The sequence below is a fragment of the Cognaticolwellia aestuarii genome, from assembly GCF_002000025.1.
Classification (GTDB): domain Bacteria; phylum Pseudomonadota; class Gammaproteobacteria; order Enterobacterales; family Alteromonadaceae; genus Cognaticolwellia; species Cognaticolwellia aestuarii.
The window spans coordinates 230,686-288,356 of the sequence record NZ_MUZV01000006.1 but is presented as its reverse complement, the minus strand read 5'-3'; the positions used below and the strand labels follow the sequence as shown (position 1 = coordinate 288,356).

Here is a 57,671-nt window from a genome sequence, read left to right as displayed (position 1 = left end):
TAGGGTAAGTGACATGCTGAAAGAAAAAATTGCAGCCGACTTAGAAAGTGCTTTTAGCACACTTGGATTTGCGCAACCCAGCGTCGCACAATTAAAGACTGCCTGTAACGTAAGCTTAAGAACACTTTATAAACATTATCCATCCAAGGAAGCGATGATTGTCGCTGCTTTAGAATATCGCCATAAGCGGTATATGGCATTTCTGCTAAGTGAATCACACTCAACGGGTCTAGAAAGTGTACTGCATATTTTTGATAAGCTGGCACAATGGATGGTTGATTTTGCGCCTAACGGTTGTTTGTCGTTAAATGCTATTGCTGCTTTTCCTCAAGATATGGCAATGAAACAGGCTGTTCAGCGCCACAAAGATGAAGTTCAAGAATTGCTAGTGCAGCTGAGCCAGCGAAGCGAACTGTCGACAGAGCTTTTTTTACTTCATGAAAGCGTATCGAGTGTTTGGCCAACTATGGGCAATACCGCGGTAATATCTGCACAAAAAATTATCAAAAAATTATGGGGTTCACAAAGTCATGTTTAATATTCCAAAAATGATGAAAGGTATTTACCTTACAGGCCATGGCGGCTCTGAGGTACTTCAGTACCGTGATGATATTTCAGTGCCTAAACCAAAAGATAATGAAGTGTTGATACGTGTTGCGGCTGCGGGGGTTAATAATACTGACATCAACACGAGAACAGCATGGTATTCAAAAAATGATAACAATGACAAAGATGCCAGTTGGTCAGGTAATGCCTTGATTTTTCCTCGTATTCAAGGCGCTGATGTTTGCGGTGTTATTGTTGCTGTAGGCAATGGAGTTGACAATAAACGTATCGCAGAGCGGGTTTTGGTTGAGCCCTGTATACGTGAAGCTGATGGCCAGCAACTTGTCACCCCTTGGTATTTCGGCTCTGAATGCGATGGTGGTTTCGCAGAGTTTACCACCGTTTCATCTGATCATGCATATCCTATACAAAGCGAACTGTCTGATATTGAGCTTGCTACTTTTCCGTGCTCTTACTCAACTGCTGAGAATATGTTAACTCGAACAAAAGTGAGCAGTAAAGACACAGTATTAATTACAGGAGCGTCAGGTGGTGTTGGCTCTGCGGCAATTCAACTAGCTAAAGCCAGAGGTGCATATGTTATTGCTGTTACTAGTCCAGCCAAAAAACATCAACTGATGGATTTGGATGTTGATCAAGTTGTTTTTAGGGACGAAAAGTTGCTTGCAGTGCTTGGAGAAAATAGTGTCGACGTAGTGATCGATCTTGTTGCTGGGAAGCAATGGCCTGAATTTTTAGATATATTAAAAACACAAGGTCGCTACGCAGTTTCAGGTGCCATTGGTGGCGCTTTGGTTGCATTAGACATCAGATCGCTCTATTTAAAAGACTTAAGCTTTTATGGCTGTACTGTACTTGAGCCAGGCGTCTTTCAAAATTTGATTAGCTACATTGAACAACAGAAAATAATGCCTATTGTTGCACAAACTTTCCCTTTAAAAGAGATATATACTGCGCAAGAAATTTTCCAGAAAAAACAGCATGTAGGGAAAATAGTGCTGACCGTAGCGCCTTAAGCGTAATAACGTGCCGAAAGTTATTTCAATTAACGCAAATGCTCAACCAAGGCTACTAAGCAATAATTTTCCTGCATAACTAAACGCTTATGCTATGAGCTTTATTGCTTTTGTAAACTTTTGGAGAGTGTTAAAAAGTTGACTATGCAGTATTTTATATCAAACGCACAGTATCTATTTATTGTGGCGATTTTTTGCTGACAAATGACCTTGCACAACGGTTTATTGTAAAACATAAATATGCTATTTCATTTTTATTAATATGAGTTAACTATTCAAATATGCTGGTAAGATTAATTGTTGTGCTGTCTAATGGTTAGATTGTTAAAGTTAAAGCTTTAACATTATCTTCTTGCAACACCTAGTAGCCAAGCATGTTAGCTCATAATATGAAAGAATCCTTAATGTATGTTTTATTCCATATATGTTAGAATTTAAGGATATTATTATTTAAAATTATTAGGCGTATTTCATGTCTGAACATCCAACTTTCGACATTTGTGTTGAACCGATAGAACTTTACAAACTACTTAAAATTGCCAATATGGTTGGTGGCGGCGGTGAAGCTAAAACCATGATCAGTGAAGGCAATGTTTTAGTAAATAATGAAGTTGTTGTGCAAAAGCGTAAAAAAATTCGCCGTGGTGATATTATTGAATTTAACGGTAAAACTATTCAATTGGCTTTTAACCCCAACAAAAAATCTGCAGAGTTTATTAATACTGTAGTGTCAGCGAATAAAAACTCAAAAAAGAAAAAAAGAGCGAAAAGCAAAGCACGGCTTATAGCCTCAGAAGCGGTTACTGAATCCGTCTCTAAAAACTAGCAGCCTAGCTTTATAGGGTGAAAACTCAGGCAAGAGATTGCGTTTTTCACAAACTCAATGTGCATTGGCGTTATGGTGATGGCTATCGTTAGCGTTGACAGTAAAAATCATATTTTACGGATCAGCGCATGGCCTGATTTAGCGTTACCAATCTTGATTGTCTAAAATCACGTGAAAGGGCAAGTTGAGACTTACCTCGAGATCAATGCTTGGAAAAATAAAACATATAAAACGAAAAAAGTGGTGACGATTAAATAAAATCATCACCACTTTTGTTAATACTTATTCTCGTTAAGCTTTAACGTTTTGGTATAGGCTTTTCATAAAATATTTTACCGTCGCTATTAAGCTTATTCTTTTTACTTTGAGCTGAGTGTGCATTGCTTTTATCTACATTTTGACTTTGCTCTACTATCGGACTAATCGCTAAGTTTTCCGCCCACGTTTTTCCAGCTTGCATTGCGATAGGTGCAGTTAAATTATTGATGAAACTACTTGCCTCATTGTACTCTGGCAATATTCGTTGCGTAACATACTCAACCCTAGGCTTAATATTAGCTTCACCAATACGACCACGTTGGCCCCAAGTAACGATATACTCTTCACCAGTACTGTTAGGTTGATTGGTTACGGCAATATCCCTGTCGACATCATAACGTGCTTTCATCATGACCTCATCGAACAGCATCGCATAGTCTTCTCGCTTACTTGAGTAGTTATAGAAGTGCGGAGCATGTTCAGGGCTGAAAAAACCGGAAACATCACTTGGTGTATAATTTTTCTCACGAGTTGTTGCAGTTTCACCTTGATAACGTACTTGCGCTAAACGATACATTTCAGCTCCATTTAATGGCATTGCAACGCTGAGCCTGTCTGACACTATACCTGTGTCTTGTAGTCTATCGTTGACATTGTCTAATATGCGCTGATTAAGGTTAATGCTAGCCCAGTCACTTTGTGGAAAGTAATCATTTGCATGCGCTAATTCATGATACATTAATGCGGCAAGCTCATAGATACCGTCGCTGGTCTCTCGAGTTTCCCGAGACGATATAGGGTACGAAAAATTGGCATAACTATTATTTTTTACGTAACGCCATGGCATAACAAAGTTTAATTCGTCACCAAATGATGCCCGAAAATCAGGAGTTTGATTAATGGTATCTCTTTCATCAGGTGTTAACCATAGATCACTAGGGTCAAGGTGTATGGCACCGGTTACTGCCCAATAATAAGAAGGGCGTACATCGTATGAAATGACAATGGCTGTTGTGGCACGTAATAAGTTTTTAAAATCATTATGCTGATCGCTATTTTGTAAAAACTCTTTAAATCTTTGTCCCATCCATTGATGAGAAACAACGACACGATCCATGATATCTTCAACACTAGGAGTTGTTGTGTCATGTGCTATTAAAGGTAATTCATTAAAACGACAAGTTTCTCTTAAATCAATGGTATTGCTATAAACGCAATTAACGAGTACGTCGGCATAAGGGGAGTTGGCATTGAAAGGAAAAACAGTGGCTAAACGTGTATCGTATGCAATGTTATCATTGCTACTGATATTGGGGGCATCCTCAATGAGTATCGTCACGGTATCTTGATACCGTATTGCACCATCAGAAGCACTGACCGTGAAACTTAATAGACTATCAGCGCTGACATTGGGTGCTTGAAAAAAAACCGCAGTCTGGCCGGTAGTTGGTTCACTAAAAGTAACTGTGGGCCCAGAATCTTGTTGCCACTGGATACTGCTACTTGTTAGGTCACTGGCATTTATATAGGCACTTAAAGAAACATTACTGCCTTCTAGTACAGCATGACCTAGCCTTGCGGAAACCGGGTGTGTATCCTCTGATATAATCACCGTATGGGATAACATTTCATTAGCGCCATTTCGGTTAAAAGTTACTTCGAAGCGATACTCTCCAGCTTCATTAGGCGTAAAAGCTATAGCTTTAGAGTTCTTTGCCAAAAAGGTTACATCGCTGCCAGCGGTTTGCTGCCAATTGATGTTTGTTAAGCTATCGTCAGGGAAATAAATAAACAGTTCAACCGGCTGTGCAACTTTATTCGTTTCATCAAAACTGATGATGCCTGTTTGCGTAACAACAGGTGTAAAATCATCAATATTTTTCTTGCTTGAGTTGTCAGAGCCACCACAACCTTGTATGGCGAGTGCAACCAATAGCATTGTTTTTGAAAGCCATTTTTGCTTAGGTAAAATATCCATCGATGCCTCTATTGATAAAGTTATTAGATTAACAGACCTGATCAAGCCTAATTAAATTCATAAAAATAGCATACAAATTTATGCTTACAATTGGCATAAAAAGTGCCTTTGACTAAATGTAAGCAGGCGGTATTGCTATAAAAATATATGACGGTAGTGCTTAATATTACAAACAAGCAGTTTTAAATCAAGTATATAACCTACACCTATTCTGATCAGTTTTTCCCTGTCAGTGAAAGCTAATAAATATGGTACTTATCTTAACTATCAAGAATTTCAGTGTTGTATTATATGATTGTGGTGGTTGGGAAGATAAATGAGCATTAAGCTAGTGGATAAAACGATACTTAGTGCTCATTAAACATTGGCTATGAAGCTGGTTATTAGGTAGTTTTAGCTATTCATCTTTCTTTTTACGAATACTTAACCCTAATTCTTGTCCACGATATTTTGCGTAGTAACTCCCAGCGATAAACATAATGCTTGCTAAGATAAACTCTCCTAATGCCCATATCTTTTCATCGGCAGAGACCCATAATGTGGTTAAGCTATGCAAAAAATAAATCATCACAATGAAGTTCGACCAAGCATAAGTATAAGGGTTTCCTTGCACCAAGCCTTTTAACGGGAAAAGCAAAGGCAAGACAAACATGACAAGAATTAATGGTATTGATAGCGCGCTATCATCACTGGCAATAATCAGCCAAAATGGCATATAAAAAAGTAACGAAAAATAACCCGATAGGGTGATCTTTTTCAGCGTGTCTGTTGAAAAACGTGGTTTATTGGCCATTTTATTAATCGTTTTTTTGCAAAAGTGAAAGAACATTTTCCGGAGGGCGTCCAATAATAGCACGTGTATTATCGGTTACTATTGGTCTTTCCATTAATTTAGGAGTTGATGCCATAGCTGCGATTAATGTTGCATCATCTGCATTTGCTAAGTTTAGTTCTTTAAACTCTGCTTCTTTGGTTCGCATCATGTCGCGTGGAGAAACGTTAAGTAATGCTAATAGCTGCTCAATCTCATTAATGCTAAGCGGATTTTTTAAATATTCAACAATAGTCACTTCATGGTTTTGTTCTTCAATAAGTGCTAAAGTTTGTCGGCTTTTTGAGCAACGAGGGTTGTGATAAATAGTTAACATGTTTCTCTCTTAAATTATTATAAATGGTTTAGGGGCTGTTGTGCTTTTACTTTAGCTATTCGCTAACTTGTATGATTACAATGCGAAAAGTCTATGGTGTTTTATCCACTTTTACCGTTTTCAACAATGTTAGATTGAAAACTAGCTATAGCCCCTTGGCTTGCCTTGAAAAATCATAAACCTTATCCGCCTATTATGTATTTGGTGCAACCAAACATTCGATAAAGCGCTATGATTGTCAATTATTCAAGTGCAACAGTCACGGGTATTATTTTAACTGATTTTTTAGAGACGCTTAAGTTTTTCTTGCTGTTCTTGCAGCTGTAAAATTCGACCTTTCATTCTTTTCTTCAATAACGGGTTATTTTCAACAAAGTTATAACCTGTTTGTAGTTCATCTACGGCTTTAGGGTAAGCGCCGAGTAATGCATACACTTCAGCTTTAGTGGCATGCATTAATGCCATTTTATCTTGTTTTCTGTAAATTTGGGTAAGTAAGTCATTGGCAATAAAGTTGCTAGGGCTTACGGCCAAAAAGTCCTGAAGTAGCATTTCTGCTTTTTCATACTGCTTCGCTTCCGATAATGCATTCGCTAGGTTTAATGTGACAACTTGATTGTTTGGCATCAACAATTTCAACTCAGTCAGCATTGTTATAGCTTTGTCGTAAGCTTTTACGGCAAGGTAAGCGTCGGTTAATGCATCAACATAAAATAAATTTCTGTTATCGTTAGTTAAAAGTTCCTCAAGTTGGGTGACAGCTATTTGGTAATCTTTATTTTCATAATGTGAGAGGGCAAGACCATATTTTGCTGCTGCTTCAAAGGCATATTGCTTTTTGTCTAAACTTAGTTGAAAGTTAATAATATGGTCTTTAGCATTACCTTCATAGCGTGCAGTGATACGTGCTTTGGCCAATTCAAACTGTAAACTTGGTGGTAAAGGGCGCGGAGAATAACTTTGTGCTCTTATTCTCGCGTCAGAAATTCTTGATTCTGGTAATGGGTGGGTTAATAGCATGGCAGGTGGCTTCGATTTATAACGATACTTTTCTGCCATAGTGGAGAAAAAGTCTGGCGCACCTTGCGGATCAAAGCCACTATTTGCCAGCAGTGCTATGCCAACACGGTCAGCTTCTTTTTCATTACCTCGCGTATAGTTGATACCAGCCTGTTGTGATGCAGCCATAGTGGTACTCAGTGCTGCGATACCCATACTTGGATTAATTAAGGTAAGTAAAATACTTGAAATCATACCTGCCATGGCAAGCGGTTGTGACTTGTCTTGCGACTCTAATCTACGGGCTAAATGTCGTTGGGTGACATGTGAAATTTCGTGAGCAACAACAGCGGCTAATTCACTTTCAGTACTTGCCGTTGTGATCAAACCACTATGAATCGCAATATGACCGCCAAAAAAAGCAAAAGCATTTAACTCTTCATTGCGTATGACAAAAAACTCAAAACTATAATTGACGTCTTTGGCATTTCGCACCATACGATTGCCTAAATCATTAATATATTCGGTTAATACCGGATCATTAAGGATAGGTTGCGTTGCACGAATTTGACGCATCATTTCGCCACCTATCTGGCGTTCTTTTTCGATGGATAAAACACTAAAGCCCGCTGAACCGATTTCTGGGAGCTTATTTTTATTACTGTCTGGATTCGCGGCAAGCACATGACCTGATAAAGATGTCGCTAAGGCAAGTGATATGATGAGCGGCTTTAATTTAAACAATTTTAATTTTCCATGTTATCTGGCTGTTCAAAGCTATCTGTTGATTGAGACCGTGCATGTTTACGATAAATTTCTTTACAAAACTCGGCAATTGAATAACCTTTGATGTCAATAATATCAAATGATTCCCTGAGTAAGTTAATTAACTCTTCAACACGGTGATTAGCATAGCGAAGAAGCGCGTAATCAGCTTCATCACCTTGCTGAAAGGTAAAGGCAATAAAGGGAATTAATGCGTTTAACCTAAACAGCATTTGCATTGTTTCAGGTGTCCATTTTTTAAATGGGCATTTGGGGTTATTCAACTGTGCATGCAGTACACGTTCATTGTCGATAATTGGGTAACAATGTAATTCATAATGCTGTTCGGTCATTACGTGATAAAGCATAACTTTAGCTTTATTAACAACTACTCTATTGCCTGCTTGATCACTTTTCTCGCCTAACAGCTTGAGATTCCAATTATTCTGATCGAGTAATTGTTTGAAGGCGCTATCAAAACCATGGCTTAAAATACCATCAATATCACTCATTGAACTCATCGTTAACTGATAGATAGTAGGAATTTCTCCCCAGTTTATCTTCTTTTTGTAAGCGTTGATTTCTTTAAGGTTTGGGTTTTCAGGAAGCTTGTTCATTTAACCTCTTTTCATTATTTAAGAAATACATCAAAAGAATGCATCAATGTCATTGTAATCAATTGTCGCAAATTAGATAATCAAACTAAAGCACTGTGCATATTTTTATTTATGATATACGAATACGATGCTACACAAGATAAATGTCCGGTACCCCTGGTTAATTTACGCTTGATGCTCAGAAAATTAACCCCTATTGATAGTTGTTTGATACGCATTTGCGATAATGGTTCTAAAAAAGATATTCCTAAATTGTTAATCAAACAAGGGTTTTATTTTGAACAACGTAACGTTGATGAACAAATTGTTGAGTTAACAATAAGAATGGAAAAGTAAATATTATGGTTTCACTGTTTAGCGATTGGTACAAAAGAAATTTCTCAGACCCTAGTGCGGTAACCTTGTTGGTAATTTTAATTTGTACTTTTTTGTTTGTTTATTTTTTTAGTAATTTATTAATGCCGGTATTTGTGGCTGTTGCCATCGCATTCTTATTGGATTTACCCGTTAATAAACTTTCGCAGATAGGCTTGTCTCGAACTTTAGCTGTGATTATAGTCGTGACAGGCTTTGTTGGTTTATCTCTTATCGGTGTTCTAGGGCTAATGCCGGTTATTTGGCAACAAAGCAGTAACCTATTACAAGAAGTACCACAAATGGTCGGGCAAGGACATACTTATTTGCAAGCGCTTCCTGAACAGTACCCCCACTTGGTCAGTGCAGAGCAAATTGGTAATGTGATCACGCTAGTTAATGATAAGTTAATTGAGTGGGGAGAAATTGCGCTAAAAGCATCGCTAAACTCCATTTCTAATGTAGTAGCTTTGCTGATTTATCTAATTTTAGTGCCCTTGATGGTTTTTTTCTTTCTTAAAGATAAAAGTGTTTTATTTAATAGTTTACGTCAGTTCTTACCAAATGATCGCCGTATGGCAAAGCAAGTAGGTAATGAAATGAATCAACAAATTATGAATTATATCCGTGGTAAGTTGATTGAAATTATTATTATTGGTGCGGCGTCAACGGTTTCCTTTATGGCTTTAGGTCTTAACTATCCAGTATTACTTGGTGTGTTAGTCGGCTTATCGGTGCTTGTGCCTTATGTAGGTGCTACCATTGTAACTTTGCCGGTGTTATTGGTGGCTTTATTTCAGTTTGGTACTAGTGCAGAGTTTGGTTATGTCATGCTAGCTTATGGCATCATTCAAGCATTAGACGGTAATTTACTTGTACCTTTACTTTTTTCAGAAGCGGTCAATCTTCATCCGGTTACGATCATTATAGCGGTGATATTATTTGGTGGTTTATGGGGCTTTTGGGGGGTGTTTTTTGCTATCCCGTTAGCAACTCTGGTTAAAGCGGTTCTAAATGCATGGTCTACAACGACACAGCATGAGGTGAAAGCTGCTTAATTTATTAGCAACAGAACAACGTAAATATTGTCATCTGTTGCTAGTTATAATGTTCTGTTTTAATTAATGATTAATAGTTTTTTTATTCATTATTACCCTACTTCTAAACTCCCGGTTATAAATTCCTATAGCGCTGTTAATCCATAGCGCTATATCGTTTGCTTTTCTGCCTTATTACGTCGTATTGCCCATACCTTAGTTTCTTAATACTCGTTTGGGTCTGTTATTTATTGCTTGCTGTTCAATGTTGCGATTGTGTGATTTAAATCAAAGCAAAAAATTATCCCTATGCCACTATTACCTCGAAATTTATGTGTTGATAAGGGCAAAACATGACAGCGTTTATAAGAGGTTTAACAGCATTAATCACTACAGGTACTTTACTCTGTAGTCACTTTAGTGTGATGGCCTCTAACTCTGAACTGACCATAGCAAGGCAGCAACAACTTATTCATATGTTAAAGCAAGATTGTGGATCTTGTCATGGTATGAGTCTAAAGGGAGGGTTAGGTCCAACACTCTTACCCAATACGATGAATAAACTGCCCGTAGCCGTAATACAACATACTATATTGTTTGGTCGACCAGGGACGGCAATGCCGCCATGGAAATCTATTTTGACCGAGCAAGAAGCATTGTGGATCAGCCAACAATTACAACAAGGTGTAGAAAATCATGACTAATATAAACATGGCTAAGATGAATAAGGTGCTAGGGCTAACATTTTTGTTATTACTCGCTAGTGCATGTACGCAATCTGTTTCGCAACAATCTAACGACATTAAGGTCTCTGCCTCGACCCCGTTAAGAGCAACCGGAGATTTAGGGGTTGTCATTGAAAGGGCGACATCGCAAGTGCAAATTGTTAACCACAGTAGCAATACTATGTTAAGTGAAATAGATGGTTTAGGTGACTTATCTCATGCTTCTATTGTTTACTCTCGTGACCAGCGCTTTGCCTATGTTTTTGCCCGTGATGGCGGCTTAACTAAAATTGATATGTTACAAGATAAAATAGCCAAACGTATAATTCAGTCAGGTAATAGCATTGGTGGTGCTATCAGCCAAGACGGTAAGCTTATCGCGGTATCAAATTATACCCCAGGTGGCGTTAAGGTTTTTAATAGTGAAACACTAGAGCTAGTTGCAACAATCGATAGTAGTGCACTTGCAAACAAAGCTAAGAATGATGACGGCAGTCCTGTTCGCTCTAAAGTTGTAGGTTTAGTCGATGCCCCTGGCCAAAAATTTGTTTTTAGTTTGTTTGATAGCCATGAAATTTGGATTGCCGATTTTTCTCAAGATGAAATGAAGTTAACCAAGTTCGAAGATATAGGCTTATATCCTTACGACGCTTTGATCAGCCCAGACGGTCGCTATTACATTGCCGGTTTATTTGGCGAAGATGGTTTAGCATTACTTGACTTGTGGCATACAGAGCAAGGCGTTCGACGGATTTTACCTCATTACGGTAAAGGTGATGAAAAACTGCCAGTGTATAAAATGCCACATCTTGAAGGATGGGCAATGGCTGGGGATTATGCATTTCTTCCTGCAGTAGGTAAGCACAGTGTTTTAGTGGTGGATACTAAAACATGGTTACAAGTTGCTGAAATACCGGCACATAGCCAACCAATTTTTGTAATGTCCCAACCTGATAATCGCCAAATTTGGGTGAATTTTGCCTTCCCGGACAATAACACTATTCAAGTGTTCAATACTGAAACTTTTGAATTAGTCAAAACTTTAACGCCAGGTCCTGCTGTATTGCATATGGAATTTACTCCTCGGGGAGAGAATGTGTGGATTTCAGTGCGAGACAGTAATGAAGTACATGTTTATGACACAGCAACACAGACATTAATAGATAAATTGTCAGTAAAAAGTCCCAGTGGAATTTTCTTTACTAATCGTGCGCATCAAATAGGACTGTAATTATGGCGATGCAACTTAGCCAGTTAGAGCAAAATATTATTAACTTATATCAGAAAGGTTTTCCACTGTGCTCTCATCCTTACAGAGCGATTGCTGATGAGCTGAATAGCTCTGAGGATGATGTTATATCAGCAATACTAACACTTGATAAAGCCGGCATGCTGTCGAGAATTGGTGCGGTATTTAATCACAAAAAAGCGGGTTCAAGCACGCTGGCAGCGTTAGCAGTGCCAGAACATGAATTGGACGACATAGCTGAAATCGTTAATCAATTTGAGCAAGTCAATCATAATTATGGTCGAGAGCATTACTATAATTTATGGTTTGTTGTTACTGCTCACGATGATAAAGCATTAATCGATGTCATAAACAGCATAGAAAGCCTAACGGGTTATCAAGTGTTGGTTTTGCCGATGGAAGCGTCGTACCACATAGATTTAGCATTTAAAATTAACTTTGCTGAGTCAGCAACAGGTAAACACTAATATGAGCCAACTATCGCACAAAAGCCAACTATCGCACAAAATCCAATGCCAAGAAGAGCCTAATTTAATGGCTAAAACCCTACACAAGGTTGCAGATGAAACGTTAGATATTGCACCATTATCTTTAAAACAACAGCAAGTACTTAGGGCCTTGTTGGAGTGTGGCTTACCTCATGTCGCTCAGCCTTATCTTGCTATTGCAAAGCAGATTGCTGCCACGCAAACACAAGTATTAGCACAAATATCTCACTGGCAAGAAGATGGATTAGTTAAACGTTTTGGCCTAGTGGTTAAACACCGCAAACTAGGGTTCAAAGCTAATGCGATGGTGGTGTGGAATATTGCGGATGATAGAGTTTCTGAAGTGGCCGAACAATTATCAAGTTGTGCAGAAGTATCGTTATGTTATCGACGTCCCAGAAGGCTACCCGATTGGCCTTATAACTTATTTTGTATGATCCATGGCACAGACCGAGCGGTTGTTATCGCTCAAATTGCTGCCATGACCAAGAAATTTTCTCTGGAAGACATACAAAAAGATACTTTATTTAGTTTTAAAGCCTACAAACAGCAAGGTGCTCGCTATGGTAAAAAAGGTGATGTTAATGGATAAGTCATCTCGCCATGCACAGACAAAGTTAGCAGAATTGAGCAGCTTAGATAAGCGCCTAATTAATTTATTGCAGCGCGGCTTTCCAATCTCAGAACGACCATTTTTAGATATTGCAGAACAGTTAGGTAGTAATGAAGATATCGTGATTGAGCGCTTAAATCACTTAATGGCCACTAAGGTCTTAACCCGGTTTGGTCCTATGTTCGACGCAGTCTGCTTGGGGGGGGCATTTACATTAGCTGCACTGGCAGTACCAGAAGAAAAATTTGCAGAGGTCACTATGCAAGTAAATAGTTTTGATCAAGTCGCACATAATTATCGCAGAACTCATCACTATAATATGTGGTTTGTTGTTGGCGCAGAATCAGAAGTAGAAGTAAATCAAGTGATCAGTGATATTGAGAAAAAAACTGCATTACCGGTACTTAATACGCCTAAATTAGAAGAATTTTATGTCCAATTATATCTCCCAGCATAATGAACAACTATCAGACTTAGAGCGCCAATTCGTGTTATTGACGCAGTCAGGTCTGCCTATTGTTGCCAAACCATATCAACAGATTGCAGCGCAATTAAGCATAACAGAGACCGAAGTATTAGCGATGGCCGCTGACTTAAAAGAGCGCGGCATTATACGCCGTATTGCGGCAGTGCCAAACCATTACAAATTAGGTTATCGATTCAATGGTATGACAGTTTGGGATGTAAAGGATGAGGATGTTAGTGAATTTGGTCAAGCGGTAGGGCGCTTGCCCTTTGTTAGCCACTGCTACTTACGTCCACGACATCTTCCAAAATGGAATTATAATTTATTTGCCATGGTGCATGGCAAAACCGAAGCAGAAGTCCAACAATATCGAACTCAAATCAAAGATTTATTGATTAATGTTTTACAGGTTAGAAATGATGATTCAGATCATGGGGTAAAGTTCAAAACTAATGATATGTTGACTAGTACAGAGATACTGAAGAAAACGGGCTTGCGTTTAAAGCGCTAGCAACAGTAAAAGTTTAATAATCGCTGAGTTCAATTGCTTTAATTTAGACGATTTAACATTTAGAAGGATCAATGCAGATGTTTAGAATTTCCCAACTACTAAAAACATTTTATGATGATTTACCGGCTAATAAGGCTCACAAAATGCCTGGTCCTGTGGTTATTTGGAACCTAATACGACGTTGTAATTTACGTTGTAAGCATTGTTATTCGACATCACTTGATATGGATTTTAGTGATGAACTGTCGACAGAACAAGTAAAAGCAACGATTGATGATTTAAAAGTAGCGCAGGTACCCGTGTTGATATTTTCTGGCGGTGAACCTTTATTGCGTCCAGATATTTATGAAATAACAGCGTATGCTAAAGCTAAAGGCTTTTATGTTGCCTTATCAACCAATGGTACGTTGATTAATGAAAATAATATTGCGCAAATAAAAGCAGCTGATTATCAATATGTCGGTATAAGTATTGATGGCTTAGAAGATTTTCATGATGAGTTTCGTCGTCAAGAGGGCTGTTTTCAAGAATCAATGAAAGCAATTGATTTATGTAAAGAAGCCGGCATTAAAATTGGTATGCGACTGTGCCTAACACGTGATAATTTTGCCGATTTGCCTAAAGTTCTTGATTTAATGGAAGAGAAAAAAGTCGATAAGTTTTATTTATCACATTTAAATTACTCAGGCCGAGGTAAACGAAGCGCTGAAAATGATGCCATGTTTAAAATGACCAAAGACGCTATGGTTATGTTGTTTGAGCGAGCTTGGTCGCATATAAACCAAGGTATCGATACTGATTTTGTTACCGGCAATAATGATGCCGATGGTGCTTTTTTATTGCAATGGGTTGAAAGCAAGTTTGCTGATAAATACCCTGAAAGAATAGCTAATTTAAAGCAACGTTTAATTAACTGGGGTGGTAATGCTAGTGGTGTAAATGTTGCCAATATTGATAATACAGGCACTATCCATCCCGATACTTATTGGTGGGGACATCCCATTGGCAATGTTAAAACTGAAAAGTTTTCTGATATCTGGAAGAACACTCAAGATCCATTAATGTTAGGTTTTAGACAACATCCGCGCCCAGTAAAAGGGCGTTGTAGTGAATGTCAATATCTTGCTATTTGTGGTGGTAATACTCGTACTCGGGCATTTGCGCAAAGTGGCGATGTATGGGCTGAAGATCCCGGTTGTTATCTAACTGATGCTGAAATAGGTGTGAAAAGCAAGCACCCAGAATGTGACAACATTCCATTTTTAGCGGTTTAAACCCAACAGCAGAACTTAGGTTAATTAACACTAAGATATTAAAATATAATTTTATAAGGTAAGCGATTTTTATTCTATAATCGAATAAAGAACGATAAGGTAATGTATACCATGACACAGTTATCTAAAGAAAACCCATTGAATAAAAATGTTTTGAATAACATTAATAGAAAGTCAGTACTTCAGCCTGGAGAAGTTGCACTTGTTGGCTCAGGCCCTGGAGATGCAGAGTTATTAACTATTCGTGCGCTGCGCTTTATTGAGCAAGCAGATGTTGCTATTTATGACCGATTGGTTAGCGATGAAATAATGGCACTTTTGCCTGAGAGTTGTGAGCGCTTTTATGTTGGTAAAGAGCAAGCCAAGCATTGTGTACCACAAGGCAAGATAAATGAACTACTTGTGCAATATGCACAGCAAGGTCGAAAAGTATTACGCTTGAAAGGCGGCGACCCATTTATATTTGGCCGTGGTGGTGAAGAAGCCGAATTTTTATTAGAGCATGGTATTAGTTGCCATGTTTGTCCGGGTATAACTGCTGCATCAGGTTGTACAACGTACGCAGGTATTCCGTTGACACACCGTGGCGTGGCACAAGGCTGTACGTTTATTACTGGTCATATGCAAAATGATGGTCAGTTAAATTTACCTTGGCAGAGTTTAAGTTGTAGCTCACAAACCGTGGTATTTTATATGGGCATTAATACTTTGCCTAGCATCACTGAGCAGCTAATAAATCATGGCCGTGATGCTAACACACCAGCAGCACTTATTCGTAAAGGCACCCAGCCAGATCAACAAATTTTCCGTGGCAATATATCAACGTTAGCTGATTTAGTTAAACAGCATAATATTACCCCTCCGACCTTAATTGTGATTGGTGATGTCGTTAATCAACTGACAGACACCGCCTTAGCAAAACCAGGGTTTTTGGATGCTAAAGATTATCAGATGAAAATGCCGTTAGCAGTAAAAGCGGGTTAACTTTAAGCTATTTAACGCATTTCCTTATTCATTTATAACGTGTGAAGTCATTATGGAAAATAAAATTAAGCGAATTAAGCAACTTTTGAATCCGACCAAGATTCTACTCTGTGCATCAGCATTAGTTATTTCTTCATCTGGTTATACTCAAGAAACAATCAATCAAGAAAAAGCTGCTCAAGCCCTTTATCAAGAACATTGTCAAAGTTGTCACGGTGTTGACAGGATGGGCAGCATGGGGCCGGCATTATTCCCAGAAAATCTATCAAGATTACGTAAAAATAAAGCGATTAAAGTAATACAACAAGGTCGAGAAGCTACGCAAATGCCGGCGTTTTCTCAACAATTAAACGCCAAGCAAACACAATTATTAGTTGACTATATTTACACTAAGCCGACAACACAACCGCAGTGGACTATGGCGGATATTAAAGCAAGTAATATTCAACATTTTGATCAGTCTAAATTAGGTAATAAGCCGCTCTTTGATGCGGATTTAATGAATTTATTTATTGTTGTTGAACTAGGTGATCATTCAGCAACCCTGTTAAATGGTGATACATTTGAGCCGATAACGCGTTTTAAAACTCGCTTTGCCTTGCACGGCGGTCCAAAATATTCTCCTGATGGTCGCTATGTCTATTTTGCTTCTCGTGATGGTTGGATCAGTAAATACGATATTTATAATATGAAAATAGTGTCAGAAGTGCGCGCAGGTATTAATACCCGAAATTTAGCGATTTCTTCAGATGGAAAATATGCAATAGTCGGTAATTATTTACCGCATAATGTCGTTATCCTTGATACTAAAGATTTATCGCCAATTAAGAATATTGCTGCTGTTGATAGCGAAGGGGTCAGCTCACGAGTAAGTGCAGTATACAATGCACCACCACGCCATAGTTTCATTGTTGCATTAAAAGATGTTAAAGAAGTGTGGGAAATTCCTTATAGTGATAAAGGTGGAGTTGATGTTTATAAAGGCTGGGCCCACGATTATCGTAAAGATGGCGGTGAGGGTAAAGTCGAAAATTGGCAGGTTGCTGACAAATTTCCTGTAAGACGTATCAGAACCGCAGATTATTTAGATGACTTCTTTTTTGATCCGCAATATATTAATTTAATTGGCGCATCACGTGATAGCCATAACGGCCAAGTGATCAATCTTGATGCTAAGAAAAAAGTGGCCACTATTGCTATGGCAGGTATGCCACATCTAGGCTCAGGTATTACTTGGGACTATCAAGGTAAAACCGTATTTGCATCGCCTAACATCAAAGAAGGTCGTGTTTCCGTTATTGATATGGATAACTGGCAAGTGATTAAAGAGATTGAAACACAAGGGCCAGGCTTCTTTATGCGCAGTCACAGTAACTCACCTTATGCTTGGGTTGATGTGTTTTTTGGTCCCAACAAAGATAAAGTGCATGTTATTAATAAAAGCACGTTAGAGGTTGTTAAAACCTTAGCGCCTGTGCCTGGAAAAACAGCTGCTCATGTTGAGTTTACCAAAGATGGTAAATACGTTTTATTAAGTATTTGGGATAATGATGGTGCTTTAATTGTTTATGATGCCAATACACTGGAAGAAATTAAACGTTTACCGATGAAAAAGCCTTCAGGAAAATATAATGTTTTTAACAAAATCAATTATGAAAAGGGCACCAGCCACTAATTTACATTAAATAAGATAGGTTAATGACATTAAAAGCTTAACACTCAGGTGTTAAGCTTTTTTTATCTGTGTTGCTAAGTGTTGTTTTGGTATATCTAAGTTGAGTTAACAAGTTAAAAGTAATGTGAAACGGCTACATCAGAATCTTAATCGACTAATAACTTATGTCTGTCTATGAAGCGTTGCGGTAAATCATATAGACATAGTATATCAATGATTTGCTATTGTTTAGGTGACTCAGCTATCAAATTTTATCATTTTTAGCATTTAACATAGGCAAGGATTCAGATTGCTTTGGTGGCAATGAAGGTGTTTATATTATTAAGTTAACTATCTGAATTAATTTACTAAATAAAGAGCCAGTAGTGAAAGCTACTGGCTCTTTATTTAGTAATATTATCATCACTGATCACGGGAGATGATTTAGGTTAACTCATCGTCGTAATCACTTACCAAGTTTCTAGCAACAGCTTAGCTTGCTCTTTTCCTTCAAATATTTGGCTACTATTAATAGCTTCAATGAGATGACCTTTTGCTTCTGCTGTTCTACCAAGCTTATCTAGCGTGACGGCTAAATGGTATTTTATTTCAGCGTTGTCATAATCTTTGGTCAGTGCATATCTAAATAACGCTAGTGCTTCTAAATGATTTCCTGAACGGCTTTCAATCCAAGCATAGGTATCTATGATAGCAACGTTATCTTTTAAATAAGAATAGGCTTGAGCGGCGTATTCACGAGCCTTTTCTTGCTGGTTAAGTGAAAAATAAACGTTTGCTGCATTATTTAATAATATCGGTAATTGTCCATGCTTGATTAATAGTGCTTCATAGCTATCAGCGGCTTGTTGTAATTGTCCTGAGCCTTTATAACTATCAGCTAACGATATTTCAACAGCAATATCGTCAGGGTATTTCTTAAGCCAATTCGACAGGTAAGGAATAGCATGTTCTACATTTTTAGACCTCTTAAAGCTTCGATAAAGACCTAAAAGAGCTTGCTTTTGATCAGAAAAACCTAGCGCTGATATATAGTGCTTTTTGGCCTTTGTTATATTATCCAAAGCATAATATAAATCGCCTAAAAATACCTGCTCTAAGCTTTTACTCGCTGTTAATTTAGCTATATTTTCAATTAAGCTCAAAGCAAAGGCCTCGTCTTTATTGCTAATAACAAGATTGACCAAACCAATATGGGCAGATATTGAGTTTTGATCTGCAACAATGGCTTTCTTGTAGGATTGCATTGCTCCTACACTATCGCCAGCTTTCAATTGAGCTTGTGCAAGTGTGATATTAGCAGACGATTTATTAGCAGACTTCTTAACGTAATCTCTGAGTGCCATTATGGCTTGTTGATGTTTATTTTGTCGCTGATATAAACTAGCAATCAACTTCAAGCCCTCTAAAGAGCTAGGGTTTTGGCCTATATATAAATCGGCAAACTCGATTGCCTCAGCGAGTTGCTTTTTGGCAACTAAAGTACTAACAAGCTTAGATAGAACATAAAAACTATTAGGGGCTTGTACATGCGCTTTATTGACCCAGAGTAAGGCTTCATCATAGTTGGATTCTAGCGCATACACACTTGATAGCTCTGTCATTATCAGCGCATCTTGTGGAAACGCTATTAGTTTCTCATTTAAAAACGCTTTTGCATTTTCAAGATTATTTTCAATAATATCCATTCTTGCTAAATGTATAATAGCGGCAATATTGGCGCTATCCAAAGCCAATGCTTTAGTAAAAGCAGCTCTCGCAGCCGTTATTTTATTATTCCAACCCAACAAAGAACCCAGTCTTTGCTGAAAGTAGCTGTCGTTCGGGTATTGTTGAACTAACTCTTGTGCAATAGCGATAGCATCATCGTATAGTTTTCCTTTTTCATAGGAGTCGATCAATAAGAGTTTGATTTGAGTGTTATTAACTTTATTATCTTTTATGGTTAGTAAAGCATCTATCGCAAGTTGGTATTGCCCTGATTGCATTTTGCTTCGAGCGAGGTTTGTTATGCCTATTTCAGAGTTGGGGTTTAAGACTAAAACTTGCTTAAAATAATTTTCTGCTTTTGTTATATCCCCCATTTGCAAGTAGGTCATGCCCAGAAGTGTTAATATTTCAGCATCGTCTGGCTGTGATAAGTTAGCTTTTGAAAGCAGGTTTTTGGCTGAAATTGCATTACCTTGCTGCAAATCTATTTGCGCAATCATTTTGACTGACTGTGAATGTAACTCTACGTAACTTAGGTACTTTTCTAGGTACCTTTTGGCATCAACTAGGTTCCCATATTGAAAGTTGGTCAAACCGGCAAGAAAATAATAGTCAGGTGTTGTTTTCATTATTTCATCAGGAACAGCTGCTAAAGTTGCAATAACTTCAGTTAATTTAACATTTCCAGATTTGTCACCTTCTATATCTAAGTTAGCATTAATCAATGCTTTTAAGTATCCAGCTCTTGGCTCATTTGGTATTTCACTGATAATGAAGTCAACATGTGTTTCAGCTAAAGCATATTCCTGTAAGCTGATGTGTAACATAGCTTTTGTTAATCGTGCTGATAAATGTGTACTGTCAATTTCTAATGCTTGATCAATTGCAGCCATTGCCTCTTGTGGTTGGCCTGATTGTGCTAATATATTAGCTTTTAAGATCCAACCATTGATAAAAGGTGTTGGCTCTGCAATTGCTTTGTTAACAAAGCTGAGAGCACGGTCGATTTTTAATGTATTAAGGGCTATTTGCGCTCTTCCCAGCAATGCCATTTGATTGCGAGGAGAATATGACAGTGCTTCTTCAAACGCATTGTCTGCTGAGCGCAATAGTTTTTGACCAATTAATGCTTGACCTTTATACACTAACAACTCTGTTTCAATTTTATTTCCTCGGTTACCGCGCTTAGTTACACGTAATACATCATCGTATTTATGTTGTAATAAATACGCGTGAGCAAAAAGTGTGACTAAGCGGTTTTGATCAGCACTATAAGCTCTGGCTTTATTTAATTCTATTTCTGCTAAAGCACCTTCGCCAGTTGCCAGTAAAGCTTGCGCTAGTAAAATTCTAGATGCTAAATGATCTTCTTGTTTTTGCAGAGCATTTTTTAGATGAATTATCGAGGTGCTGATATCCTTATTTTGATACGAAATTAAGGCACTTTCATAAAGTTTGTCCGCATTTTCATCCGCATATACTTGCCATGAAAATGTACTAGAAATGACTAACAAGGCCGTGATTGTTTTCAATGTTGTCTTACGGTATGAGGAGGTAGTTAACTTTGGGAATCTCATTCTTTTCATTATAGGGCCTGTTGGTAACATTAAATTCTAAAAAATTAGCTAAGTTAATGATGATTAATTTAAATATGGTAAATACTTTTATTGCACTAGGCTAGCAAAATTACGTTATTTACTGTCTTAGTTGATAATCAATTCTTTAATTAATTTTTAATTTCGTATATTATATCTTCATGATTAAGTTGAATTCGTTGTTTTTTACATACTATTTTAAAAATAGTTGTCAATAAACTTTACACTTTGTTTTTTATTTAATAAGTTATGTCTTTGATATGGTTTAAGTTGTTGTTTTTAATTGGGTTGTTCTTTTTGGCTCGATACTTGCTTTTGGGTTTGTTAGGTTTAGTTTAAAAACAATAAGAATCATCAGTTTAAAAAGTTGATGTGAAACTTGTAAATACGTTAATTGGAATATTATGATGTCGATAATTACAAATAGTTTAAAAATATTAGCTTTTGGTGTGTTACTAGTCACAACACATGCACATGCCACAGATATAGCTCTTGATGGAACAACTGTTTCAGTCAATGATCTTGCAGATGATGGCGAAGGTGGTTGGGTTTATGATATCGATCAGATGGATGTATCTTGGGGAGCTGATAATACTATTAACGTCGATGTTTTTACAAACTTTTCAACAATTAAAAGTAACTACAGAAATAGTAATAACACCTATTATTCTGGTAATCCAGCGAAAACAATTATTTACGGCGATTTATTAATAGGCGCTAATAATGGCACTGATTCAGGTTTTAATTATGCTTTTTCATTAGGTGATTTATATAACGGTTGGAATACCCGCTTTAGTAGAATAAACCGTGTTAATCAAAAAAATGGTGGGCTTTACGCGATTGATAGTACTCAATCGGCTGGAAGTTATCACAGTTACTCTAGTGATAGAGGTGCTGTATTTGGTAATACTATTGGTAATGAACTGAATTCCAATGATTCAAGATGGTCAGCAACTAGCGGTAAATTGAGCTTTAGCTTTAATGTCAGTGGGTTAGATGCTTTTATGGATGCAACTTCATTATCACTAAGCTGGGCAATGTCTTGTTATAATGATGCTGTTCATGAAACATTTGCTGTTAATCGTGGAACTAACGAACCTGCAATTGTGCCTGAGCCTACAACTATTGTACTGATGTTACTTGCCCTAGTGGGTATGGTATATCGCCAGAGAATTAAGAGTAACTCATTTTCTGCTTAGTTTTATAAGCTATATATAGCTGAAAGTTAGTTATTTTAAAAAGCCAAATGTTTTGCATTTGGCTTTTTTTGTATTTGCTCTGTAATCGCACCTTTTTGATAACCAAAAGTAGAATAACAGAGCTCTGGTTTAAATGATTATTGAACCTTACAATCAAGTGGTAATTAAGTTTACTATTAAGGCTAATAAGTGGCTATTAACCATATCCTCAGCATAACTACTAAAGTCGTTAATGTTTGCTTTTTGATGACGACTACAGTAATAAAAACAGTAAAATAGCAATCGTTTCTATACCGTTAAGCTTGGCTGCGCAAAGTATTTCGTCACCATGGTTTTTTTGAAAAACAGCGTGAATAGGAATTACCTCATTGCAGACGAAAATTGAAAAAGGGCCAATAGTCATTGTTATTATTACGATTTGTTTATATTTACCATTGATGGAAAGCTAGGGGAGCCGAACTCTCTGGGGGAAAACTGGCAGTCGCCAGCATTTATGGCTCAATTGGGTGATAAATTAAGGGTACTTAAGCTTGTGCTAATTATTTTAGCTTTTTTGCTACTTATCATTAGATATCATTATATTAGTGACACAATCAACAATAAGCTTTTTAAAATATTTTTATAGTTTCAGGCTTTATAGTTGCCATAGTGCAAATTCCTTTACTCTGTTTAGGCATTTTATTAGCAGGCTCCTTATCAGTTAATCTTGATTATTCACCTAAAGAGCTAAAGTTTAGCGATCGTACAATCTATGCCGACACTGCGGAACCAGGAGCCATGGGAAAGGCTTATCATTATTTCTATTTAAAGTGTAAATTACCGTTAAATCGCTATGAGCTCAAGTTGCTTAAAAAGTTAGATTGGATGCCCGAATATAGTATTGAAGTGCACGGTAATAAATTAATCATTACAAATAAAAGTGGAAAGGGGAAGCTCATTTATCTGATATAACTAATTTCAATTGCAAGCTTCAACCTTAGAGGTTTATTGATATTGATGAAGCACTTATAATAAATATACTACTGTTAAATAGTTTATATTGCAGTGATTTTTTATAGATTCACTTAATGGGAGTAGCCTGGTTTTTATGATGTTTAGGGGGGGAAGTGATAAATTAGCTAGCTTTAAATTTTTGTCCGCGGTAATAATTAATCTAGTGAAATTGCTTTCATCAGATGTGTTTATTTACCTGAAAAAATTATAAACTTAATGACTTGAGACAATAAAATATATTTTTACAAATTTCAGTTACCTAAAATGAATAACAGCAGTTTACAAATCAAGGTAATGCTATACTTTTGATAAGAAAATATATTATTAATAAATAGTTAACACTTTGGAGGTTTAGTATGGCAGAGCAAGGTTCTGGTGGTAATGTTTTAGCGGCGATTTGTAGTGTGTTTATTCCTGGATTAGGACAACTAGTGCAAGGGCGCGTTATTCCTGCAATTTTATTTTTTATTTTTTGGACCGTAGCAGGCGCATTAATGTGGGTTGGTATTGGTTGGATATTACTGCCAATTGTTTATATTTGGTGCATTATTGATGCTGCTCGATACACAAATAGAGGCGCCTCATGATAATTAGCAACCACTTAATACAATTTAAAAAATACAGTATTTTTGTATGTTCTTTAGTTTTCATGTTGGGCTGTCAATCAGCTTATTACTCTGCAATGGAAAAAGTTGGTGTCCATAAACGTGACATTATGTTGGACAGGGTTGAAAGTGCCCAAACCGCACAGCAAGATGCCCAGCAGCAGTTTACATCAGCATTAGCACAGTTATCGCAATTAATAAATTATGATGGTGGTGATTTAGCCGCTCAATATGAATTAATAAATGATCAATACGAAGCCAGTGAGTCGTCTGCAAAAGAAGTTGCTTCTCGCATTGCTGCAATTGAGAGTGTAGCAGATGCTTTATTTGATGAATGGAATGATGAAATTCAGCAATACTCTAGCACTAGTTTAAAGCAACAAAGTCAGCAAAAATTAAAAAAAACGCAGCGTAATTATGAAAATTTAATTAAGTCTATGCACCGAGCGAAAGATAGAATGGCGCCGGTATTATCAGCCTTAAAAGATAACAGTTTGTACCTTAAACATAATTTAAATGCTCAAGCTATTGGTGCGTTGCAAGGTGAATACAAAGCCATTAAACGTGATGTTGAGTCGTTAGTGGCAGAAATGAATAAAGCGATAGCGCAGTCACAACAGTTTATTGATTTATTACAGCCAGAATAGTTTTTTATTCTTCGCTTTAGGTCGGGCTACTGTAAGTTCAGTTATGGTCGCCCGTTTTTATTTTAAATCAGGTGAAATACGTAATTATTTCACCGTCGAATTATCTACCTTTGATACTTCTATAGGCTGAGTTTTGGCTTGAATTATAAGTGCTCTGGTATTGTTCAGTCTTGAATATATAGGAATGTAGAATGGGTCGTTATGTTAAACGCCTTGGTCAAGTATTAGTTATTGGTTTTATTGCGCTTTATTGTCTTATTTGGTTATTGTCGCCACTCGTTATTCGCTCTGTAGTTAATCATTATGGTTTACCAAAACCTTTATCTCTCACGTCAACTTCAAGTATTCGTTATAATCCATTTACTGCTCACTTAACTATTAACAATTTAGAAATTAAAGTTAATGAGCAAAATAGTGCCCTTAAATTACAAAGTCTTGAGGCCGAACTGCATTTACATCAATTGTTGTTAGATAAAATTTACATAGCTGAATTTAATCTCAATGGTATTTATATTCCTGTAACCGTAAATGCATCATCACTTAATGTGGCTGGCATTGAATTGATAGCGGAAAAGCCAACGTCTACAACAACTGAACATGAAGCCGTTACAGAGCAAACGGAGGCAGATTTTCCTTATCAAGTTATTTTACCTAGTTTAAGCTTAACCGATGCCCATATCGCTTTATCATATTTTTCAGAAAAGCATGATATTCGGTTAGATTCACTTATTTTGGACAATATTTTACTTTCCCAAAATGAGCAAGATCTTAAACTGAATTTACGCAGCCAATTCAATGATGCCCCGATAGAAGTAGGGCTTGATGGACGTTTGTTTAGGCAAAGAGGTAAGATAGATTTAAAAATAAAAGCTCAGAATGTTGCTTTAAAATCAGCACAAGCTTTTTTACCTAGCTCAATATCTTCGCTTGATGGACACATCAGTTATTCTAGCAAAATTGCCATTGAGCTTACTCAAGAGCAGACTACTGCACAAGTGAGTGACTTTCTACTGTCTGTTGAAGACTTAAATATTACACAAGATAATTTTAATATTGCTGTAGAACAACAAAAAATTGAAACAGATTTAGTTAATGTTTTACTACAGCCAAATAACCGCATTACGTTTAATTCTAGCCTAGATTATATTGCCAAAGGTATTCTTACGAAAAATACAATAAATGAGGCGGTTTTCGCTGATATTTCAAGTATTAATGCGGATAACATTGTAGTAGGGGTGGAGAATAATATTGCAAAAATTAACATTAAACGTACCGAGTTTGGTGCTAGTCAATTCTCAAATAATCAACAACAGGCTATGCCGTCATTAGCCAGTTTTAATCAACTTGTCATTAATGCGCTTGCCTATGAACCTGAGCTTATTTCTATTGATACTATTACGTTATCTGGGCTTGTTAGCAACCTTTTATTAGATGAAAATAAGGTTTTAGCAACATTAGTTGGCTTGCCGAATCGTGCTGAAAAACCTAATGATGCTGAGTATCAGAATGATTCCAAGCCTGATAGTGGGCTAGAGCAAAATAGTTCAGCGCTTGATGGAGAAAAACAAGCGCAGGAATTTGCATTTAAACTTGGACAATTTAGCGTTGTTGACCCCGCCGTCATCAACTTTAAAGATGCTAGCGTAACACCACACTATGAACGTGATCTTGTTATTAGCCACCTGTCGTTATCAGATGTTGATAGCAAAAAGCCAGAGCAAGCAGTGCTGTTCAGTATGAAGGGCAAAAGCGATAAATATGCTTATTTAGATATAAATGCCCGTGGTTTTCCTTTTGCATTGGAGCAAAAATTCACTTTAGATGCCACGGCTAAAGAAGTCAGTTTACCAGGTGTCTCGAGTTATATTAAAGATGCGTTAAAGTACGAAATTGAAAGTGGGCAACTCGATGTCGCTATTAAAGCCAATCTAACTGGTAGCAAACTTGATGGTGATGTAGATTTATTGCTAAGGGGCGTAGAGTTTACTGCAGCAGATGATCATGAAACCGGTACGATAATAGATCAAACTAGCGTGCCCTTTAATGTGGCTTTAGGCATGTTAAAAGACTCAGATGGTAATGTTGAGCTTTCACTACCATTAGCCGGAGATACAAATTCTCCCTCATTTGGCTTTTCAGGCTTTTTAACCCTGTTGGTTAAACAAGCGACCATGTCAGCGGCGAAAGATTATTTAATCACCACATTTGTTCCTTATGCAAGTGTGATGAAAGTTGCAATGGCCGCCGGTGAGTTTGCGCTTAAACTAAGAATAAATGATTTGAATTATGCTGCAGGTGAAACAGAATTAACCACCCAACAGCTAGAGTTCAGTCGTCAGATGTCAGTTATGTTAGCCGATAGAGGTGAGGTAAATGTTAAGCTATGTGCTATAGCAACGGCAAGTGATATTGAATTAGTGGATATATCCACTATAAATCAAGCTGAAAATATTGAGCGTTTAAAAGCTATATCTCGTCAGCGCGCTGAAAATTTCAAAACACACATGGTAGAACAATTAAATGTGCCTTCCGCGCGTTTACTCTTTTGCACACCGCAAATAGATAGCTCAAAAGATGCAAAAGCAAGAATAAAATTTGTTATCTAGTAGCCTATAACTAAAGACAAGGTTACTTGCTCTTAGTCGATACACATAGTCAAAATGCAATTATGACTATGTGTCATTCTAGTCATAACAAGACAATATTTAACAATAAACCTTGCATGACTCTTTTATGCTGTATTAACGATTAGTGAACTTTTAGCGAATAATGTAAAATACTGAGTCGTTATTAATTTATCGTTATTAGTTTGTCGTTAACTTAGTCAGTTATTATTTAGCATGGCAGTGTAGGATAAAGCTCGCTTTTTATAGCGTTTACTTTTAAGGTGTTAAAAATATTAACTATAATTGGTGTCGATTGAATATTAACCTATCTAGACTAGCTAATATTATTAGCTTTGAAATGATCCGCTTATTTAAAACTAAACGTGGTTTATTATCCTTGTTAGCTTTTGCTACTATCTGGTTTATTATCCTTTATTATTTTGTCAGTTCAGCAGCAGGTATTGTCAATTCTCAGTCATTTGAGCGTATGGCAGCAGATCTTTTTGGTGCTTTAGGTTTATCGTCTCTATTGCAGTGGCCAGTAGCAGAATATGCCATTTATTGGTTAGTCGCTGTGTATTTTTTTCCAATTTTTGCCTTATCTGTTTGTAGCGATCAAATTTGTTCTGATAGGCAACGTGGCACACTACGGTTTTTAACCTTACGCTCAACGCGCACAGAGATTATTTTCGGACGATACTTAGGGCAATTGTTTATTGTTGCTGTATTGATCTTGATGACCTCAGTCGCAACGGCAATATTAGCTAGCATGCGTGATTTGAGCTTATTACCAGCAAGTTTACAGTTAGGTGCTAAGTTATCTTTTGAAGTTATTATTGTTGTCATGCCATTTATCGCACTGATGACACTATTAAATACTTGGGTTCATTCAGCTAGGCTAGCGATAGTTGCTGCCGTACTTTTCTTCAGTTTAGGGCCATTAGTTACTGCTTTTATTAATTATCAATTTGGGCATGAGTTTTATCTCAATTTATTATTTCCAGGTGAGCAAATAGAGAGCATATTATCTCAACGTGGTGATGTTACAAGCCAGTATTGGTTGCCTTTAACGCAAACGCTTGTGTTACTTTTTACAAGTAACTTAGTAATGAAGAGGGCATCACTATGAGCTTAATTATCGATGTTAAGCAATTGTCAAAGCATTATGGCGATAAAGTTGCCTTAACTGGTGTTGAATTCTCTTTAGAAAAGGGGGCTCCAGTTGCTTTAGTAGGGCCTAATGGTGCAGGTAAAACCACGTTATTTAGTTTATTATGTGGCTATATTCGACCATCATCAGGCACTATTAATGTACTAGATCATGCACCAGGAAGTGCTGCACTATTTGGTCGTTTATCAGCCTTGCCACAAGATGCTCAATTAGATCCTAGATTTTCAATTGCAACTCAGTTAAATTTTTATGCCCGTTTGCAAGGGATGAGCAGTAAGCGTGCAAAACATGATACCGCTAGAGTGCTCGAAATGGTGGCATTATCTGATGCCAGTAATAGCCAACCTAGTGAGCTATCGCACGGAATGCGTAAACGTGCAACCATTGCACAAGCTTTATTAGGTAGTCCAGAAATTGTCATGTTGGATGAAGCAACAGCAGGACTTGACCCTGCGAATGCAAAAGAAATACGTGCAATTGTTTCTGAGCAAGCTTGCGATGTGAACTTTATTTTAAGCTCTCATGATCTTAGTGAACTGGAACGTTTATGTGACCAAGTTCTTTATCTTGAAGCCGGGCAATTAAAACAACACAAAGCCGCAAATGTTAATGGTAACACTCGCTATATTACCCTTAGGATGAAACAAGACTATCCTGAAATTATCGCGACAATTTTACAATTGCAAGGCGTTAGCCAAGTTACAATGACGCAAGATAAAGAATACTTGCTAACCGTAATTAATGGGCAAAACAAGACCAGTATAGAAATGGATCTATTGGTACTTTTACAACAAAATAATTGGTTTTATGCACAGCTGATCAATGGAAAAACGTTAGAAAACCAGTTGTTCTAATTATCATATTTCCATAGTAGGGTTGTATTAGAGCAGCGTTACGCACGAGTGACTAAGTAAAAAGTAACCATGTACAAAGTAACCATGTATAAAGTAATGTTATAAAAAGTGAGGTGTTAATAACCTTGATTTGAGTATGACTTCACATCAAGGTTATTATACTGACTACTTGTTTGCCGGAATGTATTCACCTTCTAGGCTTTCAGGTATTTGGCCGTTTGATAGGTTATTAAGCCACTCTAGATAATGCTCATAGGACATGGGTTTAGCATAATAATAGCCTTGACCGATATCGCAGCCAAAACTGCGCAATGTTGCGGCATCTAAACTACTGTTAATACCTTCGGCAACAACTTCTAAGCCTAAGCCTTTAGCCATTTTAACCGACGCTTCTGCAATAACTTTACGTTTATCATCACTACAAACATTCTCAACAAATTCACGGTCTATTTTTAACTCTTGAAAGGGCAACTTATTAATTTGCGATATGGAAGAGTAGCCAGTACCAAAATCATCAATACTGATGGTAATACCGAGTTCAATAAGTTGTTCTATTGTTTTTATCGCGATATTGTTTTGGGCAAAAGAAATTGACTCCGTCAGCTCAAAAATTATTTTCTCTGCTCTAATGTTACATCGATCAATTATCTTAGATACATCGTCTATAAAGTTTGCTTGAATAAGGTCTTTACCACTGATATTTATCGATACCATGTGATTAAGCCCTGTATTTTTGGTAAGAGCAGCCTGTTGGCAAAGTGCAGTTTCTATTATCCAAAGTGTTAATGATGGCATTAAGCCAAAGTCTTCGGCAATGGTGATAAAAGTCTCCGGAGAAACACTTCCCAGTACAGGGTGCTGCCAGCGAATTAAACATTCACTACTGCAAACTTTATTGGTTTTTAAGTCTATTTGCGGTTGATGGAACAATTTAAAACCTTGTGCGGTAATGGCTTGCTGAAGATCAATCGCTAACTGTATTGAAGAGTGGTTGTGTTGATTATTGGGCTGTGTGAAATAAGCCCATTTATTTTGTTGTGATTCAGCATTGTTTGCAGCGATTGATGCATTACTAATAAGACTAGCACTCGAACTGCCATGCTCTGGAAAGGTTGCTAAACCAATATAGGCTGATAGCGGTAGTTTAAGCTCTTTAATGTAAAAAGCTTCATTAGCGGCGTGTTGGATAGAGTTAATAACTAACGTTATATCTTGTTCATTACGCGCATTATCAATGACCAGCGCGAGACTACAATTCTCTAAATAGCACAGCTTCTCATTTTGGTCAGTTATATTAAGCACTGCATCATTAAACCTAAACAATGATGATAATTTTTGGTTTAGGTGTTGAAAAAATTGAATACGGGTTTGCTCATTGATGTATAGTTCGATACGTTGAAATTGTTCAGGCTTGACCACAACAATGGTAATGTCTTGCTGCTCTGTTTCTAAAATTTGACTGATTTTATGATCTAAATTTGTCTGTCTAGGTAAATGATTACTTTGATGGTAAGCAATCATGGTTAATTTTTCTTGTTCATTACGGCGAATACGATCAGCTAAAGCGAATGCCATGAAAGTAACTTCAATCATGATAGCAAATAGAAAAGCATTACCAGTTAAAAAACTGTATTCAAGTTTATTAAGCAGTACCATAGGTTGAATAACAGCGCCGGTTAATAGCGGGATCCAAGATAAAAAATAAAACCGTGCCCATGAAAAGTCATGCTTTAAGCGGTTAAATATTAAAAATAATGCGACGATATAGAGTAGCGGTTGTAAAGAAAAAAACAACTTTGTTTGGGTTACTTCATCCAGTAAAAGAGAGTACAAGGCTGATATAAATAAAATAGCAGCAACAATGTTCGAGGCTTTATAGGCCCAATGTTTTAAACGTTCATAGCGTAGATAATATAACGTAAATAACAGTAAAAATATGACAAGTAAAAAATCTGCAAAGATCAAATATCGGTTAAATAGCTGCATTATTGCATCAGAAAAAAGATAGTAGCCATAGCCCGTTAATGACGAAAGTACGACAAATGCAGATATTAAATAGCCAATGTATAATAAATAAACTTTGTCATTGCCGGCAAAAAATAGCACCAAATTATAAATGGCCATAATAATCAATATGCCGATAAATGCTCCATACACAAGTTGTGATAGCATTTGTCGTTGTTCAAAGTCTTGTGCTTTGAATAACAGCAAAGGAATATTAGGCGGCCCAGAATTTTTCAGTTGAATGAGGTATTCACTATAACCAAATTTATTGAGTGGTAAGCGGGCGTAAGGTGCTATTTGCTGGTTTACATCGCCTAAAACTAATTGTTTATTATATATTTCTATTGGTGGTGTTAACGCATTAAGTTCGTAGATAATAAAACTGTCAAGTCTACTGTGATCGGCCATGAGAATGACTTGCTCGTCATTAATATGCTTAATCTCACTTTGTAGGTTTTCGTAAGCTGGATTTGCTAAGGTCCCCATCGGGTAATGTAAAGATAATTTTATCCAATAACTTTGTTTAGATAGTTGGTAAGGAATTTTATTTAAATCACTGTGAGTAAAGTTGGTATCCTTTAAGATTTTATCTAATGTAATGGCATTAGTCTTATCGATATAATAACTGCTCGTTGTTGTTATGTTGCTGTTTGATATGGTAATGTTTTTTTTATCTATATCATGAATGATAAGAGAAAAACTAATCACAATGCCAACTAATAGCACAGTAATTAATGCAGAAGAAAACCATTTGCTTAACTGTGAAAGTTTCAAAAAATAATGCTCATTTGTGTGAATTTAAATGTGTTAGTTTACTATAGGTCATTAGCTGATTTTTGACCTTTGGATTATGCTTTACGAGCACTTACCTTAAATGAGCGATTAGTTTGTTTGTCATCATGCTAATTTAGATAAATAATGCAAAAATGGTAAAGCCTATTCTATTTGTAAGATTATAATCTTCCTATATAAAATAATGTAGCAGAAATATTCATATCAAGGCATAGTTTTATGAAATACACAGGTGAATTTTTAATGAAAAAGCAAAAGGACTTATTTGGTCATTACTTCGCTGATTACCATTTACTTTTATGCTCGAAAGTAAAGGCCAGTGCCAAGGAAAATAACCCATTATGTTGAATATGGACTTTACAAAGCGTGTTGTGATTCATACGCATGATAAGCCGTGGCAAGCAAGTCCTTTACCGGGGGTATGGCGCAAACCTTTAGCACGTGAAAATCAAGAAAGTGGTCATGCAACGAGTATTGTCAAATACGATGCAGGTGCAAGTTTTCGTTCTCATAATCACCCTTTAGGGGAAGAAATTTTTGTGCTTTCTGGTACCTTTTCAGATGAGACCGGAGATTTTCCAGCAGGCAGTTATTTTCGTAACCCTAAAGGGTTTATTCATGCGCCTTTTAGTAGAGATGGTTGTGAGCTCTTAGTTAAGCTACATCAAATTTCTCCGTTAGATACGCAGCGTGTCTGTGTTGATACAGAGCAACAGAACTGGCAAAAGGGTAATGGCAATTTAAAAGTAAAATCTTTGCATTGCTTTGAAACAGAATCTGTTGCTTTAGTTTTTTGGCCTGCAGGTGAAGAATTTATATTGCATCGGCATTATGGCGGTGAAGAAATTTATGTTATCAGTGGTGAGTTAATTGATGAATTTGGTCGTTATCCTGCGGGTTGCTGGATTAGAAGTCCGCATTTAAGCCAACATCATCCGTATGTCGAACAAGATACTGTGATCTGGGTTAAAACCGGGCATTTAACTTAAACTGAAATACTTTTTAGCGCTTGAGTTTAGACCAACGTCATTGAATAAATCAGTTAATAAAGTTATCTCTTAGCAAAATATTAAGCTGTTTAGCGCTGTAGTATTGATCGAAAAAATCGGTTGTACCCTTGTTAAAATCCAATTACTGTAGCATTTGTTATTTTATTTAAGAAAATAGGAACCGTTCTGTGAGTATCAAACCTGATTTATCAGCCGTGAAATCCATATTGTTTATTTGTATGGGCAATATATGTCGCTCACCAAGCGCAGAAGCGGTGTTTCGTCAGAAAGCTCAAGTGCTTTCTTTAACAATAGATTCTGCAGGTGTTATCGGCTCACACGCACGGGAGAAACCTGATCATCGTGCACAAAAAGCTGGCATTGCTCGAGGATATTCATTCGATAAAATCAAAGCACGCAAAGTAACAGTACAAGATTTTGAAAAATTTGATTTAGTATTAGCGATGGATCAAGAAAATATTAAAGATCTGATCAAAATAGCTCCCGCTAACCTTCACTACAAAATTCAACTTTTTCTGGATTATGCTGAAAATTTTGATGAGCAAGAAGTACCAGATCCATATTATGGTGGTGCTAAAGGTTTTCAATTTGTCCTAGATTTAGTTGAAGATGCGAGCGACGGATTAATCAAACGTTTAACAAGCCAATAAAGCTGACGTTATTAATTATCGCTCATTAGCTGTTATAACTCTCGTCAGTAATCGTATTTGCGATGAATACTAAACCGAAGATTTCCCGGTAGTACTTTACTCATATTATCTAGTGTCGTGCTAGTTACTTTTTTACCCTGCTCAGTCACTTTGATATTAGCTGCTTAGCAAATGGTAGGGGGAATTGCCATTAGATTCTTTTTACCGTAGTCGCTTGATATAAGGTACTTTCATTGAAAACAGGGAGGGCTATAACCAGTAAAACTAGGCCAGATTTTCTGGTCAGCTCATAACAAGATATAACTTAAAAGCGAAGTAATTCACTATTACTAATTAAAAGTTACTCAGCATTAAACGACTAGAGTTGCATATAATGTCAATAACTTAACGGTGTTAATTTAAGAAAAAAAGCCAATTGTATAATACAATTGGCTTTTGGCTGTTTTAAGTTTCGCTTATGCGATGTTGATCAATGATGCAACTTAATCAAGTGTTGGTTTAGTTGGTCCCGCAGAATGGCGACTGGTAACATCACTAATAAGTGCGGTTCTTCCAGATTTAGCATGTAATGCGCGGTTTTCACTGGCAACAAATTCACGAGGAATTACGCCATGACTGACAACTGTTTCTGGTTTTGTCATAGGTGCAGACGCTTTTCCTGATGTCTTACTTGCAGCAGCTTTAACTTTACGTTTAATGTTTTTTACTTTAGCACGTACTTTCTTAGGTTTTTCACTTTTACTTTCAGGCTTAGTACTTTCAGGCTTAGTGTCAACGTTAGATTCTGTAGTATTGTCATCTGTTGATGTTACTTCAGGTGTTAAAGGTGCAGGTTCACTCGTCACGGTTTGAACAATCTGAGTTTCTTCCACTTGGTTTGCAGCGGATACTTCAGAGTTAGCAGCTTCGGTATCCAGGCTCTTACTATCATTAGCGTTTTCAGCAGTCTCTACATCATCAACTTTTATATCGGTCGCTGGTTCAACTTCAACAGCCGGCACTTCAGTTGTTTCATCTTTTACTGTTTCAGCGATGACAGCTGTTTTTTCAGTTGCTTTTGCTGGTGCTTTATCCACAGTTTCAACTTCTTTGATTTCTGGCTCATCAAAAGGTAAGTCTTGTTGAACTTCATTCGCAGGGTTATTGATAACTGCAGTTAACGCTTCCGCTTGTACTTTTTGAACTTCATCAACAGTAGGCGTTGACTCAGACACTTCAGTTGGTGCTTTGGTTTCAGCTACATTTTCATTTGAAGAAGTCGCATTTTGTTCAGGGTAACGTGCAGTAACAGGATCTTCTGTTATTTCAGTTTTAACATCGCTTGCATCAGCGTTTTGTCTACGACGTTGGCCGTGTGCACGCATGTGTCTAGGAGAACGTCGGCTTCTAGGACGTTGCTCTTCTTTTGCCTTATTAGTTGTTTGTTCAACGCTTGCGTTTTCAAGGTTTGTCGTTGCTTCAACAGCTTTGATATTTTCAGCTTTATTTGTATCAACAGTTTTGCTGCCTGTTGATACATTTTTATCTGAATTATTCGCTGGTTTTTTATTTTCAGCATTAGCATTAGTACTATTTGTATCTGTGGCATTGACTCGAACTTTCTTACGATTGTTTCGGCGTTGACGACGTTCAGCAACTTTTTCTTCTTTAGGCTTTTGCACTCTTTCTTTTTGTTGCTTAGCTGGCGCTGCTGCTTTACTTGCAGTATTGGTTTTATTGTCGTTACCATCTTGAGGTTTGCGCTTGTCATTACGTTTGTCATTACGTTTGTCATTACGCGTATCGTTACGTGAATCATTACGGTTATTACGACGTTGACCTTGACGACCTCTTTGTGGGCGACGTTCATTGGTGTTTTTAGTTGAATTTTCTGCTGACTTTTTCGGTGCAGGTTTAACTTCTTCTTCAGCAGTAAAAATTGACTTAACCCAAGAAACAATACCTGCAAATAAGCTTTTAGACTCAGCTGGTTTTTCTACGACAGCCACAGGCTCCTGTTTTTTGGGTGCTTGTTTAGGAGAAGACATGCCTTGAAGTAAGGGCTCATCACGTTTGCTGATTTCTTTATCGAATTTAGGCATAACAGCTTCTTCAAGGGCTGCTTGCTTAATCGGCATATCATAGCTTGCTTCTTCGATACCTTCGTCTTTTCTAACACGAACCACTTCATATTGCGGAGTTACCATGTTCGGATTCGGAATGATTAGAATTTTTACGCTGTGGTGCTTTTCAATATGAAATACAGAACGACGTTTTTCATTTAATAAGTAGGTGGCAACAGGAACAGGCACTTGTGCTTGTACTTGTTGAGTATTGTCTTTAATGGCTTCTTCTTCCATTAAGCGCAATACAGATAACGCGAGAGACTCAACGCCACGAACATGACCTGTACCACTACAACGTGGGCATACACCTTGGCTAGTTTCACCAATAGATGGACGTAGACGCTGGCGTGACATTTCTAATAAGCCAAAACGAGAAATACGACCTAATTGAATACGAGCTCTGTCTTGTTTGACTGCATCACGCATTCTGTTTTCAACTTCACGTTGATGACGAACTGGGGTCATGTCGATAAAATCGATAACCACTAAACCACCTAAATCGCGCAGGCGTAATTGACGGGCAATTTCTTCTGCTGCTTCTAGGTTAGTGTTAAACGCAGTTTCTTCTATATCACTGCCTTTAGTTGCGCGGGCTGAGTTAATGTCGATTGATGTTAACGCTTCCGTTGGATCAATAACGATTGAACCACCAGAAGGCAAACGTACTTCACGTTGAAAAGCAGTTTCAATTTGCGTTTCAATTTGATAATGGGTAAATAAAGGTACGTCATTAGTATAAAGTTTAACTTTACTTAGAAAGTCAGGGCGCACAATTTCAATGTGCTTTTTCACACTTTCGAAGATTTTTGGTCGGTCAATTAACACTTCACCAATATCGCGACGTAAGTAGTCACGAATAGCACGTAAGATGACATTAGTTTCTTGATGAATTAAAAACGGAGCAGGGCGACTTGCACCGGCTTCTGAAATTGCGTTCCAATGGTGCAATAGAACGTTTAAATCCCACTCAAGTTCTTCATATTCTTTACCAACACCAGCAGTGCGGACAATTAGTCCCATACCTTTTGGTAGGGCTAACTTACTCAATGATGCTTTTAAGTCAGTGCGTTCATCGCCTTCAATGCGACGTGAAATACCACCAGCACGCGGATTGTTTGGCATTAGTACTAAATAACTACCAGCAAGACTGATAAAAGTCGTCAGTGCAGCACCTTTTTGGCCACGCTCTTCTTTATCAATTTGCACGATAACTTCTTGACCTTCGCGCAGTACTTCTTTGATGTTAGGTCGACCTTGAAAGCTATAACCTTTAGGGAAGTATTCGCGAGCGATTTCTTTCATCGGCAAGAAGCCGTGACGATCAGCGCCGTAATCAACAAATGCCGCTTCTAGCGACGGTTCAATACGGGTGATTTTTGCTTTGTAGATATTGGACTTTTTTTGTTCGTGGCCAGGGCTTTCGATATCTAAATCATAAAGTTGTTGACCATCTACAAGTGCTACACGCAATTCTTCCGATTGTGTAGCATTAATTAACATACGTTTCATAGTTTGTGTGACTCATTTTAGTCACAACACACCATTGCTTAGAACACAAAGTCATCTATCGCTATGGTAACAGCAACTTGTCAGCCTCACGGGTGTCAATCTTACTACGCCATATTACGCAGCAAGCTGTTAAAAATTCTGATTCTTTAATATAACTGCGGCGTTTAACACCACAGTGAAATTGATTCTTTATGTGCTCAGCCTGTGTGCTGTGCGCAACAGAAAATTAAGTGCCTCGTTAACTTTAGTTCGATATTTTTATCGTGTTTTCTAATAATCTAACGATTGAAAATGTGACTTATTTTTTCTGTTTAATTACATAATCGCTTTATTGTGCCGGACAATATGTTTATGCGCTGTTATTGACAAGTTACACGCGTCAAATTCGCAATAGGCCTTACTTTTAATATCTAAACAATGATGTTTGGTAAAATTGTTTAATACTAACGTGGCCGCATTTTGCCTCTTACGTCTCGCTTAAAGCATCCTTTTTACTTGTTACGGCTAATATATAGCGGTAACCATCCTATTATCACACTTTATTTTCAGATAAGCCAATTAAATCCTCGTTTTAATTGGCTCTAATGTGAAAAAAATATGCTAAACTGCGCGTAATTATAGTTCCTAGTAAAATAGATATGACAGATAGCCCAAAACCCCAAGTTAGATTTTTCACGATTGATAGCGAAGATGCTGGTCAACGAATCGACAATTTTTTAGTAAAAACACTTAAAGGTGTGCCTAAAAGCATGTTATATCGTTTGTTACGCAAAGGTGAAATTCGCGTTAATAAAAAGCGTACCAAACCTGAATATAAGCTAGTTGATGAAGATATTATTCGCGTTGCCCCTATCCGTGTTTCTGAAAATACTAATACAGTTTCAACGCAATTGAATGTGGTGGCTAATTTAGAGCAACAAATACTATTTGAAGATGAACGTTTAATTGTTATTAATAAGCCTTCAGGAATGGCCGTTCATGGTGGTAGTGGTTTAAGTTTCGGCTTGATTGAAGCGCTAAGAGCTTTACGTCCAGATGCACGCATGCTTGAGCTGGTACATCGCCTCGACCGAGATACTTCCGGCTGTTTAGTGGTCGCTAAAAAACGCTCAGCGTTGCGTCATTTACATGAACAACTACGCAATAAAACGGTGCAAAAGTTTTACCATGCGTTGGTAAAAGGGCGTTGGTCGACAAAATTAACTCGTGTCACAGAAAGTTTAAAGAAAAATGATTTAAAATCTGGTGAACGTGTAGTCGTTGTTGACAATATTAATGGTAAAGAATCAGAAACGCGCTTTAAAGTGCTGCAGCATTATAAAAATGCTACGTTGGTGAGAGCCTTTCCTGTAACAGGACGTACCCATCAAATTCGCGTACATTGCCAAACTAAGGGGCACTCAATTGCCTGTGATGCTAAATACGGTCATGAAGACTTTGATGTAGAGATGAAGAGTCTAGGGTTAAAACGTTTGTTCCTTCATGCTGCTAGTATTGAGTTTACTCATCCATTAAGTAATGAGCGAATTAAAATCGAAGCACCGCTAGAGCCATCGCTTGAAAAAGTTTTGAAAAAATTAACTAAAGCAGATGTCTAATAAACATGTTTGTATTGAGTGCTTTAGTTAATTAATCACTTAATTATATAGTTAACTTTAGAACTTGGTCAGATAAAACAGGCGTTAAACGAGAAATTTACCAGCTTGATAATGGATAAAAGTCTTTCTTCATTATTAAGCTGGTTGTTTTAATACCCTTAAGTTTTTCGATTCCTTTAAGTTACATTCATTTTAGCTTACTGACGCTAGTTAAACATTGGCTCGGTATTAATTGCGGTTTAAATAACTTTGTGCAACTCAGCTAGCTCTTTAATGAGGTAAAGTAAAAATCAGTCGGATTTTTACTGCCAATGCAATGGCCTTGCTTAGTGAATGCTAGGCCGTATTGTTGACTAGTTACATTGAACTGGCTTTTTGATGAACAACATCATAAACGGAACCAAATGATTGCTTAACATTTAGGTCTAAATTGATATGCAGCTTCCTGGCTATATCACTCGATGAAATTACCCCTCTAATATGATGACTTTCTTGATCTAATACTAAGCAATGACGCAATTGATAGTTTTCAAGTGTCGAGACTACATCGCCCACTGATGCATGTAATAATTCATTATAATCGAAGGCATGAAAATCTGATTTTGGGATCATTAAGTCTTTGACCAACACGTCTTCACGGGTAATACCTTTTGAAAGTTTGGCAACAATGTTTTGCTCAGACAATTCATTGGTGCTGATAATACCAATAAAATCATCATTTTCAGCAACGACTATATTCATACGAACATGCGTTTTTATCATTAACTCTAACGCGGTAACCGCCATTGTATCGCCGTCAATCATCAGTGCTTTATGTATTTTAAAATCAGTAAAGATTTCTGCTGCCGGAGAGTTAAGATTAATTTCTTCAAATTGCTCTGGTGATATAATGTTGTCTGTCGCTGCTAAGTTAACTAGCTTTAATTTTTTCATATTTATCTCTGTTATCTGCACTGGGAAATCAGCGTTTTTAAATGTGCTTGATATCCACAGTTACTATTTTTAATCTTTATTCTTTATAAGTTAACAGTACTTCGTATAGTGATATATCAGGCTTTACTAAAGCCAATAGCTTTGAACACTATGTTAGGGTTAGGCAATGCTACTTAACTTGCATTAGGCTTTGCTACCTAAAATATTATTAACTTAATAAAGGGGTAAACGATCTTTCAATAGCAAAAACTTGATTGTTATTGAAAGCACAATGCAGTTAGATAAATTTCGGTGGGGCTCTAGAGCGAAAGCCCGTCTGATGAGCTTTTAAAAACGAAGAACTAAAATAAGGTAATATTATGTAGCCGTGAGTTGGCAGTTGAAAACAGCTTTGCGCTATTAGTGCAGTATCATCAAAATCTAAATCATCAGCTTGTTCAACTTCAGCTAAACTTTCAGCCGGATTTACTTCTATCAAATTTAAATCATTTAACGCGTTTACCCGTATCTCATGTGCTGAGACAGTTGGTAATAACATGCTTATAATGAAAATAAATTTAAACATTGCTTAAGCAAACTTAAAGTAAATGATTATCATAGTTTAAGTTATGGTGTAGCTATCTTGATAATTCAAGCGCATAACATAAATAAGCTCACTTCGTGTTAAGCTATTTTACTCAACAATGTTATTTAAATGCCGATAAGAAGCGCAACTCTCAACTTCAATAACTTGCAATGGGTAAGCGAAACTATTTTGGTGAGCAGCTAAACTGACCCATTATACTTTTATTCATCTTTTACTTAAAAAACCTTGTACGTGATGTATTTAATAACAAGATGAATAAACTGGTTATAAAGCGAATTAAGCCGAGTTGGGATAATGCGTTGCATAAGTACTATGAGCTACCGTTACTGAGTGACATTTAATACAGATAAGCCTGATAATATTGGCTAAGAGTATGCAGGGGAAAGCACCAAATCAGTATAACGAAAGCAGCAAAAAACTATTATAATGAGCTACGCAATAAATTTCTAAGTACTTTAAAAATTTCAAGGCTACTGTGCCGTTGGTGTTGTAATACATCGACGTTAGCCAACCAGCCCATTTCTTCAAATTCAAGTGGCAGCTTTATTAACTCGCCATTTTCTATCGCTTCTTTTGCGATATGATTGGGTAAGAGACACCAACCATGCCCTTGTATTGCAAGCTCAAGTAATAAAAAGTAGTTATCCGCATACCATATATCTGGGCTTATTTTTAATTGAAAGCTACTTGAACGTGTATTGCGTGAACGAATTAATAACTGCTTATGCAGCCTTAATCCATCCATGTTTTCACAAGCTCGCTCAGCTAAAGGGTGAGATTTAGCAATATATAAATCAAACTTTACCGAGCCGATACACTCATAGTCTAAGTAACTGGGAATAGTTAACTCACTAAAAATTATACCCGTTAACGGCTTTTCGTTTTTTAACATATCGATTATATCGAGACTTGATGCACTTAAAAACTCGATCGATACATTGGGGAATTTCACTTGCAGCTGTGAAATTGTATTAGCAATAAGTTTAAATGGGATCCCCTCATCAAGAGCAATCGTAATTTCTTTTGGTGTTTGGTCATTTAATGCTAATGCAGAACTTGTTAAGCGCTGATGTTGATTAAGTAAGGCTACAGCTTGTGGCAGTAACTTATGACCAGCATCTGTTAATTGCGGGTAACGACCAGCTCGCTGAAAAAGCTTCGTGTTACAGTCTATTTCTAAATTAATAATATGCTGGCTCACGACTGACTGGGCTTTATTTAAACGCCGTGCAGCCGCCGAAAAGGAGCCTGTTTCGACAGTTGTTACAAATGCTTGTAATTGTTCTACACTAAACATATCGTTTTTTAAGATACTAACTAACTATTTAATGCCTTAATAATAGATGAAAATAACAATATAGTCATTTAATAGCAGCATTAATAATGAAAACGGTAGAACGAGTATTTCAAGCACTTCTTTTTGAAGCCATAGCCCTTCTTATTGTTATACCTACATCGGTAATGATTGGTGGCTTTGATGCAGGTAAAATGGCAATCGTCGGTATAGCCCTGTCTTTATTTGCGATGCTTTGGAATTATCTTTATAACTTGATATTCGATAAATTAGCAGGTTATAACCGTAGTCAAAGAGGTGCAAAGCTACGGATTTTGCACGCTGTAAGCTTTGAGTTAGGTATGGTGGTCATAACAATCCCAGTAGTGGCTTGGTTTTTAAAGATAACATGGCAAGCAGCCATTATTTTAGAGGCGGGTTTTTTAGTATTTATGCTTATCTACACGTTAGTATTTAACTGGGTATATGATTGCTACCAACCGTACCAAAAATGGTTTGTCAGGCATTCTTCACATAGTAAAGCAGCGAAGGGGGATTTTTAAGGCTTTTAATTACTCGCCTCAATTCTGTTTTTGGCTTATTACAATATAATGTTTCGTTGAGTGCAAAGCGTTGTGGATGATATTGGTTGATAGTGAGTTAGCGCCTAAGTATGGCCTTTAGATTGCTTATAAAAGTATTAGCATGATTAGCTGAGAGTTTATTGTTAGCTCTACTGCTATTTAAATTTATTATAGCCAGTGAGTTGGCTATGAATTGCATTTAATTTTAATAGTGAGCAGTAGAGCGAGTTATATTACATGTTTATTATGAGCACTTTTGCTCGGCTAAAACATCTAGGCCATGTTGTTTTAAAAGTTCGACCAGTTTAATTAATGGTAAGCCTATAAGGGTATTCGGATCATTGCCTTCTAATTTTTCAAACAAACAAATACCTAAACCTTCGCTTTTAAAACTACCGGCACAATTATAAGGTTGTTCAGCATGGAGGTAATTTTCTATTTCAGCACGGGAAAGTGTTTTAAAATGAACAAGAAAAGGTTCGATTAAAGCTGTGGTGAAATCTAAACCGCTATCATAAACACAGAGGCCAGTATAAAAGACGACGGTTTTATTGCTAAACTTCTCGAGTTGTTTAACGGCATTTTCAAAATTATGTGGCTTTCCTAAAATTTCGCCATCACACATGGCTACTTGATCTGAACCGATAATCAATGCATCTGGATATTCGCTGGCGACAGCTTTTGCTTTTTCAATCGCTAAACGTTCAACCAGCGCTACTGGTGATTCGTGATCTAATGCAGTTTCATCAATATTGGGTTTGGCACAGTCAAAGGGAATATTAAGTTTAGCTAAAATTTCTTTACGAAAAGGTGAGGTGGAGCCCAAAACAAGTTTTTTCATTAATATAACTCAAAATATAAACAGATAGCTGTTAATATATGGACTATATTGAGTTTTTAAACAAATTTAGTTATTTTTCTTTTGACACAGGCCGGTAGGCACTTTATTATGCGCGCCTTATGAAAAATCTTAAACTCCCGATAACGATAGACCCATCTAGAAGCGCGCAGCGAAAGCTTGTGTGTGACGGATACTTTGAAGTATCTGGGATGAACAGATTGCTTGCTGTGTGTGATGCACAATGTGAGCAAGTCCAAGTGAATGCTAATTTTGCTGTGGATGAACAAGGCTTGGTAGAAATATCAGGTACTGCATCGGCAACAGTTGCATTAATTTGTCAGCGTTGTACTGAAAGTTTTGAAATGGCCTTAGAAGTAAGTTTTACTTTTAGTCCAGTGAAAGACGTTGAAGCAGAAGCTGAATTGCCGTCATATTATGACGCAATTGAATTAGATGAAAATGGTGAGATTAACCTGCGAGAATTAGTGGAAGATGAGTTATTACTCGCGATTCCATTAATTCCAAGGCACTCAATTAAAGATTGTCAGGCTCCATCTGATAGTGTTTGGGGCGAGTTGCCGGAAGAGCTAGAGAAACCGAATCCATTTGATGTATTGAAAAAACTTAAGTAGTTAATTATAGCTAATAACCGAATTTTTAGGAGTAGGCAATGGCAGTTCAAAAGAGCAAAAAGTCTCGTTCAAGACGTGGCATGCGCCGTTCACACGACGCAGTAACGGCAACGCATTTATCAACAGATCCAGTATCTGGTGAAACTCATCGTCGTCACCATGTAACAGCTGATGGCTTTTACAAAGGTGTTAAAGTAATCAATAAGTAATCTGTAACGATTACCTTGATTAATCTAACCATAGCGTTAGATGTTATGGGGGGCGATCAAGGCCCCCATGTAACACTCTCTGCTGCGATACTTGCAGTAGAAAACTTCCCTGATCTTCATTTATTACTATGCGGTGACGAAAATGTCATTGTTGATACTCTTTCAAAAAAACAACTCTATCCACATCCTAGAATAACAGTCTTCCCGACAACACAGGTTGTTGAAATGGATGATAAACCTATCTTTGCCTTGCGTAATAAAAAGCAATCATCGATGCGTAAAGCTTTAGATTTAGTACATGATGGCCAAGCTCAAGCTTGTGTTAGCGCGGGTAATACCGGAGCGCTTTTCTCAATGGCTCATTTTGTACTGAAAACATTGCCTGGTGTTGAACGTCCAGCATTAATCTCAGCCTTACCGAGTAATAAACCTAATCAACATGTTTTTATGTTGGATTTAGGTGCCAATGTTTTTTGCGACTCAAGTGTATTATATCAATTTGCCATTATGGGTTCTGTGATGGCAAAAGAAGTTGATGGCATTGAAAATCCGAAAGTTGCTTTGCTCAATATGGGAGAAGAAGACAATAAGGGCAGCGATCATATTAAACAAACTGCCAGTTATTTATTGGCGAATGATGATATTAACTATATTGGTTTCATTGAAGGTAATGATATTTTCACTAATAAAGCTGATGTGATTGTTTGTGATGGCTTTGTGGGTAATGTTGCGTTGAAAACCTGTGAAGGTGTAGCCAGAATGGTTTATACCCAACTGCAAGAAATTATTAAAAAGCACTTCTTAGCACAAATTATCGGCAAATTGTTGTCAAGTACGATAAAAAAACTGTTTAAACCTATGAACCCCGACCAGTATAACGGTGCAAGTTTGATAGGATTGCGCGGTATTGTGGTGAAAAGCCATGGTAATGCAAACGTGACAGCGTTTTACACTGCCATTGTTGAAGCGGTTACCGAGGTTGAACGGCAAGTACCAACAAAGATTAAAGATAAGCTTGAACACAGTTTATGTCATAAAGAATAAGTTAATTAATGACATATTGTTTATAAGGTTAAGCTTGATGAATTTAAGCGGTGTAGAACAATGTGCTTTTACACTGTCACAGTTAAAAATTAATATAATTAGGTCTAATAATGCAAAAAAATTTAGCGTTTGTCTTTCCCGGTCAAGGCTCTCAATCTCTAGCTATGTTAGCTGACTTTTCTGAGCATGAAGTTGTGCAAGCTACGTTTTCAGAAGCCTCTGCAGCACTAGGTTACGATTTGTGGCAATTGGTGCAACAAGGGCCTGTAGAAAAGTTAAACCAAACAAATTTCACACAACCAGCATTGTTAACGGCGAGTGTTGCTGTTTGGCGCTTATGGCATGCATCAACAGCTAATACACCAGCAATGTTAGCTGGGCACAGTTTAGGTGAGTATTCTGCCTTAGTTTGTGCCGATGTACTCTCTTTAGCTGATGCAGTGAAGTTAGTCGAAAAACGAGGTGAATTTATGCAAGCATCAGTACCAGAAGGCGTTGGTGCTATGGCTGCAGTCATTGGCCTAGATGATAAAATGATCATAGAAGCTTGTTTAAAAGCACAAAACGGTGACGTTGTTTCAGCAGTGAATTTTAATTCTCCAGGGCAAGTGGTTATTGCTGGGCATAAAGCTGCTGTCGAACGCGCGGGTGTTTTATGTAAAGAAGCAGGCGCAAAACGGGTATTGCCATTACCGGTCAGTGTACCGTCACATTGTGCGTTAATGAAAGATGCAGCAGAAAAACTGGCTGAAGAGTTTAATAATGTTACTTTTAATACACCTAACATTCCGGTAGTTAATAATGTTGATGTAGCAATCGAGACCTCAGTTGAGGCGATTAAAATTGCATTAATTAAACAATTGTATAGTCCGGTACGTTGGACTGAAACCATACAGTTTTTAGCTCAAAATGGCATTGAACAAGCCATAGAAGCTGGCCCAGGTAAAGTATTGCAAGGTTTGTTAAAACGCATCGATAAGAGCATAGTTTGTCAATCTGTTAATGACAGTACGTCATTAACTAAAGCATTAGCATCAGTAGAGTAAAATTATATGTTTTCATTAGAAGGTAAGGTTATTTTAGTAACAGGTGCGAGTCGTGGTATAGGCAAAGCTATCGCATCACAACTTAAAGCCCTAGGTGGTACAGTTATTGGAACAGCAACATCAGAGCACGGTGCCGCTAATATCAGTGAGTACTTAGGCGAAGAACAAGGTTTAGTGTTAAATGTCACTGATGATGCTTCAATTAGTGCCATGTTTGAGTTAATTAAGGAGAAACATGGTGCAGTTGATGTTTTAGTTAATAATGCCGGTATAACGCGTGATAATTTGATGATGCGCATGAAAGATGATGAATGGAATGATATCATTGAAACCAATCTCACCTCAGTCTTTAAAATTAGTAAGGCCGTATTGCGCGCTATGATGAAGAAGCGTCAAGGACGAATCATCAACATTGGTTCAGTTGTTGGTACGATGGGGAATGCGGGTCAAGTTAATTATGCGACAGCGAAGGCTGGTTTAATTGGTTTTACAAAGTCATTAGCACGAGAGGTAGCTTCACGTGGTATTACCGTGAATACGGTCTCTCCTGGCTTTATTGATACTGATATGACACAAACACTGACGGACGAGCAAAAAGAAGGCATTTTTGCGCAGGTTCCGGCGAATCGTTTAGGGAAACCTGAAGAAATTGCTAATGCTGTGGCTTTCTTAGCTTCTGATTCTGCGGCGTATATTACGGGTGAAACATTACACGTAAATGGTGGTATGTACATGGTTTAACAAAAGTTCGCTTTTTGCTTACTTTGTGTTAAATTCGAATAAATTATAAACTGTCAACAGGTTAGACCAGCGAAAAAGTAAAATTAGAAGCTTGCATGGTTGGCTTTTGACGAATAAACTACACACAATTTTGAAAAATTGTATTTTCTAGTAAAGGAAAAAAAATGAGTACTATCGAAGAACGCGTAAAAAAAATTACTATTGAGCAACTTGGTGTAAGCGAAGACGAAGTAAAAGTTGAAGCTTCTTTTGTTGACGACTTAGGTGCAGACTCTTTAGACACTGTTGAATTAGTAATGGCGTTAGAAGAAGAATTTGATACTGAAATTCCAGATGAAGAAGCTGAGAAAATTACAACAGTTCAAGCTGCAATCGATTACGTTACTGCTAACCAGTAATAACAAACGAATGTATTGATTTCAGGCGGTTTAATTACCGCCTGATTTGTTTTTATCGTTTTAAAATATTAACAGCTGTTTTAAATAAGTTAAATAAAACACCCGCTATAATTCAATTCTATCGGAGGCAGCACATCTCATGAGACGCGTTGTGGTTACCGGTCTTGGCATGCTTAGCCCTTTAGGCAACAGCCCTGAATCAACCTGGCAAAACTTACTACTTGGACAAAGTGGTATATCTAATATTACGCATTTTGATACCACAGCGTATCCAACGCGATTTGCCGGTTTAGTAAAAGATTTTGATGCACAAGACTATATGGCTCGTAAAGAAGCCAAGAAAATGGATTTATTTATTCAATATGGCGTCGCGGCAGGCGTGCAAGCTATTAAAGATTCTGGTTTAGACATCACCGAAGAAAATGCTCAACGGATTGGTGTAGCTGTTGGATCAGGCATTGGTGGCTTGGGTCTTATTGAAGAAAACCATGAAAAATTATTAAAAAATGGTCCACGTAAACTATCACCATTTTTTGTTCCTTCTACCATTATTAATATGATCGCAGGCCATTTATCTATCATGTTTGGTATGAAAGGGCCTAATATTTCCATCGTGACGGCTTGTACTAGTGGTGTACACAATATCGGTCATGCGGCACGGATGATCGCCTATGGTGATGCCGATGCAATGGTTGCTGGTGGTGCCGAAAAGGCATCAACAACGTTAGGAATGGGGGGCTTTGGTGCAGCACGCGCTATGTCGACACGTAATGATGCACCACAACAAGCTTCTCGTCCTTGGGACAAAGACCGTGATGGATTTGTTCTTGGTGACGGTGCAGGTGTAATGGTACTTGAAGAGTATGAACATGCAAAATCACGAGGGGCAAAAATTTATGCTGAACTCGCAGGTTTTGGTATGAGCGGTGACGCTTATCACATGACATCCCCACCAGCAGATGGGGCAGGTGCTGCTTTAGCAATGCAAAATGCCATTAAGGACGCGAAAGTTAATATTGCCGATATTGGCTATATTAATGCTCATGGTACATCAACGCCAGCTGGCGATATCGCTGAAACCAATGCCGTTAAATCAGTATTTGGCGACCTGGCTTATGATGTAATGGTGGGTTCAACGAAATCAATGACCGGGCATCTACTTGGTGCTGCTGGCGCAGTTGAAGCAATATTCAGTATTCAAGCATTAGCAAACAATGCAGTACCTCCTACTATTAATTTGGACAATCCTGATGAAGGGTGTGATCTAGATTATGTTGCTCATACCGCGCGCGATGCTAATTTAGATTACGTTTTATGTAACTCATTTGGTTTTGGTGGTACAAACGGATCTTTGATCTTTAAGAAAATTTAAAACTGAACTGATATACAGCTAAGGTTATTATAAATTTAACTATTAATGCTAATAGCCCTTGAACTCAATCTCTTAAGCCTGAATACTTGACCCTAGTATTCAGGTTTTTTTATGGTAATTAACGTGATAAGTTTTGTAGATGGACAAGCAACTAAGACGATTACAATTGATGATCGTGGTTTAGCCTATGGCGATGGTTGTTTTACGACGGCTTTAGTAAAACACGGTGAGATTGTAATGTTAGCACAGCATATCGAGCGCTTAGTTCAGCAAAGCCAGCAGTTAGGCTTACCTAAGTTTGACTCGATAGCGCTAGTGAACACCTTACATGACATTTCTGCTGATATTGACATAGCGATAGTTAAAGTCATGATCACTTGCGGTAGTGGTGGCCGTGGTTACTCACGTCTAGGTGTACAACAAGCTAAAGTTATTGTTTCATTACATGATTACCCCGCATTTTATCCTCAATGGCAACAGCAAGGAATTACTGTTGGAACGAGTACGCTACAGTTGGGCATTAACCCAATGCTAGCCGGTATTAAACATTTAAATCGTTTAGAGCAAGTCTTATTAAGAGCTGAATTAGATCAACGTACAGAAGATGATTTGATAGTAACTGATATAAATGGACACATCATTGAGTGTTGTAGTGCTAATGTATTCTGGCTAAAGGCTGGTCAGTGGCATACACCTTCGTTAACTACTGCAGGAGTAGCGGGTTTAATGAGAGCTAATCTTCTGTTGAATAATCCAAATATTCAACAGGGGCAATATATGCTAGATGATTTGGATAATGTTGTCGCGATGTTTATTAGTAACGCTATTTTAGGTATAGTGCCGGTTAAAATATTTAATGGTCAGCAATTAGATATTTCAGCTGTCGCCAACATGAAAAATAACCTTTAAGTATGGATAATTCAAATACACAATGATAAATAAACTTCTCGGTTTACCTTTGTTGGTTCGAAAATTATTGGTCATCTTAACAATGACGATAACATTAATTGTTTTAACTGTTATTGGGCTTTTTATTACTGCTCAAATGAAGGTACAGCAACCATTAGTCTTGGAGCAAGTGGCTTTTATTACCATTAAGCCGGGCACGTCATTTAATGCTTTTTCAAAACAGCTTGTTACCAATGGATGGCTCGAAAATCGTTTTTGGTTACGTAGTTATATTAAGTTTGCTCCTGAACTAGGCGAAATTAAATCAGGTACTTATCAAGTCCAGGCAAATATGCCGGTGATTGAATTACTGAAAATGGTAGTTTTAGGGAAGGAGCATCAGTTCTCGATAACCTTTATAGAAGGGACTACCTTTAAACAAGTATTAGCACAATTAGCACAGCACCCTCATATTAACCATCAACTCACTGATTTATCGATAGCGGCTATTGCGAAAAGATTGTCAATTGAGCAAGCGAATCCTGAAGGTTGGCTTTTTCCTGATACTTATGCCTTTACTCAAAATACAGCCGATATTGATATTATTGACAGAGCGCATAAAAAAATGCGCAAGACCCTAGATGAGTTGTGGCACAATAGAGCCACTGACTTGCCTTATACTTCACCTTATCAAGCGTTGATCATGGCATCAATTATTGAAAAAGAAAGTGGTAAGCACGCAGAGCACCCACGTATTGCATCCGTTTTTATTAACCGTTTACATAAGAAAATGCGCCTTCAAACCGATCCAACCGTCATTTATGGCTTAGGTGATCGTTACCAAGGAGATATTACTTATGCACATTTACGTGAAAAAACAGCTTATAACACCTATAAGATAAAAGGTTTACCACCAACACCGATAGCTTTGCCAGGGGCGCAAGCATTACAAGCGGCTTTACATCCAGAGTTAAGTCACTATTTATATTTTGTCAGTAATGGTGCCGGCGAACATATTTTTTCAACGAATTTGGCCGATCATAACCGTGCTGTTACTAAGTATCAGCGCAACAAGAAGTGACTTAAAGCGGCACAAGAAATTTAATATATTGTATTATGGAAGTTTAAAATGAATAAAGGCAAGTTTATTGTTGTCGAAGGAATTGAAGGCGCAGGTAAGTCCTCAGCTATTAATGTTATTGAAGCTGTATTGCAAAAGCATAATATTGCTTTTATAAAAACACGAGAGCCTGGTGGTACGCCGTTAGCTGAAGCTTTACGTGATATTGTAAAATCAGCAAGTCATGATGAAGAGTTAACACAAGAAACTGAACTTTTTTTGATGTATGCAAGCCGCAGCCAGTTAATGGCCAATAGAATTTTGCCAGCTTTAGCGCAAGGTACATGGGTGATCGGTGACCGTCATGACTTATCATCGCGCGCATATCAGGGAGGAGGACGGCAATTTGATGACAAAGTAATGAATGCGATTGCAGACGTCACGTTAAAGGGGTTTACTCCTGACTTAACACTCTATTTAGACATTGCACCAGAGCTGGGTTTAGCGCGTGCACAAGCCCGAGGCGAATTAGACCGTATTGAATTAGAAAAAATAGAATTCTTTCAGCGTGTTCGAAACAAGTATCTTACATTAGCAGCGGCGTCAGAGAGCACCGATATTATAGATGCCAGTCAAACCATGCAGGCTGTACATAGTGATGTAGCCAAAAGCGTTGAAGCTTTTATATCTCGCAAAGAAGATTAATTAATGAATACTTGGTTGCTTAATATTCAACAGCAATTGTCTAGGCAAATTTTGGCAAGTAAGCTGCCTCATGCCTTATTATTTGCAGGGGTGCCTAATGCTGGACAAGAAAAGCTTGCAGATTGGCTTATTAATGTTCTGTTGTGTCAAGCGCTACATCAAGAAAATGTTGGCCAAGAGCAAGTTGTTATTCAGCCTTGTGGTCAGTGTAAAACGTGTAAACTATTTTTGAACTCGAGTTATCCTGATCACTTGAGTATTATTAGTGATAAAAGCACTATCGGTGTTGATGTAATACGTAAACTAAGTCAATTTTTTGAGAAAACTGCACACATAGGCCAAGCGAAAACAGCGTTAGTTAATCATGCAGATCATATGACTATTTCAGCAGCTAATGCCTTATTAAAAACATTAGAAGAGCCAACATCAAATAGTTTTATCATTTTAACAACCGATCGCAGTGATCTTCTATTACCCACTATTATAAGCCGCTGTCAGCGTATTGAAGTACGTCCGCCAGTAGGTGAAAAGTTGCTTGCTGAATTTCATCAGCAGGGCGATGATGTATTTGTTAACCTGAGTCATCTTAATGAATTAAGTGATAGTGATGCAGCACATGCCTATAATGAATTTCGTACGCACTTTATCCAGTATTTAACGTTACATCGAAATCGTAATGAAGTGCTTGTGGCCTTAGCTCAACACAGTGATGGTTATCGTTGGTTAGAAAAAATAGTGGTTGGCTTGATGCGTGAGCAGTCAGGTTGGCAAACTGCAAGGTCAGATAATACACTAGTCAAGATACCTGATAAGCAGCAGTTATGTCATATCTATAATTTAGCTCAAACGGCGAACACTAAACTGAAAACATTAGTACAAGTAAATCGACAGTTTTTAAGTGAAAAACTCTTAGCAGATATTAGCTTTGCTATACGAAATAGCGACCAAAACTAGAGGGATAATTTTGGAAAATATTACACTTGAATTTATTTCGGATCGTGATTTATATCAGTCATATATGCCATTTATGAAGCACGGTGGCTTATTTATTCGTACGACCGAGCAATTTGAGCTAGCAACAGATATTAATTTAACGGTTACTTTGCCAGACTCTTTAGAGCCCTCAGAGATTAAAGGTAAGGTTACTTGGATAACCCCTATTGGCGCGCAAAATGGAACACCGGCAGGTATCGGTGTCAGTTTTGTTGAAGATCCAGATAACGTCCGTAATCAAATTGACAAATTGATAGGGCGTTTGCTTAACTCTTCAGAGCCAACCTTATCAATGTAAGATTAGCGTAAAATAAATTCATTAATAATAAAACGAGCACATTCGTGCGGAGTACCCCCTGTGTTTATAGATTCTCATTGTCATTTAGATCGCCTGAAACTCGAAGATTTTGACAATAATTTAGATAATGTCATCGATGCTGCGTCTGCAGAAAATGTTAATACCTTACTGTGTGTCAGTGTCACGATAGAAGAATTTCCTGCCATGGCAGAAAAAACGGCAAAATATGATCATGTTTGGTTAACTTGTGGTGCACATCCATTAAATCAGGACGATGAAATAGACCCCGAGCAGCTAAGCCAGTTAGCGAAACACCCGAGAGTAGTCGCGATTGGTGAAACTGGATTGGATTATTTTTATGCGCCAGAAACTAAAACTGTACAGCTAGACTCTTTTCGAAAGCATGTACGTGTTGCTAATCAATTGAATAAACCGTTGATCATTCATACTCGAGATGCCCAAGCTGATACTTTAGCTATTTTAAGAGCAGAAAAAGCTGAAAATGTTGGCGGTATCTTACATTGCTTTACTGAAAGTTGGGAGATGGCAGAGCAAGCAATTGCAATGGGCTTTTATATTTCTTTTTCAGGGATTGTTACATTTAAAAACGCCAGTGCATTGAGAGAAGTGGCAAAAAAAGTCCCTGCAGATCGATTTCTGATTGAGACTGATGCACCATATTTAGCACCAGTGCCACATCGAGGTAAACAAAATCAACCTGCTTACGTCGTTGAGGTTGCTAAGCACCTTGCAAGTATTCGAGGTACTTCTGTTGCTGAAATAGCGCAGCAATCAAGTGATAACTTTCATCGCTTATTTCCTAGTACACGTAACGTTTAATTATTAAGCGATGAAAAAAAAGCCCAAAACTATGAATAGTTTTGGGCTCAGGGAACGGCTCAAAAGGAGATGAGCCTGCGCTAATAAACTGTCAAATTTATCGAACGTCTAACATTAAACACAAGTACTAAATTTTACTGCCTCAATGAAGAGGCTAGCGAGCAATAAGCTAATAACTTAGCTTCAGAATTAAGTGTAGTGTACGGTTTTATAAATGCAAAAATTAATTTATTCTATTGAATTATAAGATGTTATTGTTAGGTTTTTTGATAAGCCCTAGTTTTAGTCATCAGAGAATATTATTTGCTAATGCCCAATGTTTTTAGTACAAGTTAGGTAATAATATCCTTCTATGTCATGATATTTAGCATGATAGGCAAGTAAAAATATAATAAGAGAACAAGTGTGTTAAATCGTATTTGGAGTGGCTTTTTTTTTGTTGCGTTTATTTCTTCCATTGTGCAATGGTTGGTTTTTGATCAAGTTTTAATTTTTGAAGAAATCGTTAAAGCTATTTTTGATATGTCGCGGATCACGGTTGAAATAGCGATTGGCTTAATTGGTATTTTAAGCTTTTGGCTAGGTATGATGAAAATAGCTGAGCATGCCGGCATTATAGATAAATTTGCCCAAATTATTTCGCCATTATTTGTGCGTCTTATGCCCGGTGTGCCAAGCGGACACCCGGCAATAGGTTCAATGACCATGAATTTGTCAGCAAACTTTTTAGGTTTGGATAATGCCGCAACGCCTTTAGGCTTAAAAGCAATGCAAGATCTACAGCTACTGAATCCAAAAAAAGAAACGGCTACTAATGCACAAATACTATTTTTGGTTTTAAATACTTCCTCGGTTACGATGTTTCCGGTTACTGTTTTTGTTTATCGCGCTCAACAAGGAGCGTTGAACCCTACTGATGTTTTTGTTCCGATATTACTTGCCACTTTTGCTTCAACCTTAGCGGGTTTATTAGCCGTGGCTTTTGTACAACGAATAAAACTTTATCAGCAGGTGATCTTACTTTACCTCGCAACGGGCATGGCATTGGTTGGAGCCATCGCAGTTTACTTCACCACACTCAGTGCTGAACTGTTAGCTCAGCAATCGTCATTAATGGGCAATTTACTGATTTTTAGCACTTTGATTAGCTTTATTTTACTTGCACTAAAACGCAAGGTTAATGTTTACGATAGTTTTATTGAAGGGGCTAAACAAGGCTTTGAAACCAGCATAAAAATAATTCCTTATTTATTAGCCATGTTATGCGCAATCGGGGTCTTTAGGGCAAGTGGTGCGTTAGATATTTTAGTAGACGGCATTCGACAAATGGTGTTTTTTTTTAATGGCGACAGTCGGTTTGTTGATGCGTTACCAACGGCATTTATGAACCCATTAAGTGGCTCTGGTGCACGCGCTATGATGATTGAAACCATGAATACTCACGGTGCTGACTCATTCGCTGGCCGTTTAGCTTCAATCGTGCAAGGCTCTACAGAAACTACTTTTTATGTCTTAGCGGTTTATTTTGGCTCGGTGGGGATTCGCTATAGTCGTCACGCGCTAGCGTGTGGTTTAATCGCTGATGTCGCTGGTATAACGGCAGCAATTGGCGTTTGCTATTGGTTTTTTGGCTAAAAGCTAAATTGTCGACACTTTTTATTTTTTGTAAAAATGAACCTCCTGCTTAATCTGAGTGAACGTCTTAACATGTTATAAATTTTAATTAGCTGAAATATCAAGTAATTAGAGGGCTATCGTCTTTTAGGTGTGTTTTACTTATCTTCTTTTCTACTCTAATATACAACTAAAGTATGATGAGTATTGTCGACAATATATCGGTTTTATCATTGACTAATTAACATATCACGCTATCATGAGGGCATCTTTATAGAAAGTGTCGACAATTATGGCGTTAGATAACCCCACAACTCAAGCCGCAGTAACGACTGCAGATAAAGTGTTTGAACAAATACTTCATGCCATTGTTAATGGCAATATCAAAGCTGGTAGTAAAATTAGCGAGCCAGAGTTAGCGAAAAACTATCAAATAAGCCGTTCAACGTTACGTGAAGCATTAAACCGCTTGGAAAAGTGTCATTTAATTGAACGTAAAGCGAATGTCGGCTCACGCGTTGTTGAATGCTCAATTGCTGGATTACTCGAAATTTATGTGGTACGTGAAGCGCTAGAGGGCATGGCGTGCCGGCAAGCAGCCAGCAATATGACTGAAGATGAAATTATGGAAATGAAGGCGATGCTCAAACAACACGCTAGCGCAAAAGCATTGCGTGATGGAGTATCGTATTATCAAGAAGAGGGAGACTTAGATTTTCATTATAAGGTGATCCTTGGTAGCCATAATCAACAACTAATTAATATATTATGCGGCCAACTTTATCACCTTGTTCGTATGTATCGTTGTCAGTTTGGTATGAATAGCCCGCGAGCAACGAAAGCGTTTGATGAACATTCACGGATTATTGAAGCCATTGCCGATCGTGATGGTGAACTAGCCGAAATATTAATGAGGCGCCATATTGCCGCCTCTAGAAAGAATATTGAAAATAAAATTGCTCTGCAACAATAGCAGTAAGCTTTAAATGACTTATAACGTATAAATGACTAAAAAAGGATAAAGCAATGTCTAATTCATTATCTCCAGGCGCTAAATTTCGTCAAGCTTTAGTAAATAATAAGCCGCTGCAAGTGGTAGGTACTATTAACGCCTATTGTGCAATGATGGCTGAGCAACTTGGCCATCAAGCTATCTACTTATCTGGCGGCGGTGTTGCAAATGCTTCTTATGGTTTACCTGATTTAGGCATGACATCACTTAATGATGTTATTGCTGATGTTCAGCGTATTACTAGCGCATCAAGTTTACCTTTATTAGTTGATATTGACACAGGTTGGGGTGGTGCGTTCAATATCGCTAAGACAATTCGTGATATGGAAAAAGCCGGTGCTGCCGCGGTTCATATTGAAGATCAGGTTGCACAAAAACGCTGTGGTCATCGTCCAAATAAAGAAATAGTGTCTACTGAAGAAATGGTTGATCGGATCAAAGCTGCGGTTGACGCACGTACCGATAAAGATTTTTTTATTATGGCGCGAACTGATGCTTTTGCTCAAGAAGGCTTAGAAGCCGCCTTGGAACGTGCTAAAGCGTATGCTGCTGCGGGTGCCGATGGCATTTTTGCTGAAGCGGTTAAAACACAAGCACATTATCGTGCATTCACAGAAGCACTTGATGTGCCTGTGTTAGCTAATATCACTGAATTTGGTCAAACAGAACTGTGGAATAAAGCACAGCTAGGTGAGTGGGGATGCGCGATGGTGCTTTACCCTTTATCAGCGTTTCGAGCTATGAATAAAGCAGCAGAGTCAGTGTACAAAACGTTGTTAGAAGACGGTGATCAGAAGGCTGAAATAGATAACATGCAAACTCGTATGGACTTGTATGATTACTTAGGCTATCACGATTATGAACAAAAGCTTGATGCTTTATTTTCTGAAGGTAAAAACAAGTAATTAATCGCTAAAATAAATTCAAAAATAATAAATATTAAGCGCTCATAATGTAATCAATACATATTGTGTGCTTAAACCGTAAGAGGAAAGAATGATGACAGATAAAAAATTATCAGGCGCAGGTTTACGTGGTCAAAGTGCTGGCGAAACAGCACTATGTACAGTAGGTAAATCAGGCTCAGGCTTAACTTATTGTGGTTATGATGTTGCTGACTTAGCTGACAATGCGACCTTTGAAGAAGTAGCCTACTTACTTTTCAATGGTGAATTACCTAATGAAACAGAGCTAGCGGCATATAAAGCAGAATTACTTGCTTTACGCGATTTACCACCCGCATTAAAAGCTGTGCTCAAACTTATTCCAAAAGAAACTCACCCGATGGATGTTATGCGTACCGGTTGTTCATTTCTAGGAAACTTAGAGCCTGAACAAGATTTCTCTGAACAGCAACAAGCCGCAAATCGTTTATTGGCAGCGTTTCCTGCCATCATGTGTTACTGGTATAAATTTTCACACGAAGGTATAGAAATTGATTGCAGCTCAGATGAGTCATCATTAGGTGGACACTTTTTGCGTTTGTTAAATGGTATAAGCCCATCAGCTCAACATCAAAAAGTCATGGATGTGTCATTAATTTTATATGCAGAGCATGAATTTAACGCTTCAACATTTACTGCTCGTGTTTGTGCATCGACATTATCTGATATGTTTTCTTGTATTACCGGGGCTATTGGTACTTTACGTGGTCCACTGCATGGCGGCGCGAATGAAGCTGCGATGGATATGATTGAAAAGTTCAAATCACCTGCAGATGCGAAAGAGCAAATGGCTGGCATGCTTGAACGTAAAGAAAAGATTATGGGCTTTGGACACGCAATTTATCGCACTTCTGATCCACGTAATGTCATCATCAAAGCTTGGTCTGAAAAGTTAGCTATCGAAAATGGTGATACATCTCTATACGATATTTCTGTCGCTTGTGAAGAATTTATGTGGGACACGAAAAAATTGTTTTGTAATGCTGATTTTTTCCATGCTTCAACCTACAACTACATGGGTATTCCAACCAAGTTGTTTACGCCAATTTTTGTTTGTTCACGT

The 57,671-nt window shown here is 37.6% G+C and carries 54 protein-coding genes (1 of these 54 running past the window's edge); 42 read left to right on the top strand and 12 right to left on the bottom strand.

All coding sequences use genetic code 11. The annotated features are described in order from the left end of the window. Nucleotides 1-13 precede the first annotated feature (13 nt). The 3 genes from B0169_RS11405 to B0169_RS11395 all read left to right on the top strand — a co-directional run bounded on the left by B0169_RS11405 (nt 14) and on the right by B0169_RS11395 (nt 2,409). Entirely contained in the window at nt 14-538 is a 525-nt protein-coding gene (locus B0169_RS11405; RefSeq protein ID WP_077286092.1) for a TetR/AcrR family transcriptional regulator, read from the top strand. Next, the gene (locus tag B0169_RS11400) at nt 531-1,583 is read left to right on the top strand and encodes an alcohol dehydrogenase family protein (protein ID WP_077286091.1); all 1,053 of its coding nucleotides are present in this window, start codon (nt 531-533) and stop codon (nt 1,581-1,583) included. The genes B0169_RS11405 and B0169_RS11400 overlap by 8 nt, the downstream gene beginning before the upstream one ends. Nucleotides 1,584-2,055: 472 nt before the next feature. Next, nucleotides 2,056-2,409, top strand: coding sequence for an RNA-binding S4 domain-containing protein (locus B0169_RS11395; protein WP_077286090.1), 354 nt, complete (start codon nt 2,056-2,058; stop codon nt 2,407-2,409). Nucleotides 2,410-2,707: 298 nt separating this feature from the next. On the opposite strand, the gene B0169_RS11390 is transcribed toward B0169_RS11395, so the two are convergent. The 5 genes from B0169_RS11390 to B0169_RS11370 form a co-directional block, all read right to left on the bottom strand. After that, entirely contained in the window at nt 2,708-4,645 is a 1,938-nt protein-coding gene (locus B0169_RS11390; RefSeq protein WP_077286089.1) for a hypothetical protein, read from the bottom strand. 397 nt (nt 4,646-5,042) lie between these two features. Further along, nucleotides 5,043-5,438 (bottom strand): DUF2069 domain-containing protein, encoded by a 396-nt coding sequence (locus B0169_RS11385; protein WP_143323517.1) that lies wholly within the window; start codon nt 5,436-5,438, stop codon nt 5,043-5,045. A 4-nt stretch (nt 5,439-5,442) separates the two neighbouring features. Beyond that, nucleotides 5,443-5,793 (bottom strand): arsenate reductase (glutaredoxin), encoded by a 351-nt coding sequence (gene arsC, locus B0169_RS11380; protein WP_077286087.1) that lies wholly within the window; start codon nt 5,791-5,793, stop codon nt 5,443-5,445. Between the two features lie 285 nt (nt 5,794-6,078). Further along, on the bottom strand, nt 6,079-7,536 hold the full coding sequence (gene bepA, locus B0169_RS11375) for a beta-barrel assembly-enhancing protease (protein WP_077286086.1): 1,458 nt from the start codon (nt 7,534-7,536) through the stop codon (nt 6,079-6,081). Between the two features lie 2 nt (nt 7,537-7,538). Then, the gene (locus B0169_RS11370; RefSeq protein ID WP_077286085.1) at nt 7,539-8,174 is read right to left on the bottom strand and encodes a hypothetical protein; all 636 of its coding nucleotides are present in this window, start codon (nt 8,172-8,174) and stop codon (nt 7,539-7,541) included. 111 nt (nt 8,175-8,285) lie between these two features. On the opposite strand from B0169_RS11370, the gene B0169_RS11365 reads away from it, so the two are divergent. From B0169_RS11365 to B0169_RS11315, 11 genes are all read left to right on the top strand, one after another. Beyond that, complete coding sequence (locus B0169_RS11365) at nt 8,286-8,510, top strand: sulfurtransferase TusA family protein (protein WP_077286084.1); 225 nt, start codon at nt 8,286-8,288, stop codon at nt 8,508-8,510. 5 nt (nt 8,511-8,515) lie between these two features. Continuing rightward, nucleotides 8,516-9,586, top strand: a complete 1,071-nt coding sequence (locus tag B0169_RS11360; RefSeq protein WP_077286083.1) for an AI-2E family transporter — start codon at nt 8,516-8,518, stop codon at nt 9,584-9,586. Nucleotides 9,587-9,918: 332 nt separating this feature from the next. Continuing rightward, the gene (locus tag B0169_RS11355) at nt 9,919-10,269 is read left to right on the top strand and encodes a c-type cytochrome (RefSeq protein WP_077286082.1); all 351 of its coding nucleotides are present in this window, start codon (nt 9,919-9,921) and stop codon (nt 10,267-10,269) included. Next, complete coding sequence (locus B0169_RS11350) at nt 10,262-11,521, top strand: cytochrome D1 domain-containing protein (protein ID WP_280522517.1); 1,260 nt, start codon at nt 10,262-10,264, stop codon at nt 11,519-11,521. Before B0169_RS11355 ends, B0169_RS11350 begins: the two co-directional genes overlap by 8 nt. A 2-nt stretch (nt 11,522-11,523) precedes the next feature. Continuing rightward, on the top strand, nt 11,524-12,006 hold the full coding sequence (locus B0169_RS11345; protein ID WP_202971826.1) for an Lrp/AsnC family transcriptional regulator: 483 nt from the start codon (nt 11,524-11,526) through the stop codon (nt 12,004-12,006). A gap of 1 nt (nt 12,007) precedes the next feature. After that, complete coding sequence (gene ahbB, locus B0169_RS11340; protein ID WP_202971825.1) at nt 12,008-12,619, top strand: siroheme decarboxylase subunit beta; 612 nt, start codon at nt 12,008-12,010, stop codon at nt 12,617-12,619. Then, a complete protein-coding gene (locus B0169_RS11335) occupies nt 12,612-13,097 on the top strand; it encodes an Lrp/AsnC family transcriptional regulator (RefSeq protein WP_077286081.1) in 486 nt (161 codons plus the stop codon). The genes ahbB (B0169_RS11340) and B0169_RS11335 overlap by 8 nt, the downstream gene beginning before the upstream one ends. Continuing rightward, the gene (ahbB, locus tag B0169_RS11330; RefSeq protein WP_077286080.1) at nt 13,072-13,617 is read left to right on the top strand and encodes a siroheme decarboxylase subunit beta; all 546 of its coding nucleotides are present in this window, start codon (nt 13,072-13,074) and stop codon (nt 13,615-13,617) included. The genes B0169_RS11335 and ahbB (B0169_RS11330) overlap by 26 nt, the downstream gene beginning before the upstream one ends. Nucleotides 13,618-13,694: 77 nt before the next feature. Continuing rightward, complete coding sequence (gene nirJ, locus B0169_RS11325) at nt 13,695-14,891, top strand: heme d1 biosynthesis radical SAM protein NirJ (RefSeq protein WP_077286079.1); 1,197 nt, start codon at nt 13,695-13,697, stop codon at nt 14,889-14,891. Nucleotides 14,892-15,002: 111 nt separating this feature from the next. Further along, nucleotides 15,003-15,875, top strand: coding sequence for a uroporphyrinogen-III C-methyltransferase (gene cobA, locus B0169_RS11320; RefSeq protein WP_077286078.1), 873 nt, complete (start codon nt 15,003-15,005; stop codon nt 15,873-15,875). Between the two features lie 52 nt (nt 15,876-15,927). Beyond that, complete coding sequence (locus B0169_RS11315; RefSeq protein WP_077286077.1) at nt 15,928-17,550, top strand: nitrite reductase; 1,623 nt, start codon at nt 15,928-15,930, stop codon at nt 17,548-17,550. A 449-nt stretch (nt 17,551-17,999) separates the two neighbouring features. Here the strand turns inward: B0169_RS11315 and prsT are convergent, their stop codons facing one another. After that, a complete protein-coding gene (prsT, locus tag B0169_RS11310; protein ID WP_158077080.1) occupies nt 18,000-20,843 on the bottom strand; it encodes an XrtA/PEP-CTERM system TPR-repeat protein PrsT in 2,844 nt (947 codons plus the stop codon). A gap of 416 nt (nt 20,844-21,259) precedes the next feature. Between prsT and B0169_RS11305 the strand changes: the two genes are divergently transcribed. The 7 genes from B0169_RS11305 (at nt 21,260) to B0169_RS11270 (ending at nt 28,927) form a co-directional block, all read left to right on the top strand. Further along, nucleotides 21,260-22,051, top strand: a complete 792-nt coding sequence (locus tag B0169_RS11305; protein WP_158077079.1) for a PEP-CTERM sorting domain-containing protein — start codon at nt 21,260-21,262, stop codon at nt 22,049-22,051. A 648-nt stretch (nt 22,052-22,699) separates the two neighbouring features. Beyond that, nucleotides 22,700-23,002 carry a hypothetical protein gene (locus tag B0169_RS11295; RefSeq protein WP_077286073.1) on the top strand — a complete coding sequence of 101 codons (303 nt, stop codon included), beginning with the start codon at nt 22,700-22,702 and terminating at the stop codon, nt 23,000-23,002. A 398-nt stretch (nt 23,003-23,400) separates the two neighbouring features. After that, nucleotides 23,401-23,631, top strand: coding sequence for a hypothetical protein (locus tag B0169_RS11290; protein WP_077286072.1), 231 nt, complete (start codon nt 23,401-23,403; stop codon nt 23,629-23,631). Then, a complete protein-coding gene (locus B0169_RS11285) occupies nt 23,628-24,296 on the top strand; it encodes a DUF2959 family protein (protein ID WP_077286071.1) in 669 nt (222 codons plus the stop codon). Before B0169_RS11290 ends, B0169_RS11285 begins: the two co-directional genes overlap by 4 nt. A gap of 191 nt (nt 24,297-24,487) precedes the next feature. Beyond that, entirely contained in the window at nt 24,488-26,902 is a 2,415-nt protein-coding gene (locus tag B0169_RS11280) for a DUF748 domain-containing protein (protein WP_077286070.1), read from the top strand. A 313-nt stretch (nt 26,903-27,215) separates the two neighbouring features. Next, nucleotides 27,216-28,031, top strand: a complete 816-nt coding sequence (locus B0169_RS11275; protein WP_077286069.1) for an ABC transporter permease subunit — start codon at nt 27,216-27,218, stop codon at nt 28,029-28,031. Continuing rightward, nucleotides 28,028-28,927 carry an ABC transporter ATP-binding protein gene (locus B0169_RS11270; RefSeq protein WP_077286068.1) on the top strand — a complete coding sequence of 300 codons (900 nt, stop codon included), beginning with the start codon at nt 28,028-28,030 and terminating at the stop codon, nt 28,925-28,927. Before B0169_RS11275 ends, B0169_RS11270 begins: the two co-directional genes overlap by 4 nt. Before the next feature lie 165 nt (nt 28,928-29,092). Here the strand turns inward: B0169_RS11270 and B0169_RS11265 are convergent, their stop codons facing one another. Continuing rightward, nucleotides 29,093-31,705, bottom strand: coding sequence for an EAL domain-containing protein (locus B0169_RS11265; RefSeq protein WP_077286067.1), 2,613 nt, complete (start codon nt 31,703-31,705; stop codon nt 29,093-29,095). A gap of 359 nt (nt 31,706-32,064) precedes the next feature. Between B0169_RS11265 and B0169_RS11260 the strand changes: the two genes are divergently transcribed. Beyond that, entirely contained in the window at nt 32,065-32,712 is a 648-nt protein-coding gene (locus tag B0169_RS11260) for a cupin domain-containing protein (protein WP_077286066.1), read from the top strand. Between the two features lie 188 nt (nt 32,713-32,900). After that, nucleotides 32,901-33,383 (top strand): low molecular weight protein-tyrosine-phosphatase, encoded by a 483-nt coding sequence (locus B0169_RS11255; protein ID WP_268875720.1) that lies wholly within the window; start codon nt 32,901-32,903, stop codon nt 33,381-33,383. Between the two features lie 482 nt (nt 33,384-33,865). On the opposite strand, the gene rne is transcribed toward B0169_RS11255, so the two are convergent. After that, the gene (gene rne, locus B0169_RS11250) at nt 33,866-36,997 is read right to left on the bottom strand and encodes a ribonuclease E (protein WP_179143633.1); all 3,132 of its coding nucleotides are present in this window, start codon (nt 36,995-36,997) and stop codon (nt 33,866-33,868) included. A 638-nt stretch (nt 36,998-37,635) separates the two neighbouring features. On the opposite strand from rne, the gene rluC reads away from it, so the two are divergent. Beyond that, nucleotides 37,636-38,595 carry a 23S rRNA pseudouridine(955/2504/2580) synthase RluC gene (rluC, locus tag B0169_RS11245; RefSeq protein ID WP_077286065.1) on the top strand — a complete coding sequence of 320 codons (960 nt, stop codon included), beginning with the start codon at nt 37,636-37,638 and terminating at the stop codon, nt 38,593-38,595. A gap of 357 nt (nt 38,596-38,952) precedes the next feature. Here rluC and B0169_RS11240 read toward each other — a convergent pair whose 3' ends face one another. The 3 genes from B0169_RS11240 to B0169_RS11230 form a co-directional block, all read right to left on the bottom strand. Then, the gene (locus tag B0169_RS11240; RefSeq protein WP_077286064.1) at nt 38,953-39,528 is read right to left on the bottom strand and encodes a CBS domain-containing protein; all 576 of its coding nucleotides are present in this window, start codon (nt 39,526-39,528) and stop codon (nt 38,953-38,955) included. 277 nt (nt 39,529-39,805) lie between these two features. Further along, nucleotides 39,806-40,093 carry a hypothetical protein gene (locus B0169_RS11235; RefSeq protein ID WP_143323515.1) on the bottom strand — a complete coding sequence of 96 codons (288 nt, stop codon included), beginning with the start codon at nt 40,091-40,093 and terminating at the stop codon, nt 39,806-39,808. Between the two features lie 442 nt (nt 40,094-40,535). Next, nucleotides 40,536-41,411, bottom strand: a complete 876-nt coding sequence (locus B0169_RS11230) for a LysR family transcriptional regulator (protein ID WP_077286062.1) — start codon at nt 41,409-41,411, stop codon at nt 40,536-40,538. 86 nt (nt 41,412-41,497) lie between these two features. On the opposite strand from B0169_RS11230, the gene B0169_RS11225 reads away from it, so the two are divergent. Continuing rightward, entirely contained in the window at nt 41,498-41,950 is a 453-nt protein-coding gene (locus B0169_RS11225; RefSeq protein WP_077286061.1) for a PACE efflux transporter, read from the top strand. A gap of 265 nt (nt 41,951-42,215) precedes the next feature. Here B0169_RS11225 and B0169_RS11220 read toward each other — a convergent pair whose 3' ends face one another. After that, the gene (locus B0169_RS11220; protein WP_077286060.1) at nt 42,216-42,812 is read right to left on the bottom strand and encodes a Maf family protein; all 597 of its coding nucleotides are present in this window, start codon (nt 42,810-42,812) and stop codon (nt 42,216-42,218) included. A 119-nt stretch (nt 42,813-42,931) separates the two neighbouring features. Between B0169_RS11220 and yceD the strand changes: the two genes are divergently transcribed. From yceD to prpC, 17 genes are all read left to right on the top strand, one after another. Further along, entirely contained in the window at nt 42,932-43,444 is a 513-nt protein-coding gene (gene yceD, locus B0169_RS11215; protein ID WP_077286059.1) for a 23S rRNA accumulation protein YceD, read from the top strand. Nucleotides 43,445-43,482: 38 nt separating this feature from the next. Next, nucleotides 43,483-43,653 (top strand): 50S ribosomal protein L32, encoded by a 171-nt coding sequence (rpmF, locus tag B0169_RS11210; RefSeq protein WP_077286058.1) that lies wholly within the window; start codon nt 43,483-43,485, stop codon nt 43,651-43,653. Nucleotides 43,654-43,662: 9 nt separating this feature from the next. Continuing rightward, nucleotides 43,663-44,697, top strand: coding sequence for a phosphate acyltransferase PlsX (gene plsX, locus B0169_RS11205; protein ID WP_077286057.1), 1,035 nt, complete (start codon nt 43,663-43,665; stop codon nt 44,695-44,697). A gap of 110 nt (nt 44,698-44,807) precedes the next feature. Then, nucleotides 44,808-45,743 carry an ACP S-malonyltransferase gene (fabD, locus tag B0169_RS11200; RefSeq protein WP_077286056.1) on the top strand — a complete coding sequence of 312 codons (936 nt, stop codon included), beginning with the start codon at nt 44,808-44,810 and terminating at the stop codon, nt 45,741-45,743. Between the two features lie 6 nt (nt 45,744-45,749). Beyond that, the gene (fabG, locus tag B0169_RS11195; protein ID WP_077286055.1) at nt 45,750-46,484 is read left to right on the top strand and encodes a 3-oxoacyl-ACP reductase FabG; all 735 of its coding nucleotides are present in this window, start codon (nt 45,750-45,752) and stop codon (nt 46,482-46,484) included. Nucleotides 46,485-46,648: 164 nt separating this feature from the next. Beyond that, nucleotides 46,649-46,882, top strand: a complete 234-nt coding sequence (gene acpP, locus B0169_RS11190; protein WP_077286054.1) for an acyl carrier protein — start codon at nt 46,649-46,651, stop codon at nt 46,880-46,882. A gap of 139 nt (nt 46,883-47,021) precedes the next feature. After that, nucleotides 47,022-48,254, top strand: a complete 1,233-nt coding sequence (gene fabF, locus B0169_RS11185) for a beta-ketoacyl-ACP synthase II (protein ID WP_077286053.1) — start codon at nt 47,022-47,024, stop codon at nt 48,252-48,254. A 123-nt stretch (nt 48,255-48,377) separates the two neighbouring features. Beyond that, nucleotides 48,378-49,163: an aminodeoxychorismate lyase gene (gene pabC, locus B0169_RS11180; RefSeq protein ID WP_158077078.1), complete on the top strand. Its 786-nt coding sequence runs from the start codon at nt 48,378-48,380 to the stop codon at nt 49,161-49,163. A gap of 22 nt (nt 49,164-49,185) precedes the next feature. Further along, nucleotides 49,186-50,223 carry an endolytic transglycosylase MltG gene (mltG, locus tag B0169_RS11175; protein ID WP_268875719.1) on the top strand — a complete coding sequence of 346 codons (1,038 nt, stop codon included), beginning with the start codon at nt 49,186-49,188 and terminating at the stop codon, nt 50,221-50,223. Between the two features lie 48 nt (nt 50,224-50,271). Continuing rightward, nucleotides 50,272-50,907: a dTMP kinase gene (tmk, locus tag B0169_RS11170; RefSeq protein WP_077286051.1), complete on the top strand. Its 636-nt coding sequence runs from the start codon at nt 50,272-50,274 to the stop codon at nt 50,905-50,907. 3 nt (nt 50,908-50,910) lie between these two features. Next, a complete protein-coding gene (locus B0169_RS11165) occupies nt 50,911-51,861 on the top strand; it encodes a hypothetical protein (RefSeq protein ID WP_077286050.1) in 951 nt (316 codons plus the stop codon). 10 nt (nt 51,862-51,871) lie between these two features. Continuing rightward, nucleotides 51,872-52,198, top strand: a complete 327-nt coding sequence (locus B0169_RS11160; protein WP_077286049.1) for a PilZ domain-containing protein — start codon at nt 51,872-51,874, stop codon at nt 52,196-52,198. Between the two features lie 60 nt (nt 52,199-52,258). Next, complete coding sequence (locus tag B0169_RS11155) at nt 52,259-53,038, top strand: TatD family hydrolase (RefSeq protein WP_077286048.1); 780 nt, start codon at nt 52,259-52,261, stop codon at nt 53,036-53,038. Nucleotides 53,039-53,443: 405 nt separating this feature from the next. Beyond that, the gene (locus B0169_RS11150) at nt 53,444-54,673 is read left to right on the top strand and encodes a nucleoside recognition domain-containing protein (RefSeq protein WP_077286047.1); all 1,230 of its coding nucleotides are present in this window, start codon (nt 53,444-53,446) and stop codon (nt 54,671-54,673) included. A gap of 271 nt (nt 54,674-54,944) precedes the next feature. Beyond that, nucleotides 54,945-55,625, top strand: coding sequence for a GntR family transcriptional regulator (locus B0169_RS11145; RefSeq protein ID WP_077286046.1), 681 nt, complete (start codon nt 54,945-54,947; stop codon nt 55,623-55,625). Between the two features lie 53 nt (nt 55,626-55,678). Next, complete coding sequence (gene prpB / locus B0169_RS11140; RefSeq protein WP_077286045.1) at nt 55,679-56,569, top strand: methylisocitrate lyase; 891 nt, start codon at nt 55,679-55,681, stop codon at nt 56,567-56,569. Between the two features lie 94 nt (nt 56,570-56,663). Further along, nucleotides 56,664-57,671, top strand: the 5' portion of a protein-coding gene (gene prpC, locus B0169_RS11135) for a bifunctional 2-methylcitrate synthase/citrate synthase (RefSeq protein WP_077286044.1). 117 nt of this gene lie beyond the right edge of the window; 1,008 of the gene's 1,125 nt are visible here — the first part of the coding sequence; it begins with the start codon at nt 56,664-56,666; its stop codon lies beyond the right edge, outside the window.

Coding starts and splice junctions, on each gene's coding strand:
- B0169_RS11405 (WP_077286092.1), top strand. CDS start 14: ATGCTGAAAGAAAAAATTGCAGCCGACTTAGAAAGTGCTTTTAGCACA.
- B0169_RS11400 (WP_077286091.1), top strand. CDS start 531: ATGTTTAATATTCCAAAAATGATGAAAGGTATTTACCTTACAGGCCAT.
- B0169_RS11395 (WP_077286090.1), top strand. CDS start 2,056: ATGTCTGAACATCCAACTTTCGACATTTGTGTTGAACCGATAGAACTT.
- B0169_RS11390 (WP_077286089.1), bottom strand. CDS start 4,645: ATGGATATTTTACCTAAGCAAAAATGGCTTTCAAAAACAATGCTATTG.
- B0169_RS11385 (WP_143323517.1), bottom strand. CDS start 5,438: ATGGCCAATAAACCACGTTTTTCAACAGACACGCTGAAAAAGATCACC.
- arsC (WP_077286087.1), bottom strand. CDS start 5,793: ATGTTAACTATTTATCACAACCCTCGTTGCTCAAAAAGCCGACAAACT.
- B0169_RS11370 (WP_077286085.1), bottom strand. CDS start 8,174: ATGAACAAGCTTCCTGAAAACCCAAACCTTAAAGAAATCAACGCTTAC.
- B0169_RS11365 (WP_077286084.1), top strand. CDS start 8,286: ATGATATACGAATACGATGCTACACAAGATAAATGTCCGGTACCCCTG.
- B0169_RS11360 (WP_077286083.1), top strand. CDS start 8,516: ATGGTTTCACTGTTTAGCGATTGGTACAAAAGAAATTTCTCAGACCCT.
- B0169_RS11355 (WP_077286082.1), top strand. CDS start 9,919: ATGACAGCGTTTATAAGAGGTTTAACAGCATTAATCACTACAGGTACT.
- B0169_RS11350 (WP_280522517.1), top strand. CDS start 10,262: ATGACTAATATAAACATGGCTAAGATGAATAAGGTGCTAGGGCTAACA.
- B0169_RS11345 (WP_202971826.1), top strand. CDS start 11,524: ATGGCGATGCAACTTAGCCAGTTAGAGCAAAATATTATTAACTTATAT.
- ahbB (WP_202971825.1), top strand. CDS start 12,008: ATGAGCCAACTATCGCACAAAAGCCAACTATCGCACAAAATCCAATGC.
- B0169_RS11335 (WP_077286081.1), top strand. CDS start 12,612: ATGGATAAGTCATCTCGCCATGCACAGACAAAGTTAGCAGAATTGAGC.
- ahbB (WP_077286080.1), top strand. CDS start 13,072: ATGTCCAATTATATCTCCCAGCATAATGAACAACTATCAGACTTAGAG.
- nirJ (WP_077286079.1), top strand. CDS start 13,695: ATGTTTAGAATTTCCCAACTACTAAAAACATTTTATGATGATTTACCG.
- cobA (WP_077286078.1), top strand. CDS start 15,003: ATGACACAGTTATCTAAAGAAAACCCATTGAATAAAAATGTTTTGAAT.
- B0169_RS11315 (WP_077286077.1), top strand. CDS start 15,928: ATGGAAAATAAAATTAAGCGAATTAAGCAACTTTTGAATCCGACCAAG.
- prsT (WP_158077080.1), bottom strand. CDS start 20,843: ATGAAAAGAATGAGATTCCCAAAGTTAACTACCTCCTCATACCGTAAG.
- B0169_RS11305 (WP_158077079.1), top strand. CDS start 21,260: ATGTCGATAATTACAAATAGTTTAAAAATATTAGCTTTTGGTGTGTTA.
- B0169_RS11290 (WP_077286072.1), top strand. CDS start 23,401: ATGGCAGAGCAAGGTTCTGGTGGTAATGTTTTAGCGGCGATTTGTAGT.
- B0169_RS11285 (WP_077286071.1), top strand. CDS start 23,628: ATGATAATTAGCAACCACTTAATACAATTTAAAAAATACAGTATTTTT.
- B0169_RS11280 (WP_077286070.1), top strand. CDS start 24,488: ATGGGTCGTTATGTTAAACGCCTTGGTCAAGTATTAGTTATTGGTTTT.
- B0169_RS11270 (WP_077286068.1), top strand. CDS start 28,028: ATGAGCTTAATTATCGATGTTAAGCAATTGTCAAAGCATTATGGCGAT.
- B0169_RS11260 (WP_077286066.1), top strand. CDS start 32,065: ATGTTGAATATGGACTTTACAAAGCGTGTTGTGATTCATACGCATGAT.
- rne (WP_179143633.1), bottom strand. CDS start 36,997: ATGAAACGTATGTTAATTAATGCTACACAATCGGAAGAATTGCGTGTA.
- rluC (WP_077286065.1), top strand. CDS start 37,636: ATGACAGATAGCCCAAAACCCCAAGTTAGATTTTTCACGATTGATAGC.
- B0169_RS11240 (WP_077286064.1), bottom strand. CDS start 39,528: ATGAAAAAATTAAAGCTAGTTAACTTAGCAGCGACAGACAACATTATA.
- B0169_RS11235 (WP_143323515.1), bottom strand. CDS start 40,093: ATGTTTAAATTTATTTTCATTATAAGCATGTTATTACCAACTGTCTCA.
- B0169_RS11230 (WP_077286062.1), bottom strand. CDS start 41,411: ATGTTTAGTGTAGAACAATTACAAGCATTTGTAACAACTGTCGAAACA.
- B0169_RS11225 (WP_077286061.1), top strand. CDS start 41,498: ATGAAAACGGTAGAACGAGTATTTCAAGCACTTCTTTTTGAAGCCATA.
- B0169_RS11220 (WP_077286060.1), bottom strand. CDS start 42,812: ATGAAAAAACTTGTTTTGGGCTCCACCTCACCTTTTCGTAAAGAAATT.
- yceD (WP_077286059.1), top strand. CDS start 42,932: ATGAAAAATCTTAAACTCCCGATAACGATAGACCCATCTAGAAGCGCG.
- rpmF (WP_077286058.1), top strand. CDS start 43,483: ATGGCAGTTCAAAAGAGCAAAAAGTCTCGTTCAAGACGTGGCATGCGC.
- fabD (WP_077286056.1), top strand. CDS start 44,808: ATGCAAAAAAATTTAGCGTTTGTCTTTCCCGGTCAAGGCTCTCAATCT.
- fabG (WP_077286055.1), top strand. CDS start 45,750: ATGTTTTCATTAGAAGGTAAGGTTATTTTAGTAACAGGTGCGAGTCGT.
- acpP (WP_077286054.1), top strand. CDS start 46,649: ATGAGTACTATCGAAGAACGCGTAAAAAAAATTACTATTGAGCAACTT.
- fabF (WP_077286053.1), top strand. CDS start 47,022: ATGAGACGCGTTGTGGTTACCGGTCTTGGCATGCTTAGCCCTTTAGGC.
- mltG (WP_268875719.1), top strand. CDS start 49,186: ATGATAAATAAACTTCTCGGTTTACCTTTGTTGGTTCGAAAATTATTG.
- tmk (WP_077286051.1), top strand. CDS start 50,272: ATGAATAAAGGCAAGTTTATTGTTGTCGAAGGAATTGAAGGCGCAGGT.
- B0169_RS11165 (WP_077286050.1), top strand. CDS start 50,911: ATGAATACTTGGTTGCTTAATATTCAACAGCAATTGTCTAGGCAAATT.
- B0169_RS11145 (WP_077286046.1), top strand. CDS start 54,945: ATGGCGTTAGATAACCCCACAACTCAAGCCGCAGTAACGACTGCAGAT.
- prpB (WP_077286045.1), top strand. CDS start 55,679: ATGTCTAATTCATTATCTCCAGGCGCTAAATTTCGTCAAGCTTTAGTA.